This window comes from Streptomyces sp. NPDC048504 (genome assembly GCF_043200035.1).
GTDB lineage: Bacteria > Actinomycetota > Actinomycetes > Streptomycetales > Streptomycetaceae > Streptomyces.
Map to the genome: position 1 here is coordinate 1 of NZ_JBICXA010000027.1, position 54,957 is coordinate 54,957.

The following is a 54,957-nucleotide window of genomic DNA, read 5'->3' on the forward strand; positions in this document are numbered from 1 at the left end:
CCGCACAGCCCGCCTTCGCTGCAGCCCCTACCGCTCTTGCAGTCCAGGCGACCTTCACCGCCCTCGCGGCTCCGGCTGCCCTCACAACCCCGGACAACCACACGCCCACCGCCGCCTTCGCAGCAGCCCCGGGCGCCCCCCCCCCCCCCCCGCCCCCCCCCCCCCCCCCCCCGGCCCGCCCCCCCGCCCGCCCGCCCCCCCCCCCCCCCGCGCGGGGGCGGGGGGGGGCGGGCCGCCCCGCCGGGCGCCCCCCCCGCCCGCCCCCGGGGGGGGGGGGCGGGCGCCCCCCCCCCCCCCCCCGACCGTTTTCCGGCGGCTCACTTCCGGTGGTTCGTTTTTCGCCCTCCACGCGCGCGTGCGTACGGCGGATTCCCAACGGCGGCCCGCCGAGGGCGCGTTGAGGAAATCACGGGTATCGGCCCGAGGAGCCTGACGCACGCGAAATCATGAACCATGCGACCGGACGACTGGTACCTGACCGAAGACCTGGACGACTTCCTCGCCGGAGGCGGGGAGTTCCTGCGCGCGCGTCCCGCCCCGCACACCACGGCGTTGACGACGATGGAGAGACTGCGCACGCGCGGGTCGGCCGAATACGGCGACGGAGCCACCTTGTTCGGCCGACTCGAACGAGCGGGCAAGGTCGACGCCACCTTCTACCGCCTCCCGTCCCGCGGCCTGGCACCCACCTCCCTCACCCCCGAGCAGGCCGACACCCTCGCCGCCCGCCTGGTGGACCTCGGGCACGCCGTTCCCTACGTCACCGCGGACGAGGAGACCGCCACCGTGTTCGCGGAGGCATGGCAGCGGCATACGGGCGTGACGTCGAAACTGCGCGTCCGGCTCCACCTCTACCGACTCGGCACCCTCACGCCTCCAGAGCCGTTTCCGGAGGGCCGCGCCCGGGTCGCGGGCGAGGAGGAGCACGCCCAAGTCGTCCACTGGTGCCACGAGTTCGCCGCCGCCGTGGACGAGGTCCTCCCCGCCTCCTGGACCGACACCCGCTTCGCTGACAAGCACTTCACGTTCTGGGAGACCCCGGACGGCACTCCGGTCTCCATCGCCGGCTCGACCGCGAAGATCGGCGACATGGTCCGCGTGGACCCCGTCTACACCCCGCCCCGCCCCCGCGGTCGCGGCTACGCCGCCGCCGTGACGACCGAGGTGACCAGAGCCGCGCTGGCCACGGGCGCGAAGGAGGTCGTCCTCTTCACGGACCCGGGCAACCCCACCAGCAACGCCCTCTATCAACGCCTCGGGTATGTCCGGATCACCGATTGGGCCCTGTACGACTTCTCGGACGCGGCGCCGGAGTAGCCCCGCCTGGGCGGCCAAGCCGGACCACGGACCCCGTACGACCCCCGAGCCCGGTACGCTGTACCCGCTCCGCCCTGGTGGGCGTGTGCGCAGGTGGGTTGCCCGAGCGGCCTAAGGGAACGGTCTTGAAAACCGTCGTCGCAGCGATGTGACCGTGGGTTCAAATCCCACACCCACCGCAGTGTCGGTAAGGGGTGTCCTCCCTGGAGGACACCCCTTACGCGTGTCTGCGCTCGCGCGTGCTCGGGACCGGGTTTACGGCCGATGCCCCGTCATCCGGGCCGCCGAAGCGATCGTCGCCCTGGCTTCCCGTTCCGACAGCCCCGTGCCCAGGGCCGCCTCGACCAGGGGGTCGATCAGTGCGGGGCCGATGTCGTTCTCGTAGGCGCGGCAGGCTGCCCAGAAGAGGCGGGTGTTGCGTTGGCCCTCGTGGGCGGCGAGGACGAACTGGACCAGGCCCTGGCCGTGTTGGCCGGTCGAGGTGGGGGTGGGGTGGTTGGTGCGGGGTGGGGGGAGGAGCAGGCGCAGGAGTGAGGGTGGGCAGGGGGCCGGTGCCAGGTGGGCGGTGGCCGGGGCGGCGCCGTAGAGGCCGTGGTCGGTGCGGGAGCCGGGGCCCACCAGGTAGCCGCCGGCGCCGCGGATGTCGATGCCGGGGGCGAGCCGGCCCGCGGAGTTGGGGACGACCACGTCGGGCGGGCCGCTGAGCCAGAGGTGGCGGCCGCCGCTGGGGGTCAGGACGACGACGGTCTCGGGGATCGTGAACAGGTGGCGGAGGGCGAGTTCGCGCAGGGCGGACGAGGAGTCCGTGCCGGACTTGGTGTCGAGGTCGATGCCGATCAGATGGTGCGGCGGCAGTCCGCACGCGATGCCGTAGCCGGTGGCCCAGGGCGCGGCGGCGAACAGTTCGCGGATGCGCGCCGGGTCGGTCGAGGCGTCGTACACCCCGTGGCCGAGGCGTCCGCATTCACCGTGGCAGGGCGGGCCCGCCGGGTCCACCGTGCCTGCCTCGCCCGCCGGGGGTGACGGGTCGTCGCGGTGCGGTGAGCGGAGGGCCGGGAGTTTCGTGCGGGACAGGGGGATCACGGCCAGTCCGCGTTCGGCGGCTGACAGGGCGTGTGCGAGGGCCAGCGTCGTGGCCTGCCGGTCGGTGGTGGCCATGCCTCCATGTTCGTACGAGTGTTCGAAAAAGGGAAGAGGGGGAGGCGGCGACTCGCCGAGGTGGGCGGATTGGCCGGAAAACTGGCGGAACGCTTCGCCCCTTGGGGCGCCTGGGGTGAGCTGTCCGTACTGCCCTGAACTGCAGCTTCAAGGTAGGTGAAGGGGTTTATCGACTTGTCATCACGCTTCAGGGGGAATAACCGCTTCCGCACTGGTTCGCCGGGGATTCGGTGGGCAACTCTGGTTCTGCGACGTCGTGCACAACACCGAGGCGGTCGGCCAACTGCCTTGGCGGAAGCAGTACTTGAAGCCGTAGTTCATGCGCGTTCGGCTACGAAGCCGGTACGCACCCTGTTCTGGAGGAACAACATGGCAAGCATCCGTACCGCCCGCGTCATCGCCGCCGTCTCCGCCCTCCCGCTGGCAGCCGCCCTCTTCACCGGCGTCGCGGCGGCGGACAACGGCGCCATCGCGGGCAACGGATCGAACGCGGGTGTGGCGACCGTCAGTGGGAGCGGGGTCGGGCACGACAACAAGGGCAACTCGTCCACCACACAGCAGCAGGCGGTCGGCTCGGGGGCCTCGAACCAGAGCAACACCGCCCAGGTCAACGGTTCCGCGTTCACCGCCATCAACCAGGGAAACGAGAACGTCGCCGTCAACTTCGCCAACTTCTGGTAGCCGCGCCCCACTTCCGCGCGGGGATGCGCGGTGGTGTGTGAGGTGCACTCTCCGGGGTTGTGACGCGTCTGCGCGGTGGTGCTTCGGCACCGTCGCGCAGACGTTTTTCGTGCCCCACGCGCGCGTGCCCGCCGGTGGGGCGCCTGTAGGGAACGACCTTGACAGTGCACGGCATCTGACGGACAGTCAGAAATCCTCGTCCGTACGACTAGGACAGCTACGACGACTACGACGCCCCGGAGGTCCGCCGTCGTGCACCTCGCCCCCACCGAACGCCAGCGGCGGTTGCGCGCCGAGCTCCGTACGTACTTCGCCGCCCTGATGCCGGACGGACCACCCGGCACGGACGACCCCCAGGGCCAGCGGGCCTTGTTGCGCAGGATCGGCGGCGACGGCTGGCTCGGGCTCGGCTGGCCGGTCGAGTACGGCGGTCAAGGGCGGGGCGCGGACGAGCAGTTCGTGTTCTTCGACGAGGCCTACCGTGCGGGCGCGCCCGTGTCGATGGTCACCCTGAACACCGTCGGACCGACCCTCATGAAGTACGGCAGCGAGGAGCAGAAGGCCGCCCTCCTGCCGGGCATCCTGCGGGGGGAACTCGTCTTCGCGATCGGCTACAGCGAACCCTCGGCCGGCACGGATCTCGCGTCCCTGCGGACGCGCGCGGTACGTGACGAGCGGGGCTGGCTGATCGACGGGCAGAAGATCTTCACCTCCAACGCCCACAACGCCGACTGGATCTGGCTCGCCTGCCGCACCGACCCCGAGGCACCCAAGCACCGCGGCATCTCGATCGTCCTCGTCCCGACCGACGCGCCCGGTTTCTCGTGGACCCCGATCGAGACGGTCGGCGGCCAGCGGACGACGGCCACGTACTACGACGGGGTCCGCGTCCCGGCCGGCAACCTCGTCGGCGCGGAGAACGAGGGCTGGTCCCTCATCACCAACCAGCTCAATCACGAGCGGGTCGCCCTCGCCGCGACGGGAATGCAGGCCGAGGAGTTCTACGCCGCCGTGTTGACCGCCGCCCGCACGCCCGATCCGGTGACGGGGCGGCGCCGGGTTGACGAGCCGTGGGTGCGGTCCCAGCTGGCCGAGGCGCATGCCCGGCTGGCGGCAACGCGCCTGCTCAACTGGCGTTTGGTGGGTGATGTCGGGGCGGGCCGACTGGCGCCCGGCGACGCGAGCGGCGTGAAAGTCGTGGGAACCGAATCGACGGTGGCGGTGTACCGAATATGTCAGCACATCGCCGGGGCGGACGGACCGGCGGGACTGGCAGGACTGGTGCGTTCGGGCTCGCCGGGTGCGTTCGGGGACGGCGAGCTGGAGCGGTTGAACAGGGCGGCACAGATCAACACGTTCGGGGGCGGGGTGAGCGAGGTGCAGCGGGAGATCGTCGCGACGATGCGGCTCGGGATGACGAGGGGGCGGAGGTGAACACAGTGATGGTCGACGAGTTGGGGGCGCGGCTCAAGACGTACGAGGGGCGCGCGGCCGCCGTCGCGGGCAGGGGCAAGGACCCCGTCAACGAGCCGATGATCAGGCACTGGTGCGAGGCGATGGGCGACACCGATCCCGCGTACACGGGCCCGGACGCCGTCGCCCCGCCCACCATGCTCCAGGCATGGACCATGGGCGGCCTCTCCGGCCACACGGGACGCACGGGGGCCTACGACGAACTGTTCGACCTCCTCGACGCGGCGGGCTGCACCTCGGTGGTCGCCACCGACTGCGAGCAGGAGTATCTACGGCCCCTGCGGCCGGGCGACGAGGTCACCTTCGACGCGGTGATCGAGTCGGTGTCGGACCGCAAGACGACGAAGCTGGGCACGGGGTACTTCGTCACCACGCGCATGGACGTCCGGGTGGGCCCGGACCTCGTCGGCACCCACCGCTTCCGCATCCTCAAGTACGCCCCCTCACGCCAGAAACAGGGACAGAAACAGGGACAGAAACAGGGACAGGGACAGGGACAGAAGGGTGCCCGTGCGCGGCGGCCGCGGCCCGTCGTCAACCGGGACAACGCCGGCTTCTGGGAGGGCGTGGAGCGCCATCAACTCCTCATCCAGCGCTGCACGGGCTGCGGGACGCTGCGCCACCCCTGGCTGCCGGGCTGCAACGCCTGCGGCGGCCTGGACTGGGACACGGTGGAGGCGAGTGGGGAGGGGACGGTCTATTCGTACGTGGTGATGCACCACCCGTCTTTCCCCGCTTTCACGCAATCCGATCATGCCGCTGACGCGGCGGGTCCGTACGCGGTCGGGCTGATCGAACTCGCCGAGGGTGTGCGGATCGTGAGCAACGTGGTGGGGGTGCCGTACGACAAGGTCCGTATCGGGCTGCCGGTACGGCTCGAATTCCGGCGGTACGACGAACCTCAGGGGTCCGGCGACGAGGACGGCCCGCTGGTGCTCCCCGTCTTCCGGGTCCAGGAAGGCCGAGAGGGCGAGGTGGGCTGACATGGACTTCACGCCCACGGAGGAGCAGGCCGCGGCTCGTGATCTGGCCGCCCGGATCTTCGGTGACCTCGCGACACCCGAGCGGCTCACGGCGGCAGGTAGGGACAGTGACCCCGAGCTGTGGAAGGCCCTGTGCGCGGCCGGACTGGTGGGCGCCGTCGAGAAGTTGGGCCTGCTCGGCCTCGTGCTCCTCCTGGAGGAACAGGGTCGGACGACGGCCCAGGTGCCCTTCGCGTCGACCTGCGTGTACGGGCTGCTGGCGGTGGCGGCGCATGGCTCCCCCGAGCAGCGGGAGCGGTTGTTGCCGGGGATCGGGGACGGGTCGGTGGTGGTGTGCGGGGCGTTTCCGACGCAGGGCGGTGTACGGGCCTCCGCACAGGGCGAGTTGAGCGGGACGGTTCCCGTCGTCCCCTGGCTGCGTGACGCCACGCATGTCCTGGTCGCCGACGACCGGCGCGAGTTGTGGCTGACCCCGGTCACGGAGGCCGTGCGCGTCGAGGCGGTCGAGCTGACGGCGCCCTGGTCGGCGGGGCGACTGACGCTGGACGGGGCATCGGCGGAGCGGCTCGGGTCCTACGCCCGCTCCTCGGCCTCGCCCCCAACTCCCGCTCCCCACGCCGACGTTCTGGCCACCGCACGCACCGCCTTCGCCGGGCTGCAGGCCGGGGTGTGTGCCGGTTCGCTCGCTCGGGCTGTGGCGCATGTGAATACCCGGGAGCAGTTCGGGCGTCCGTTGGCGACGCGGCAGGCGGTCCAACTCCGGGCTGCCGACGCGCACATGGACATCGAGGCGATACGGGTGACGGCCTACGAGGCGGCCTGGCGGCGGGATGCGGGGCTGCCGTACGCCACGCACGCGCTGACCGCCGCCTGGTGGGCGTCCGAGGCGGGCCAGCGTGTCGTCCACACGGGTCAGCATCTGCACGGCGGGGCGGGAGCCGACCTGGACCATCCGGTGCACCGGCACTTCCTGTGGGGGCGGCAGTTGGACGCGTATTTGGGTGGCGGGGGCGAAGTGCTGCAAGAACTGGGGGAGTTGATCGTGAGCGAGGAGGTGCAGCCATGAGGGCAGGTGAAGAGTTGCCTCCGCTGGAGATCGAGATCACCCGCACCCTGATCGTCGCCGGAGCTGTCGCCTCCCGGGACTACCAGGACGTGCACCACGACGCGGAGTCGGCGCGGCAGAAGGGCTCCCCCGACATCTTCATGAACATCCTGACGACGAACGGCCTGGTCGGCCGTTACATCACGGACCACTTCGGACCGGGAGCGGTCCTCCGCAAGGTGGCCATACGGCTCGGTGCGCCCAACTACCCGGGCGACACGATGGTGTTGACCGGCAGGGTCGAGGAGACGGACGGCGACACCGCGACGGTGCGGGTGCTCGGGGCGAACGGTATCGGCAGGCATGTGACCGGCACGGTCACGGTCACCGTGCCGAGGACGAGGGAGGCCGGGAAATGAGCATCCGTGCCCGCGACACCCTCGGTGGGCAGGCGGCGATCGTCGGGATCGGGGCGACGGAGTTCTCCAAGGACTCGGGGCGCAGTGAGCTGCGGCTGGCCGTGGAGGCGGTGCGGGCCGCGTTGGACGACGCGGGGCTGACGTCGGCGGACGTGGACGGGATGGTCACGTTCACGATGGACACCAATCCGGAGATCACCGTGGCCCAGGCCTGCGGGATCGGTGAGCTGTCCTTCTTCTCCCGGGTCCACTACGGCGGCGGCGCGGCCTGCGCGACCGTCCAGCAGGCGGCGCTCGCGGTGGCGGCGGGGATCGCGGAGGTGGTGGTCTGCTACCGCGCCTTCAACGAGCGGTCGGGGCGCAGATTCGGCTCGGGCGTGACGCACCGGGAGCCGTCGGCGGAGGGCGCGGCGCTCGGCTGGTCGCTGCCGTTCGGGCTGCTGACGCCGGCGTCGTGGGTGGCGATGGCGGCGCAGCGGTATCTGCACACGTACGGGCTGACGCCGGAGGTGTTCGGACAGGTGGCGGTGGTGGACCGCAAGTACGCGGCGACGAACCCGGCGGCGTACTTCCACGGCAGACCGATCACGCTCGCCGAGCACGCGGCGTCGCGGTGGATCGTGGAGCCGTTGCGGTTGCTGGACTGCTGCCAGGAGACGGACGGGGCCCAGGCGATCGTCGTCACGTCGGTGGAGCGGGCCCGCGACCTGCCGCGTCCGCCCGCGGTCATCGCGGCGGCGGCGCAGGGGGCCGGGCGGGCGCAGGAGCAGATGACCAGCTTCTACCGTGACGATCTGACCGGCCTGCCGGAGATGGGCGTGGTCGCGCGGCAGTTGTGGCGGACGGCGGGGCTCGGTCCTGAGGACATGGACGTGGCGATCCTGTACGACCACTTCACGCCGTTCGTGCTGATGCAGCTGGAGGAGTTCGGGTTCTGCGGGAAGGGGGAGGCGGCGGACTTCGTGGCCGAGGAACGGCTGCCGATCAACACGCACGGGGGGCAGCTCGGGGAGGCGTATCTGCACGGGATGAACGGGATCGCCGAAGGGGTCCGCCAGCTGCGCGGCACCGCCGTGAACCAGATACCGGGAGCCGGGCGGGTTCTGGTGACCGCCGGGACGGGGGTGCCGACATCGGGGCTGGTACTCACCGAGCTTGCGACGCCTGCGGCCTAGACCGTCTCGGCGCCGACTCCGGCCGAGCTTACGGCGCCTGTGCCCTCGGCCCCGGCCGTTTCGGCACCACCTCGGCCCCGGCCGTCTCGGCACCAACCCGGGCCAGCTTCGCGGCTCCTGTGACGCCGGCCTCTCCGCAGCACCTTCTGCCGCGCCGGTGGCGCCAGCGATCCCGGCCGCCTTCGCAGCAGCGTCTGTCGCCCTTCTGGCGCCGGCGACCTTCACCGCCCTCGCCGCACAGCCCGCCTTCGCTGCAGCCCCTACCGCTCTTGCAGTCCAGGCGACCTTCACCGCCCTCGCTGCTCCGACTGCCCTCGCGACCCCGGGCCCCTCGCGACGCCTGCCGTCTCCGCACCCTTGCAACTCCGGGGACCTTCACGCCCTCGCGGCTCCGGCTGCCCTCGCGACCCCGGGCCCCTCACGAGGCCTGCCGTCTCCGCAGTGGCTCCTGTCGCCCTTGCAACCCCGGGGACCTTCACCGCCCTCGCGGCTCCGGCTGCCCTCACAACCCCGGACAACCACACGCCCACCGCCGCCTTCGCAGCAGCCCCGGCCCCCCCCACAGCCCCGGCCGCCCCGACAACCCTCGCCGCCCCCACCGCGCTAACCCCCTCTACCGCCCCCATCGCCTCCGCCGCCCTTACCTCGGACGGGTGAGCCCCCAGGGGTAAACCCGCAGTACGTGTCAGGCGCTCGTCCACCTTCAGGAGGTGGAGCCAGCCCCACCCCTACAACCTGAGGCGGAGTCTGCTTCGGGACCTGCGGCCGATCCGAAGGAGTGGGGGTCACTCATAGCGTGGAGCCATGACCACAGCAGTCTGCACCAGCGCGTCGAACGCCGCCGCACGGGCCTCCGCCGGAGCCGCCACCAGGCCTGCCGCCCGGCCCGTACCCAGGCCGGCCGCACGGCCTGCCACGCGGACCGCCAGCCGGCCCGCCAGCCGGCCCGCCGCACGGGCCACGCAGACCCAGGCTCAGCCTCAATCCCAACCTCAGGCCCAGCCTCAGTCCCAGACCGGGACTCAGGTCCCGGCCCCGACGCTCACGTACCCCTCGTTCTCGTCGTACATGAGGGCCAGGCAACCTGTGCTGCTGCGCACCGCGCGGTCGCTGACGGCGAACGCGTGTGACGCGGAGGACTTGTTGCAGACCGCGCTGACCAAGACGTATGTCGCCTGGGAGCGGATCGAGGACCACCGGGCGCTGGACGGCTATGTCCGCCGCGCGCTGTTGAACACGCGGACCTCGCAGTGGCGCAAGCGCAAGGTCGACGAATTCGCGTGCGACGAGCTGCCCGAGCCGGAGACGACTGGCGGCGCGGAGGACCCGGCCGAGCAGCAGGCGTTGCACGACGCGATGTGGCGGGCGATCGCGAAGCTGCCGGAGCGGCAGCGGGCGATGGTCGTCCTCAGGTACTACGAGGACCTCAGCGAGGTCCAGACGGCCGAGGTGCTCGGGGTGTCGGTGGGCACGGTGAAGTCGGCGGTGTCGCGGGCGCTCGGTAAGCTGCGCGAGGACCCGGAGCTGGTTCTCGCCCGCTAGAGGTCAGGCGGCTGGAGGCCAGACGGGCGTCAGATCCAAGTCACCCGGCTGCCGACGAAGCCATGACACCGCAGCCGCAGCCGCAGCCGCAGCCGCAGCGGCGCTCAGCCCCAGCCGTAGTCGCAGCCCCAGCCCCAACGTCGCTCAGCCCCAGCCCAACCCCAGCGGCGCCCCAGCCCCACCCGCCCAAAACTCACCCGCCCAAAACCCACCCCCTCGGCCGACGTGACGTGATCGATCACCCGCCCCTAGTGACATACCGTGCGGTATGTGCGCAGAATCAGCGCATCCCTTACTACCGCGTAGGCAATGTCGCCCCGGGAGGACGCCGTGCTGAGCACCATGCAGGACGTACCGCTGCTGATCTCCAGGATCCTGACCCACGGGTCGACGGTCCATGGAACATCGCAGGTGATCAGCTGGACCGGTGAGGGAGAGCCACAGCGCCGTTCCTTCGCGGAGGTCGGTGCCCGCTCGGCCCAACTGGCGCACGCTCTGCGCGATGACCTGGGCGTGGCGGACGGCGAGCGTACGGCCACGTTCATGTGGAACAACGCCGAGCACGTCGAGGCCTACTTCGCGATCCCCGCCATGGGCGCGGTGCTGCACACCCTCAACCTCCGTCTTCCGGCGGAGCAGTTGGCGTGGATCGTCAATCACGCGGCGGACCGGGTGGTGATCGTCAACGGTTCGCTGATCCCGCTGCTCGCACCCCTGCTGCCCAAGCTGCCGACGGTCGAGCACATCGTCGTCTCCGGACCCGGCGACCGCACCCCCCTCGACGGCGCCCACGCGCGCGTGCACGAGTACGAGGACCTCATCGCCGGCAAGCCGACCACGTACGACTGGCCCGAGCTGGACGAACGCCAGGCCGCCGCGATGTGTTACACCTCCGGCACGACGGGCGACCCCAAGGGCGTGGTGTTCAGCCACCGTTCGATCTACCTGCACTCCATGCAGGTCAACATGACCCAGTCGATGGGGCTCACGGACCAGGACACGTCACTGGTCGTCGTGCCCCAATTCCACGTCAACGCCTGGGGTCTGCCGCACGCCACCTTCATGACCGGCGTGAACATGCTGATGCCGGACCGCTTCCTGCAGCCCGCGCCGCTCGCCGAGATGATCGAGAGCCAGCGCCCCACGCACGCGGCGGCCGTGCCCACCATCTGGCAGGGCCTGCTCGGCGAACTGACCGCGAAGCCGCGCGATGTCTCCTCGCTCACCCAGGTCACCATCGGCGGTTCGGCCTGCCCGCCCGCCCTCATGGCGGCCTTCGACAAGCTCGGCATGCGGGTCTGTCACGCCTGGGGCATGACGGAGACCTCCCCGCTCGGCACGGTCTCGCGCCCGCCGGCCGAGGCGGTCGGCACGGACCGGGAGTTCGAGTACCGGCTGACCCAGGGCCGTTTCCCGACGAGTGTCGAGGCCCGTCTCACCGGCCCCGGCGGCGAACGGCTGCCCTGGGACGGCGAGTCGGCGGGCGAGCTGGAGGTGCGCGGCCCGTGGATCGCCGGCGCCTACTACAACGGCCAGGACGCCGAACCCCTGCGCCCCGCCGACAAGTTCAGCGAGGACGGCTGGCTCAAGACGGGTGACGTCGGCACGATCTCCGCCGACGGTTTCCTCACCCTCACCGACCGCGCCAAGGACGTCATCAAGTCCGGCGGCGAGTGGATCTCCTCCGTCGACCTGGAGAACGCCCTGATGTCCCACCCGGACGTCACCGAGGCCGCCGTGGTCGCCGTACCGGACGAGAAGTGGGGCGAGCGTCCGCTGGCGACCGTCGTCCTGCGGGAGGGTTCCACCGCCGACTTCGAGTCGCTGCGCGCCTTCCTCGCCGGCGAGGGAAAGATCGCCAAGTGGCAGCTCCCCGAACGCTGGACGATCGTCGAGTCGGTCCCGAAGACGAGCGTCGGCAAGTTCGACAAGAAGGTGCTGCGCAGGCGGTACGCCGAGGGTGACCTGGACGTCACCAAGCTCTGACCGCGTACGGTCCCGTCATCGTCGTACGGCCTCGAAGCAGCCGTACGACGATGACGCGCATCCCCGACAACACACACCCCGACGACGCGCAGGACGTCACCGCCGTACAGCCGTCGACACCCACCCGATCACCAGCCACACCCCCGCCACCGCGCACACCCCGCCCCAGCCCCAGTGGCTGAAGGCCGGGCCCGCGAGGGCGGAGGCGAGCGCGCCGCCCGTGAAGCCGGCGACGACGTACGCGGTGTTGGCGGTCGCCGGGGTGGAGGTGGTGGTGAGGGCGAGGGTCTGGTTGGCGACGTGGGAGGCGACCAGGGCCGCGTGGACGGCGATCGCGGCGACGAACAGCGCCCACAGGACATGTCCGCCGAGCCAGAACAGCGGTACGGACACCGCCGCGAGCACATACGCGGACCGTACGACCTTCCCCGCGCCGAACCGGTCGACGAACCCGCCCGCGAGCGGAGCCACCGCGCTGGCCGCCAGCCCGAACAGCCCGAACAGGCCGGCGGTCGCGGTCGAGAAGCCGTAGGAACCGCCGGTGAGCAGCAGGGCGAGGGTCGTCCACAGGGCGCTCCACGCGCCGAACATGCCCGCTTGGCGCAGGCACGCGCGCCACAGGTCGGGCGAGGTGCGGACCAGGCCGGGCAGGGCGGCGAGGCCGGCGAAGAGCGGGCCGGAGCCGCGGCGCCTCTCGGACGGGAGGGCGTACGCGGTGGCGAGGCCGAGGACGAGGGTGAGGGCGGCCGAGCCGATGAACACGACGCGCCAGCCGTAGGCCTGGCCGACCAGGCTGCCCACGACGCGCGCGGCCACGATGCCGGTGAACAGGCCCGCTATGACGGCCGCGACATGGCGGGCGCGGTGGTGGGCGGGGGCGCGTTCGGCGACCAGCGGGACCAGGAGCTGCGGTACGACGGTCGCGGCGGCCGCGACGAAGACGGCGACCGCGAGGGCGGCGGTGCCGGGGGCCGCAGCGCCGACGAGCAGGGCCGCAGTGGTCGCAACCGAGAGGGCGGCGACCAGCGGGCGCCGGTTCACGCGGTCGCCGAGCGGGGCGAAGAAGAGGAGGCCGGTGGCGTAGCCGAACTGCGCGACCGACGCGATCCACGCCACGGCGGACGGGGTCGAGCCGAAGTCGTGCGCGATGAGGGGGAGCAGCGGGCCCGCGAGATAGATGTTGGCGGCCGTCACGGCGGTACAGACGGCGATGAGGATGAGGAAGAGGCGGCCGGAGGCGGTGGGGACGCCCGGCTTCTGGACCGAAGTCTGGGTGACGGTTGCGGAGGACATGAGCGGTAGGACTCCTTCGAGCCAGCTCTAGCAACTAACTGGTTGGTTGGAAGCTGGAACAGCATGCAGTGCCCCCGAATTCCCTGTCAACCAAATAGTTGGTTACCGTCGCCCGCCGAGTACGCTGGCCCCATGGGAGTGAGAGACCCCGAGGCCACCAAGGCCCGGATCTACGAGGCGGCGGTCGCCGAGTTCGCCCGGCACGGCATCGCGGGCGCGCGCATCGACCGCATCGCGTCCGAGGCGAAGGCCAACAAGCAGCTGATCTACGCCTACTTCGGCAACAAGGCGGAACTGTTCACCCAGGTCCTCGGCAGGTCCATGCTCGACCTGGCGGTCCAGCTCCCCGTCGACCCCGACGACATCGAGGGCTGGATCGACCGGCTCATGGACTACCACGCGGCCCACCCCGAAGTCCTGCGCCTCCTCTTCTGGGAGGGTCTGGAGTACGGCACCGCCGAACTGCCCGACGAGACCGAGCGCCAGCAGCACTACGCGTTCAAGGTCGCCGCCCTCCAGGACGGCCAGGACCGCGGTGTCGTCAGCGATGCGATCCCGGCCCGCGACCTCCTCTTCCTGCTGGTCGCGATGGCCAACTGGGGTGTCGTCGTACCGCAGATGCGCCGCGTCCTGGTGGGCGCGGACGACACGGACCGGGACCGGCTCCGCGAGTCGATCAAGGAGGCGGCACGGCGACTGGTCGCCAAGTAGCCGCCCCTGAAAGGCAGTTGACGGCCAGTCAGGGCGATCGCCAAGTGACGCATACCGTCGGCTAGTTGGTGCCGATCCGCGCCAACAGGTCCACGATCCGCGACTGGACCTCGGTGCTCGTCGACCGCTCGGCGAGGAAGAGCACGGTCTCCCCGGATGCCAGTCGAGGCAGGTCGGCCTGGTCCACCGCGGCCGTGTACACGACGAGCGGGGTGCGGTTGAGCTGTCCGTTCGCCCGCAGCCAGTCGACGATTCCGGCCCGCCGCTTGTGCACCTGGAGCAGATCCATCACGACGAGGTTCGGCCTCAACTGCCCGGCCAGAGTCACCGCGTCGGCGTCGCTCGCGGCCCGCGCCACCTGCATCCCGCGCCGCTCCAGCGTCGCCGTCAGCGCCAGCGCGATCTCCGCGTGCTCCTCGATCAGCAGCACCCGCGGCGGATGCTGCTCACTGTCCCGAGGCGCCAATGCCTTCAGCAGAACGGCGGGATCGGCACCGTAGGCCGCCTCCCGCGTGGCCTGCCCCAGCCCGGCCGTGACCAGCACCGGCACCTCGGCGGCCACCGCGGCCTGCCGCAAGGACTGGAGCGCGGTCCGCGTGATCGGCCCGGTCAACGGGTCCACGAACAGCGCCGCCGGGAACGCGGCGATCTGCGCGTCGACCTCCTCGCGGGAGTGCACGATGACGGGCCGGTACCCGCGGTCGCTCAGCGCCTGCGTCGTCGTCACGTCCGGCGCGGGCCACACGAGCAGCCGACGCGGATTGTCGAGCGGCTCCGGCGGCAGCTCGTCGTCGAGCGGCTGCGGCCTCGGCGTGTCCGCAATCTCGACAGCCCCACCGGGCCCGTCCAGCGGCTCCGGCCCTTCGGCCGCGTTCTCGTCCGGTGCTCCTATGGCGTACGACCGCCCGGCCCCCTCGGTCATCTGCGCGAGCCGGGACTGCCCGGCCATGGAGGGCTGAGCCCGCTCACTCTGCTCCGCCACCCCGGCGGCGGGTTCGGGCCGAGTCCCCAACTTCCTTCTCCGCCCGCCCCCACCCGACTGATGCGGCGGAGGCGTAGGCGTGGCGACAGGCACCTGCACCTGAGCGGCCTGCCGCGTGAACGGCACCCCCTGCCCCAACGTCCGCACACTGATCGCCCGCCCCTGAGTGGAGTTGGGATCAATGGGAGCACCGGCGGCTTCCGCGGGAAGCGGCTGAGCGGCACGCGCCTGCGCGGCGACGGGGGTTCCGGGCGCGGGCGTATTCGGGTTCGGCGCGTTCGGCGCGTTCGGCGCTACGGCGGTGTCGGCGCCGTTGGCCGGTGCGGGGGCCGGCGCTGCGGCTGGCGTCGGCTGCGCGGCGGGCAGAGCCTGCGGCGGCACCGGCCCACCGGACTGCCCCTGAACCGGGGCGACTTGACCGGGGATGCCGTGCGGGGAGACGGGTTGCCCCTGAGCGCCTTGAGCCGGGAGCCCTTGCGCGGGTACGGCCTGACCGGGAATGCCCTGGGGCGGAATCGGCTGACCGGGAACACTGGGGGCCACTTGCCCCGGAATCCCGTGCGGCGAGACGGGCTGCCCCTGGATCCCCTGCGGCGAAACCGGCTGCCCGGGGTTCCCCTGCGCCGGAATCCCCTGCCCGGGAACCGCCTCGGCCGGCAGCGGCTGCCCCGCCGGAGCCTGCCCCGGAGCGGGAAGATTCTGCGCGGGAGCAAGCTGCATGGCGGCACCGGGCTGCCCGGCAACCGACTGACCGGCAACGGGCTGTCCGCCGACCGCCTGCCCAACTCCCGCCTGTCCTACGCCCTGTTGCTGCCCAGCACCGACCCGCGCCGGAACCCCCTGCTGCCCCTGCCCGGCCGTCCCCTGCGCCGGAACCACCGCACCAGGCTGCCCCTGCCCCTGCACCTCGACACCGGCCTGAACCGGGGACCCCGCCTGCGCGGGCACCGATTCCGCACCCTGCGCCCGCTGTTGAGGCTGCGGCTGGGCAACAGCCCGACGCCGCCGCCCAGTTGGCGCGCCAGCGGGATGCGGCTGAGGCGGCGTGTGGTCCTCGGACTGATCAACCGGAACGGCATCGTGCCGCCCGTCGTCACCGGGATGCCCACCAGGAACACCCCCGGGAATCTGCCCAGGCACAACGGGAACCCCAGGCGCGACGGGACCTCCCGGAACTCCCGGCGCCTGCGCAGCCGTAGCCCCAGACGCATCCGGCGTTCGATCGGCCTCGGCTGGCGGCAACGCGAACACGGTCCGCGCCCCCGCCTCCTGAGCCGCGGCCCGCTCGGCCGCGGCCGCCAGCGCCCGCCTGCGACGCCCGGTCGGCTGCCCGTCCTCGCCACCGGAGTCGCCGGAGTCATCGGGGCCGCCACTCGCGGGCAGCGCGGCCGGCAACGCCTGCCGCTCCCCACCCACGGGCACGCCGCGCGGAGACACGGTGCCGCCCAGCCCCGTACCGGAAGCCGCGGTCCCGGCGGCATGCTCCGCCGCCGTCATCACAGCGCCCTCGGAGACACCCCCGGACACACCTTCGGAGTCACCGTCGGACACCTCACCGGCCGCCGCGCCCTCGGCCGCCCGCCCACGCCGCCGCCCGGTACCACCGGACGCACCGTCGCCGCCCGCTTCACCGGCCACCGCGACCGCCGCGGACTCGTCGCCCGCACGCCTCCTGCGCCGCCCGGTGGGCACGGCGGCCTCGCCACCGGAGCCGCCGGTGTCGTCGGACCCCGGCACCTCGCTCTCCAGGAACGCGTCCACGGAGGAGCGCCGGGCCCGCCGACGTCCGTTGCTGCCCGAAGCCTGCTCGGGCAGGGCGAGTTCGGCGCCGCCACCGGTCGCGGCCGGAGCCGCGACGGCCCCCGCCCCGCCCCCGATGGGCACCTCCAGCACATACGCGCTGCCGCTCATCCCCGGCACGTCGTGCGTCTGCAGCACGCCGCCGTGCGCCCGCACGATCCCGCGCACGATCGGCTCGTGCACCGGGTCTCCCCCGGCATACGGCCCGCGCACCTCGATCCGTACGACCTCGCCGCGCTGCGCCGCCGCCACGACGACCGTGTTGTCCATGTAACCGCCCGCCGACACAGGCGAGTTGCCGGTCGCGTCGACGCCCGCGACATCCGCGACGAGATGCGCGAGCGCGGTCGCGAGGAGCCCGGGATCGACCTCGGCCTCGATGGGCGGCGCGTGCACGGCGAACTGCACCCGCCCGGGCCCGATCAGCTCCACGGCCCCGTCGACACCGGCCGCGACCACGGCGTCCAGCATCACCTTCGTACGGGCGATGTGGCCGTCGCCGGTCTCCAGCCGCTGGTAACCGAGCACGTTGTCGATGAGCTGCGTGATGCGCGAGTAGCCCGCCGACAGATGGTGCAGGACCTGATTGGCCTCGGGCCACAGCTGGCCCGCGTCATCGGCGGCCAACGCGGCGAGTTCGCGGCGCAGTTCGTCGAGGGGCCCGCGCAACGACCGCCCGAGCAGCGTGAGGAGTTGCTCGTGCCGTCCGGCCAGCTCCTCGAACCGGTCCTTCTCCCGCTCCCCGAGCGCGGCGTACCGCTCCTCGTTCGCCGCGAGTTCCTCCTCGTGCCGCTCCTGGAGTTCCTCGACCTCGGTGATGTGCTTCTGGCGCAGCGAGGTCAGCTCGGAGGCGTGCTCCTCGTCGATGCGCTCCAGCTCGTCCCGGTGCAGCTTGTCAGCGGCTTCCTTCTCCTCGGCGAGCGAGTCGTAGGGCCGCCGGTCGGTGAAGGTCATCACGGCGCCGACGAGCTGGTCGCCGTCGCGCACGGGTGCGGTGGTGAGGTCGACGGAGACCCGGTCCCCGTTCTTCGCGAACAGCACCTGCCCGCGCACCCGGTGCTTGCGCCCGGACCGCAGGGTGTCGGCGAGCGGCGACTCCGCGTACGGGAACGGGGAGCCGTCCGCGCGCGAGTGCAGCACGAGGGTGTGCAGTTCCTTGCCGCCGAGGTCGCTGGCGCGGTAGCCGAGGATCTGCGCGGCGGCCGGATTGACGAGCACGACCCGCCCGTCGGTGTCCGTTCCTACGACGCCCTCGGCGGCCGCGCGCAGGATCATCTCGGTCTGCCGCTGCGAACGGGCCAGCTCGGCCTCGGTGTCCACGGTCCCGGAGAGGTCGCGCACGACGAGCATCAGGAGTTCGTCGGAGGTGTAGCCGTAGCCGTCGTAGGCCTGCTGGCCGTCTTCGAGGTTGGCGCTGGTGACCTCGACGGGGAACTCGGAGCCGTCGGTGCGGCGGGCGGTCATGCGGGTCGGCTTGGTCCGGCCGCGCGGGTCCATCGAGTCGGGGCGGCGCATGGACCCCGGGATGAGCCGGGAGTCGAACTCCGGCAGCAGATCGAGCAGTCCGCGCCCGACGAGGGCGGTGCCCGGCGCCTCGAAGGCCTCCAGCGCGATGGTGTTCGCGTTGACGACGGTTCCGTTGGCGTTGACCAGGACCAACGCGTCCGGGAGCGCGTCGAGTATGGCTGCGAGGCGAGCAGCGCCTCGGGATGGCCTGCTGCTCACGAGACGCTTCCTCCCTGTTACCGCACCTTGCCGACCGCGGAGGCCATCTTGCCAACCTGCCCGCGACGTGTCACGCGAGGGAGTCTAAGGGCAGTCCTTGTGCTCGCGGAGTGAGATGAGAGGGAGGTCGCACGGTGAAGTGACGTAGAACGTGTGACCGAGCACTAACCGGCCACTGATCCCCGGCGTCTTCAGCGGCCTCCCGTTGTCTCTAGCGGCCGGCGCCGAGGTCGGGCAGCAGCGGGACCATCCCATTCCAGCGGGAGATCTCGCAGCCGTTGCTCCGGTCGTACGTCGTGTCGACGGGGCGTCCGGCCCAGGTGCCGGTGACATGGGCGGTGGCGGGGCCGCCGTAGATCATCGTGCACACGCTGTCCGGGGGCACCGGGGCGAACGGGTCCTTTCCCCACTGGGTGTTGCGGCCGACGGCCTCGCAGGCGCCGGTCACGTCCGGGTGGGTGCCGCCGCCGGGGTGGCAGTACAGCTCGCGCGTCCCGTCGGCCGCGCCGCCCGCGTGCCGGACGGTGACGGTGAGGTGGTCGCCGCCGGACAGGTCCTCGTCGCGGACGGGCGGTGGCGCGAGGGTGCGGAGAGTTCCGGGGGACGCGACGGCGGGCACCGCGGCCAGCGAGCCGACGGTGGCGGCGGACGCGGCGGCGATCACGAGGAGACGGTTGACCTGCGACATGACCTGACTAACGCCCGCCGCCCCCGGACGTTGCGGACACGGCGGCCGGCATCAACGGCTTTGCCCTGCGGGCCGCCCGCCTAGTACCGTGGGAGGCGATTGGTGACACCGCGCTCGTCTGTGTCATCATCTGCACGCACCTTCCGCGCTCGCGCGGGTGGTTGTGCTGGAGGCGTCGCCTAGTCCGGTCTATGGCGCCGCACTGCTAATGCGGTTTGGGACGCAAATCCCATCGAGGGTTCAAATCCCTCCGCCTCCGCACCTCACCGAAGCCCTGGTCCGAGCGACCGGGGCTTCGGTCGTTCCCAGGACCCCCCGTATGGGTGTTTTCGCAGCTCACAAGGGGTATGGCTAACGGATTTCACATGGCGGCGGCAGTCATGTAATGTTCTTCCTGTCGCCGCGAGCGGGCCGGAAGGGCCGGGAACAGCGAAGGAAAACAAGAGAAAACAAGCACTCGTAGCTTAACGGATAGAGCATCTGACTACGGATCAGAAGGTTGCAGGTTCGAATCCTGCCGAGTGCACATCTGACGAGAGGCCCCGGAGTGATCCGGGGCCTCTCGCGTGTGTCCCTGGCGCGGATGCCCCGGCGTCCGTTGTTTCGAAGGCCGGTGGCGGTTTCTGGTGGTTCCGGGGTGGTTCCGGGAAGGGCCAGGTCAGGGGCGTGAGGGGTACGTCCGGGGCGGCGCCGTGGTTCCCGGTTGCCCGATCTGTGATGAACAAGCGATGTGGACGGCCTCAGCGAGTGGCGTGTCTAGGCCCATACTGGAGTCAATGACAAAGCCAGCTGCACCGAAGCGCTATTTGCCCACCAGTCCCTTCAAGGCCCCGGCCGCGGCGGCACCCAAGCAGTTCGCCGTGGGCGACCAGGTCACACACGACATGTACGGCCTCGGCCGGGTCATCGGCATCGAGGACGGAATCGCGGTGCTCGTCGACTTCGGGTCGGTCCAGGAGCGCATCCTGAGTCCGTACTCCAAGATGAGCAAGCTGTAGGACCGCTGTGCCCGGTTCACGGCACACCAGGTCCTGGCGGCCTGTAACGAACGGGAGACCTCTCATCGAACTGACCTCGCTGTTCTCCGCCCCGGAAGGGGCATCCCGCCAATCCAGCGCGGGATCGCCCCCTCCGGCGACGAACCCCTTCCAGGCCCCGGACTTCGGGGAGGACGAGACGCTGCTGCTCGACGACGGGCAAGCACCCTTCTCGGACATGGACGAGGCGTATCGCAGGGCGGGCTAGTCAAGGCGGGCCGGGCTTCCACGGCCACGGCGGGCCGGGTTTCCATGGTCATCGCGGGCCGGGTAATCAGGCCGCGGCGGGCCGGTTTCCCACGGCCGGGTCCGGCGAAGCCCCGTCAGTCAGCGGCGAGCCTTTGATCGGCGACGAGCCGATTCGCCCGCTTTCCTCAGCGGGCCGCAACGGTCTTCAGCGACCCTCCGCCGGCCACCCCGTGGCCTGGAACACGGCGACGGGGTCCAAATAGTCGCGCCAGTGCGTCACCTTCCGGTCCTTGACGGTGAGCACGGAGACGAAGTGGTTGTCGTAGGCCCGCCCGGTGCGGACAGCCCGTCCGTGCACCGCGTACTCAAGGACGACCACGGACGTCGCGGGATCCCGGTGGACGGCCAGTTCGTCCGCGCTGTGCAGCAGCATGACGTCGCCGTAGCCGCGATACAGGTCCGCCACCGCCCCGCGTCCCTCAACCCGGCGCGGGTAGCCGGGCACGGACACGACGTACTCGACGACCACGTCCTCGGCCAGGAGCTCGAAGAAGTGATCACCGTCGACGAGCCCCGCGAGCCCCTCCCGCACGATCCGGAAGAACGGACCGAGCGCCGCGAACTCGCCCATGTCCACGGTCACTTCATCCCCGCCGGAGATGCCAAGGCACCGGCGTTCCGCCGCGCGAAGTCGTCGAAGGCGGTCGCCGGTCGGCCGGTAACCTTCTCGATGTCGTCGTTGGGCGTGGAACCGTTCCCGGAGACGATGGCGCCGGTCAGCCAGCGGAGCATCACCGCGTAGTCGGCGGGTACGACCCCGGCCGCGACCGCACTCCCGATCCACACCTCCGGGTCGATGTCCTGATGCCGGACGGGCCGGCCGGTCACGGCGGCGATGGTGTCGGCGACCTCGGCGACGGTGAGCGCCTCCGGTCCGGTGGGCGCGTACCGCGCCCCGGCGTGGGCCTCGGGGTCGAGCAACGTCTCCACCGCGACGGCGGCGATGTCGCCCGCGTCGACGAACGCTTCCGTACGGCCGCCGGTCGGCACCGTGATCACACCGTCGACGACCGGCAGGTGTGCGTCGGCGAAGTTCTGCATCACCCATGCGGGACGCAGGATCGTGTGCGTGAGGGTGCCTCGGGCGGCGAGATCGTCCTCCACGGCCCTGATGTCGACGTCCGGGGGCGCCAGTTGGCCGCCGTAGGTGCTCAGGCAGGTGACGTGACGTACCCCCGCGGCCACGGCGAGGTCGAGGAACGCGGCCACCTGGTCGGCGTAGGAGATCCGCAGGACGGGGGTGACGAGGTAGAGGCGGTCGACGCCGTCGAGGGCGGCGGGGTGGGTGGCCGGGTCGTCCCAGTCGAAGGGCACGTCGGCGCCGTGGCGGGCGGCGGTGCGGGCGGGCAGTCCTCGTTCGGGGAGGTGCCGCGCCAGGAGGGAGCCGGTGCGGCCGGTGCCGCCGAGGACGAGCGCGGTGGGTGGTGATCCAGTCATGGCTCCATCGTGGGAGTGCGGTAGGAGCGGATCAATGCGTGAATCGCTCGATTTGTTGCGTCAGACGATCGGAGATGCCCTTGCCTGGGCCGTCTGACTGATACTGATCGGGTGGACATACTGCATGACCGTCTCGCGCGGGCCCGCGCCTCCGGTGCCGTGTTCGCGCGGACGGTGGCCGAACCGCCGTGGGGACTGCGGCTGGCCGGGTCGATCCAACTGGCCGTGCACACCGTCGTACGCGGCCGGGGTTGGCTGTGGCTGGACGACCCTGGTGGCGCGGTGGAACTCGTCCCGGGTGAGGTGACGCTCGTGCGGGGCGGCCCCGATCACCACATCGGGCACGAGCCGGGCGCGGACTGCCTGGAGCCGGATGGGTTCCGCAACAGGCATGCCCAGGACGGGAGTTCGGAGGATCCGCGCGCGACGGTGTTCCTCTGCGGCGCGTACCGGTTCTCGGGGGACATCGGTGCCGGGCTGCTGGAGGCGCTGCCGCAGGTGCTGACGCTGTCGGCTGCGGTGGGTGATCCGTTGCGGGACGTGATCGGGCTGCTCTCCCACGAGCTGGCGACACCGGCGCCGGGTGAACCGGGCGGCACCACCGTGCTGGACCGGCTCCTGGACGTCCTCCTGGTGCTCGCCATCCGCAACGACTTCCGGCGCAGCCCCAACGCGCCCCGCTGGTACCGGGCTTGTGCGGACCCCCGCCTCAACGCCGCGCTCCAGGCCGTCCACGAGAACGCCGGCCATCCCTGGACGGTCCCCGAACTCGCCGCCATCAGCGGCCTGTCGAGGGCGGCCTTCGCCCGCACCTTCCGCGACGCCCTCGGCCAGACCCCGATGCAGTACCTGACCGACTGGCGGATGGCCCTGGCCCGCGACCACCTCCGCACCGGCGAACTCACCCTCACGGCCATCGCCCACGCCGTCGGTTACACCTCGCCGTACGCCTTCGCGGCCGCCTTCACCCGCAACCACGGGGAGCCGCCGGGGAGTTGGCGGCAACGGGAGTCACACTCCGCGAACGACCCCTCCCCACACGCCCATTGACACCTTCAGGGGGTTCACTTCCGCCATGGTCACCCACCGCCAGGAGCACACCGCCCACTGGATCCGCTACTTCGCCGACCGCGGTCACCAGGACGTCCGGCCGCTCGCCGCGGGTGTCGAGGGCGCCGTGTACCGGCTCGGGGACGGGACCGTCGGGAAGGTGTGGAGCGGTCGGCGGCCGGTGGGAGTGGGGCTCATGCGGCGGGTGTACGAAGACATCGCGCGCGAGCGGAAGTTGCTGCCCTTCGCCACCCCCGAGATTCTCGGTGTCGAGGAGCACGACGGGATTCTGGTCACCTACGAACGGGAGTTGGGAGGCGTCCCGTTGCGCGGTGACTCGGCGGTCGTGGCGCCAGGGCGGGAGTTGGCCGGGCGGGAGACCGACGCGTTGTTGACGGTGTTGAGGGGGCTGACCGCCGTGCCCGGTAGCGAGGCCATGCGGCGGCTCGTCGTGCAGGGGGACGACCGGGCTCTCTGGGAGGGGCACACCCGTTTTCCCGACGCGCTCGCCGCCCTCGTCCTGCGTGCCGTTCGCCGGCACGGTGGTCCGCTCGCCGCTCGGGTGCCCGACCTCGCGGGCGTCGTGCGCGAGACGGTGGACTCCCTGCGGGCGCTTCCCGACGGCGGGCCGGTCGGCGTCGTGCACGGTGACCTCGTGCCGCCCAACATCCACGTCGACGACACCGGCGCCCCTGCGGCCGTACTCGACTTCGGGTTCTTCACGACCGCCGGGGACCCGGCCTTCGAGGCCGCCGTGGCAGCCGCCGTGTGGGACATGTACGGGCCCTACGTGGAACGGCATACCGCCACGCTCACCCGGTTGTTCGCCGAGGAGTTCCGGTACTCGCCCGACACGCTCGTCCTCTATCAGCGGGCGTATGCGCTGGCGACCTACGAACTGTTCTCGTCGGACGGCGGCGACGGGCATTTCCGTTGGTGCGCCGGGGTCCTTACGCGGCCGCGCTGAAGGCCGAGGGGCCTACCGGGATCGTGATGGCGGCCGTGCGCGTGCCGCGGTCCGCGAAGACGAACAGGCGGAGCACCAGGAAGCGGCCGATGCCGGCGAGGCCGGAGGCGCTGAGGTAGACGATCTGCTCGGTGAGCATGCCCGGGGAGGGCTGGACGGTGTGGAGGACGAGGATCGCGGCGGACGTCGCCGCGTAGGCCGCCGTGGCCGAGCCCGCCGACTGCCAGTGCTCGCGCCGGCCGGGGCGGCGGCCGGTGCCGAAGGTGAACAGGGCGTGGAGCTCCGTGCAGAGGACGGTAGAGGCGACCGTGATCAGGGCGTTCGCCGCCGCCCAGGGCATCAGCGCGGCGAGCAGCGGTACCGCGAAGCTGGACAGGACCCCGACACCGCCGCCGCACACCACGAACCTGACGAAGGACGCGAACGGTCCGGGCTTCATGGGATTTCCCTCCGTACGGCGGCCGTTGGGCCTGCGCCGACCCTCTTGACCGGCTGAGGTCAACGATGCCGTCGTACGGTTCCGGGCACGATGAAGCGGTCTCCCGGACCGTTGGTGCAGCGGGCTCTACCAATGGGGTCGGGTTTACCCCCCATCCCGCGCCCGGAGTTCCTCGATGTAGTCCTGCGCCAGCGTCGACGTCCGCGTGAACCAGTCGTTCAGTACGGCGATCTCGGCGGGGGAGTAGTCGGCGAACTGGGCGTTGAGGCGGTCGTAGTAGGGGCCGTAGAGGGCGACGACTCTGGTCACCGCGGCCGGTACCGAGGCGACGCGGACGCGGCGGCGGTCGGTGGGGTCGGGGACGCGGGTGATGAAACCGGCGCGCTCCAGGCGGTTGAGGATGCCGGTCACCGCGCCGGTCGTGACGTGGGCGTGTTCGGCGAGGTCGCCCGCCGTGAGGAGGTTCTCGCCGGCCTTCAGGACGCATGCGAAGCAGAGGAGATCGGTGACGTTCAGGCCCAGCCGCTCGGCCATTTCCTGCTGGCCGAGCTGGGCGGTGGCGATGAGGGAGTCCATCGCGTCCAGCGCCTGGGCCGGGGTGGCGGCGGGGCGGGGCTTGGCTTGCATCGTGATTGCCTTAGCTTGTGAGAGGTTTCTACTCTAAACTTCTTAGGTGGTGAGAGACCTGCTGTCCGTCCGGGCTTCAGCCTGTCCGGGCTTCAGTCTGTCCAGGCTTCGAACTGGCTTCGAGGGAGGCCGCACATGAGCGCACATCAGTATGACGAGGGGCATACGGTCGCGGGCTGGACCGGATTCGGTATCGCGACCGTCGGGTCGACCGTCGCGGGGGTGGGCGTGTGCACGGTGTCGGCCCTGCTGATCGCGGGCGGGCTGGGGATCGTCGTGGTGAGCGTCCTGGTCACCTGGGCGCTCCATCTCACGGGGTGGGGCAAGCCGCCCGGGCGGCGGGACCGGGAGCAGTGGGGGATGCGGGTGCGGGACCCGTCGGCGCGGGCGGGGCATGCGGGCTGTGTCGGGTGCCGGCTGGCGGGGCGGGGACCGGCGCGGGGGCGGGTGGCCGAGGAGTACGCGATCGTGGCCGAGGAGTACGGGGTCGTGCCGCGCGAGTCCGCCCCGGCCGGTGAGACCGCAGGCTGACGCTGTTGTCAGTGCCGCCGTCTAGTCTCGTGAGCGATGGCACAGACAGCACGGGCATCACAGACATGGAAGTGCTCGGGGCTGCGGTGGGCGGCGGGCGGTCCCGAGTTGAGGTGGGACGGCGGGCGCGGGAGTCCGTTGCCCCGGGGGAAGCGGGTGGCCTTCGAGGTCGCGGAAGGGGGCGGGCGGACATGTGTGGGGGCGCGGGGGAACGCCTGTCCGGTGCGGGCCGCCGTGCCGGAGCGGAGCACGGGGGCGCGGTGCGAGGAGTGCGCGCGGCTGGACCGGGCGCACTCGGTGGCCGCCGACACCATCGCGGACGACCCGCGGCCGTACCACGTATACCTGGCCTGGTTCGGCCCCGGCCTGCTCAAGGTCGGCATCACCGCCGAAGAGCGAGGCTCCGCACGCCTGCTTGAACAGGGCGCCGTCTGCTTCAGCTGGCTGGGCCTCGGCCCCCTGATGGCGGCCCGCCGTTCAGAGGAACTGCTGCGCGCCGCCCTACGCGTCCCGGACCGGATTCCCTACGGCGAGAAGCGCGCCGTCCGTTCAGCGTTGCCGACGTCGGCCGTGGAGCGGGCGGCCGAGATCGCCGACCTCCACGCCCGCGCTCTCGCGCTGCCCGAATGGCCGGAGTCGCTCCACCGCGAGCCGTACCGACCCGTGGACCACGTCGACGTCTTCGGCCTCGCGGGTCTCCCGGCCCCCGTCGGTGAGGTGAGCGGGCTGGTCGCGGGCGGGGCGGTGAGCGGGGAGGTCATCGCGGCCGCGGGACCGGACCTCCACCTCGCCACCGGGCGGGGGGTGTTCGTGCTGGACACACGGCTGATGACGGGGTGGGAGCTGATCCCTGCGGGTTCCTCCGGAGGTGACACGGGTGGATTCACCGTGCCGGTACGGGAGTTCAGGCGAGAGGCACCGGGGGTGCAGGAGGGGTTGTTCTGACGCCGTGACTGAATTGGCCGGGGTCATCGAGCGGCCGCCGGGGGCGTCGGGCGGTGAGGGGATTGGGTGGTGGGGGAAATCGGGCGGCTGTCTTGGTCACCGGGTGCTGGGGGTAGCGGGCAGTCCTCGTGGTCATCGGTGGTGGGGGTAGCGGGCGGCAGCCGTCGTCATCGGGCGGTGAGGGTAGCGGGCGCCAGCCGTAGTCATGGGGTGATGGGGGTAGCGGGCGCCAGCCGTCGTCATCGGGCGGTGAGGGTAGCGGGCGCCAGCCGTAGTCATCGGGTGCCGGGGGTAGCGGGCGCCAGCCGTAGTCATCGGGTGCCGGGGGTAGCGGGCGGCAGCCGTCGTCATCGGGCGGTGTGGGAAGCGGGCAGCCACTGTAGTCATCGGGAAGTGCGGGAAGCGGGCAGCCACTGTAGTCATCGGGAGGTGAGGGAAGCGGGCAGCCACTGTAGTCATCGGGAGGTGAGGGAAGCGGGAAGCCGCAGTGGTCATCGGGAAGTGCGGGTACTGGACAGGGAAGGAGTCGTCATGGAAGTCCCTGTCACCGTCCAGTGGGTCCGGACGTCCTGGACGAAGCGGTCGCGTGGCGGTGAGGCCGCCGCCCGGAGGAACGCGGTGCCGGTCGGGTTCGTCCTGCCGGCCGGGGTGGTGCCGCTGGAGAGGCGGGCGCCGCTCGCCCACACCGTCACGGTGCGCGAGCGGGAGGACTTCACGCCGGTCGAGGGCCGGGCGGAGTTGAAGGACGTCGACGTCCAACTCCGCCGGGTTGACGGGCGGTTGCGGGTGTTCCCCCGCGTGGAGCCGCTGTTCGGGCTGCCGCCCAGGCCACGCAGACCCCCGGCGGTGCGGCTCGTGCCGGGTCAGTGGGTCCGGTGGCAGCTCAACTACCGCTTCAGCAGCGCGGCCGGCGTACGGGACTGGTCGTACTGGCTGGACACTTTCAACATCGCCTATGGGCCGGTGACCGCAGACGTGTTTTTGGGGACGCCCGACTTCCATGTGGACGAGCAGGGCCCGGTTCGATAGGGAGGATCAAGACGTGGATGCCGAAGCAGCGGAAGCATCAGAGGCAGCCGAAGTGGCCGAAGCAGCCGAAGTGGCCGAAGCAGTCGGAGTCCAGGCGTTCTGGCGGCGGCTGGGCCTCCCCGGGCTGATCGACGTGCACACCCACTTCATGCCCGAGCGGGTGCTGCGCAAGGTCTGGGACTACTTCGACGCGCTCGGGCCGGCGACCGGCGGGGCGCTGGAGTGGCCGATCACCTACCGGCGGGAGGAAGCGGAACGGGTCGCGCTGATAAGGGAGTTCGGAGTACGCGCTTTCACCGCCATGCTCTACCCGCACAAGCCCGGGATGGCCGAGTGGCTGAACGGCTGGGCCGTCGACTTCGCCGCGCGGACCCCCGACTGTCTGCACACGTCGACTCTCTTCCCGGAGCCGGGAGTTGAGGACTACGTCCAGCAGGCCCTCGATGCCGGGGCGCGGGTGTTCAAGGCGCATGTGCAGGTCGGGGCCTACGATCCGGCCGACGAACTCCTCGATCTCGCTTGGGGGTTGCTCGCCGAGGCGGGGACACCCGTCGTGATCCACTGCGGGTCGGGGCCCGCGCCCGGCAAGCACACCGGGCCCGAGCCGATCGGGCGGGTGCTGGCCCGGCATCCCCGGCTGCGGCTGGTCGTCGCGCACATGGGGATGCCGGAGTACGAGGACTTCCTGGACCTGGCCGAGCGGTACGGGGAGGTGCGGCTGGACACGACGATGGCGTTCACGGACTTCAGCGAACGCCTCGCGCCCTTCCCGCCCGGTGCGCTCCCCCGGCTCGCCGCCCTCGGCGACCGCGTGCTGCTGGGCAGCGACTTCCCGAACATCCCCTATCCCTACCTGCACCAACTGCACGCCCTGGAGCGGCTGGACCTCGGTGACGACTGGCTGCGCGCGGTCTGCCACGACAACGGGGCGCGGCTGTTCGCACGGTGAGGACGAGCTGAGAGTCCGGCCGGTACGGGTGATGCGTGGAGAAAGTGGAGATACCGGGGAGACCGGGGCAGGTCCGGGAGGGTTGCACGGCTCCATGACCGCTGGATGAGCGCTGGGCAAGCGGTTCCAAGGCGTTCCCTGAGTGGCGGCTGTGAGTTTCTCAGGAAAATCACAGACTCCGGAAAGCGTGTTCTTAGGGGACCCCGACAAGGTGTCCACTATGACCACGACCTCGCCCCAGGGGCGCACCGAACTGCTGAGGCCGGACGGGAGCCCCGTCCGAGTGCTTGTGGTGGACGACGAGCTGTCGATCACCGAGCTGCTGTCCATGGCCCTCCGATACGAGGGCTGGCAGATCCGTAGTGCGGGTGACGGGACCGGCGCGATACAGACCGCGCGCGAGTTCCGCCCCGACGCAGTCGTCCTCGACATGATGCTGCCGGACATGGACGGCCTGACCGTTCTCGGACGGATGCGCAGAGAGCTGCCGGACGTGCCGGTGCTGTTCCTGACGGCGAAGGACGCCGTCGAGGACCGAATCGCCGGGCTCACCGCCGGCGGCGACGACTACGTCACCAAGCCCTTCAGCCTCGAAGAGGTCGTCGCCCGGCTGCGCGGACTGATCCGCCGCTCCGGTGCCGCCGACCGCCGCTCGGACTCCGTGCTCGTCGTGGGTGACCTCACCCTCGACGAGGACAGTCACGAGGTGTCGCGGGCCGGGGAGGGCATCCACCTCACCGCGACCGAGTTCGAGCTGTTGCGCTTCCTCATGCGTAATCCCCGGCGTGTACTCAGCAAGGCGCAGATCCTCGACCGTGTGTGGTCGTACGACTTCGGCGGCCAGGCCAATGTGGTCGAGCTCTACATCTCGTATCTGCGGCGCAAGATCGACGCCGGTCGTGAGCCGATGATCCACACCCGGCGTGGGGCCGGTTACCTGATCAAGCCCGCGGCGTCATGAGCGGGCGACGACGGCCGCGTGCGCAGAAGAAACGAGCGGGTAAGCCGCGCACCCTGCGGACACGGCTCGTCGTCGCGTCCGTGACGCTGATCGCGGTGGTGTGTGCGGTGATCGGTACGGTGACGACGCTGGCGCTGCGCTCGCATCTGTACGGCCAGCTGGACGGCCAGCTGAACGAGTCCGCCTCGCGTGCGTCCGGCTCGTTCGGCCCGCCCGGAGGCCAGGAGCCCAAGGACGGCCTCGGTGCGCCCGGCGGGAAGTCGCAGGCAGCCGCACAGGCGGCCGCGCAGGCCCACGCGACCTCCCTCGGGGACTTCGTCACCAAGGGCCCGCAGCCCCAGGGCACGATCATCGCCAAGGTGGTGAAAGGCTCCATCACCGACGCCCGTCGCGGTGTGAAGCAGACGAGCGACCTGCAGATGACCCCGAAGACGCTCACCACGGCGCAGATCGCCGCGCTCGGCTCCGTCCCCCAGGACGGCAAGCAGCACACCGTGGAGATCCCTGGTGTGGGCGACTTCCGCGTCGAGTACAAGAGCGGGGACAGCGGCAGCTACTACGTCGCCGTTCCGACCGCCGAGGTCGACAACACCATCAACACCCTCATCCTCGTCGAGCTCAGCGTCACTGGCGCCGGCCTCGTAGCCGCCGCCATCGCCGGCTACGTCCTCGTCGGCGTCGCCACCCGCCCCCTGCGCCGCGTGGCCTCCACCGCCACCCGGGTCTCCGAACTCCCCCTCCACACCGGCGAGGTCACCCTCAACGAACGTGTCCCCGAGTCCGAGACCGACCCGCACACCGAGGTCGGCCAGGTCGGTGCCGCGCTCAACCGGATGCTCGACCACGTCCACGGCGCCCTGCACGCGAGACAGCAGAGCGAGATGCGGGTACGGCAGTTCGTGGCCGACGCCAGCCATGAGCTGCGGACACCGCTCGCCTCCATCCGCGGTTACGCCGAGCTGACCCGGCGCGGGCGTGAGCAGACCGGCCCGGACACCAAGCACGCCCTCGGCCGGATCGAGTCCGAGGCCGGGCGCATGACCCTGCTCGTGGAGGATCTGCTGCTCCTCGCCCGGCTCGACGCGGGCAGACCGCTGCAGTTCGACCAGACCGACCTCATCCCGCTCGTCGTGGACACCATCAGCGACTCGCGCGCGGCCGGCATGGACCACAACTGGCGCCTCGACCTGCCCGACGAACCGGCCCTCGTGTCCGCGGACGCGGCCCGTATCCAGCAGGTGCTGATCAACCTGCTGGGCAACGCCCGCAAGCACACCCCGCCGGGTACGACGATCACCGCACGCGTACAGCGGCGCGGGCCGTGGATGTGCGTGGACGTGGAGGACAACGGTCAGGGCATCCCGCCCGATTTGCTGCCGCATGTCTTCGAGCGGTTCGCGCGCGGCGACTCGGCACGTTCCCGCTCCACGGGATCGACCGGACTGGGCCTCGCCATCGTGCAGGCGGTCGCGACCGCGCACGGCGGAGCCGTCACCGTGGACAGCGTTCCCGGACGCACTGTGTTCACCGTGCATCTGCCCGCGCTCGCACCGGCTGTGCCCGCGCCCGCCCCCGAAACGAATTGGCAATCGCACTCACAGGCACAGCACAGTGCCACCACATGGGTGCAACAGGGCGCTTGAGGAGAGTCGGTTCCATGCGAACCGACACTTCTCCCGGCACCCTGCCGGCGCGGGAGCACCTCCCGGCCGGAGACGCCGGTACGCCTGTCCTGGACGTAGTGATCCCCGTCTACAACGAGGAGAAGGACCTCCAGCCATGTGTGCTCAGACTGCACGAGCACCTCAAGCGCACGTTCCCGTACGCGTTCCGCATCACCATCGCGGACAACGCGTCGATCGACACCACCCCTCAGGTGGCCGCGCGGCTGGAGTCGGAGATCCCCGAGGTCACATCGTTCCGGCTGGAGCAGAAGGGGCGCGGTCGAGCACTGCGCACCGTCTGGTCCGCCTCGGACGCCCCGATCCTCGCCTACATGGATGTGGATCTCTCCACCGACCTCAACGCGCTGCTCCCCCTGGTGGCGCCGCTGATCTCGGGTCACTCCGACCTGGCGATCGGTTCCCGGCTGGCCCGCTCGTCGCGTGTCGTGCGTGGCGCCAAGCGCGAGTTCATCAGCCGGACCTACAACCTGATCCTGCGCGGCTCGCTGCAGGCCCGCTTCTCCGACGCCCAGTGCGGATTCAAGGCGATCCGGCGTGATGTGGCCCAGGCGCTGCTGCCGCTCGTCGAGGACACCGGCTGGTTCTTCGACACCGAGATGCTGGTGCTGGCCGAGCGTGCCGGACTCCGTATCCACGAGGTGCCGGTCGACTGGGTCGACGACCCGAACTCGACCGTCCACATCGTCAAGACGGCGACCGAGGACCTGAAGGGAGTGTGGCGCGTGGGCAAGGCCCTGGCCTCCGGTTCGCTGCCGCTCGACCGCGTCACGCGGCCCTTCGGCGACGACCCCCGCGACCGCGACATCCAGGACGTGCCCAAGGGGCTGGCCCGCCAGCTCGTCGGGTTCTGCGTGGTCGGCGGTCTCTCCACCCTCTTCTACCTGGTCCTCTACAGCCTCTTCCGGCAGTTCGGCGGCTCCCAGGTCGCCAACGCGCTCGCCCTGCTGGTCTCGGCGGTCGCCAACACCGCCGCGAACCGCCGGCTGACCTTCGGGGTCCGCGGCCGGGGCGGCGCCGTCCGCCACCAGGCGCAGGGCCTCGTCGTCTTCGCCATCGGCCTCGCGCTGACCAGTGGCTCGCTCGCCGCGCTGAACGCGGCCAGCAGCAACCCGGCGCACTCCACCGAACTCGCGGTCCTGGTGGCCGCCAACCTCGCCGCGACCGTCCTCCGCTTCCTGCTCTTCCGCGCCTGGGTGTTCCCGGACCGCGGCGACAGCGCCGAGGAGTCGATGGTCGTAGCCCTCAACTCCCCTTCGTCGCCGACCTATTCGACGGCGGCCCAGCACCCGCAGAACCCGCAGTACCCCGGTTCGTACGCCGCCCCGCTGCCCCAGCGTCAGCCGCAGCAGAGTGCGTACGACACCACCCCGAACACCACCCAGTTCCGCGCCGGCGAAGCCGCGGACGGCACCTGGAGGGACGCGACGATGCAGTTGCAGCCGGTGCGTCCCCACGACACCGATCCGAGGGATCCCCGATGACCACCGACACCGATCAGACGACCTACCCGGGAGGAGGCAGCCCCTCGTCCTGGGGGCCGCCTACCGGTGACAGCGACGCCGGCAGAGACACGGCCGTACACGAGCCGGTGGCTCCCGCGGACACCCTGGCCCCCCAGTCCGGTGAGCCCAAGCAGCCGCTCGGACGGCGGCTGTGGCGCGGCCGGCCCGAGGACCCGCGCTGGGCACGCCCCGCGTTCTGGGGCATGCTGCTGGCGACGGCGCTGCTCTACCTCTACAACCTGAGCGCGTCCGGCTACTCCAACTCCTTCTACTCGGCGGCGGTCCAGGCCGGCAGCAAGAGCTGGAAGGCGTTCCTGTTCGGCTCGCTCGACGCGGGCAACGCGATCACCGTCGACAAGCCCTCGGCGTTCCTGTGGCCGATGGAGATCTCGGTCCGCGTCTTCGGCCTCAACTCGTGGGCGATCCTGGTCCCCGAGGTCCTCATGGGCGTCGGCACGGTCGCGGTCGTCTACGCGGCGGTACGGCGTCGGCACAGTCCCCAGGCCGGTCTGATCGCGGGCGCCGTGCTGGCGCTCACCCCGGTCGCCGCGCTGATGTTCCGCTTCAACAACCCTGACGCCGCACTGGCGTTGCTCATGGCGACCGCCTGCTACCTCGTCGTCCGGGCCCTGGAGGACGGCCGCACGAAGTGGCTGGTGTGGGCCGGAGTCGCGATCGGCTTCGCGTTCCTGTCCAAGACCCTGCAGGCCTTCCTGATCCTGCCGCCGCTGGCCATCGTCTACGCGGTCTGCGCACCGGTGAGCGTGAAGAAGAGGTTCGCCCAACTGGGCCTGGCCACCGGCGCGTTGGTCGTCGCGGCCGGCTGGTGGGTCGCGCTCGTCGAGCTGTGGCCGGCGTCCTCGCGCCCCTACATCGGCGGCTCGCAGAACAACAGCTTCCTTGAACTGACCTTCGGCTACAACGGGTTCGGCCGCCTCAGCGGCGACGAGACCGGCAGCGTCGGCGGCGGAGGCGGCGGCACCGGCACCGGCATGTGGGGTGCCACCGGCTGGAACCGCATGTTCAACGACGAGATCGGCAGCCAGATCTCCTGGCTGCTGCCCACCGCGCTGATCCTCCTCGTCGCGGGCCTGGTAGCCACGCGCAAGCTGGGCCGCACGTCGGTCAGGCGCAGTTCGATGCTCGTGTGGGGCGGCTCGCTGGTGACGACCCTGGTCGTCTTCAGCTACATGGCCGGCATCTTCCACCAGTACTACACGATCGCGCTGGCCCCCTACATGGCCGCCGTCATCGGCATCGGCGCGGGTTCCCTCTGGGAGAAGCGCGGCGAGATCTGGGCGTCAATCACGTTGGCGGCGGCGGTAGTTGCCGCCGGCGTCTGGGGCTACGTCCTCCTCAACCGCACCCCCGACTACCTGCCCTGGCTGAAGTGGCTGGTCCTCCTCGGCTCCCTGGCGGGCGCGCTCGGCCTGATCTTCGTCGCGAAGATCGGCCGCCAACTCGCCCTCGCGGCAGTCGGCTTGAGCATCGTGGCGGGCCTGGCAGGCCCGGCGGCGTACACCATGTCGACGGTCAACTCGGCGCACACCGGCTCGATTCCTACGGCCGGTCCGGCCGGCGCGAGCATGATGGGCGGCGGCGGTCGCGGCGGCTTCGGCGGCGGCAACCGCACCGGCGGCACGGGCACCATGCCCGGCCAGCAGGGCGGCGGCACCACCCAGAACCAGGGCGGCGGCTTCCCCGGCGGCGGCACGGGCACGATGCCCGGCGGCGGTACCGGTACAGCGCCCGGCGGCGGCACGGGCACCACGCCCGGTGGCGGCGGTACGACCCAGAACCGGGGCGGCGGCTTCGGCGGCGGCCAGACGGGCGACGGCGGCATGGGCGGCGGTGGCGTCGGCGGCCTGCTCAACGGCGCGACGGTCACCTCCGCGGCCAAGAAGCTGCTCCAGACGGACGCGAGCAAGTACACCTGGGTCGCCGCGTCCATCGGCTCCCAGAACGCCGCGAGCTACCAACTCGCCACCGGTGACCCGGTGATGGCGATCGGCGGCTTCAACGGCACCGACCCGTCGCCGACGCTGGCCCAGTTCAAGAAGTACGTGGCGGACGGCAAGATCCACTACTTCATCTCGGGCGGCACCGGCATGGGCGGCAGCAGCACGGGCAGCTCCTCGCAGATCACCTCGTGGGTCGAGAAGAACTACAAGAAGGTGACGGTCGGTTCGGCCACCTTCTACGACCTGACGCAGAAGACGAGCAGCTGACACTTCTCCACTGAGCAGGGGCGGTGACCGCACGGTCACCGCCCCTCTTTGTGTCTGCCGTAACTCCGTTGTACGCCGTATAGGAACTGTTCTACGGTGTACAGCATGCCGACTTCCTCAGACCCTCAGGGCCTTCAGGGCCACCCCCAGCGCTGGATCGTCCTCGGAGTCATCTGCCTCGCGCAGCTCACCGTGCTGCTCGACAACACCGTCCTGAACGTCGCGATCCCCTCGCTCACCCGCGAACTCGGCGCCGGTACCGCCGACATCCAGTGGATGATCAACGCGTACTCGCTGGTCCAGTCCGGCCTGCTGCTCACCGCGGGCAGCGCGGCCGACCGGTACGGCCGAAAGAAGATGCTGATCGCGGGGCTCGTGCTGTTCGGCGTGGGTTCGCTGGTCGCCGGACTCGCCCAGTCCACCGGGCAGTTGATCGCCGCGCGGGCCGGCATGGGCGTCGGCGGGGCGCTGCTCATCACGACCACGCTCGCCGTCGTGATGCAGATCTTCAGCCCCGAGGAACAGCCGCGGGCCATCGGCATCTGGGCCGCGGTCAACGCGCTCGGCTTCGCGACCGGTCCGCTCCTCGGCGGCTTCATGCTGAACCACTTCTGGTGGGGCGCGATCTTCCTGATCAACATCCCGGTCGCGGCACTCGCGCTGGTCGCGGCGGTTGTCCTGGTCCCCGAGTCGAAGAACCCGCGTGGCGACCGCCCCGACCTCCTCGGCGCCCTGCTCTCCACCGTCGGCATGGCAGCGCTGGTCTACGCGATCATCTCCGGCCCGGCGCACGGCTGGACGTCCGGGCGGGTGCTGCTCACGGTGGCGGCGGCGGTCGTGGTCCTCGCGGCCTTCGCGTACTGGGAGAACCGGGTCCCGTACCCGATGCTCGACCTGGACTTCTTCCGCGACCGCCGCTTCACGGGCGCGGTCACCGGGGTCGTCCTCATCACCTTCGGCATGGCCGGCTCGCTGTTCCTCCTCACCCAGCACCTCCAATTCGTCCTCGGATACGGCCCGTTGGAGGCGGGTGTCCGTACGGCGCCGCTCGCTCTGGTGATCGTCGCGCTCAACTTCTCGGGGGTGGCGGCGAAGTGGACGGCGAAGCTTGGCGCTCCGCGGGCCATCGGGCTGGGGATGGTGTTGATGTCGGCGGGGCTGGTGTCGATCGCGTCACTTGCCACCGGCGGGTATGCGGGGACCTTGGTGGGGCTGGTGCTGATCGGGGCGGGGGCGGCGATCGCCAATCCGGCGATGGCTCACGCGATCATGAGTGCGATTCCTCCGGAGAAGGCGGGGGTTGGGGCGGGCGTCAATGGAACGTTGGGGGAGTTCGGGAACGGGTTGGGGGTCGCGGTGTTGGGGGCGGTGCTGAGTTCTCGGTTCGCGGCGGTGTCCCTGCCGGTCGGCTTGGCGGCGGCGTCGTCGGCTGAGGAGAGGAGGAAGGTGACCGATTCCTTCTCTGCCGGGCTGGAGGTCAGTCAGTTGGTGGGCGCGGTTGCTGTCTTGACCGGGGGGTTGCTTGCTGCGGCGTTGTTGTGGCGGGCGGAGCGGGCAGACTCGGGGGTGGTGGTCGTTCAGTAGCGGCTGCGGGTGCGTTGTGGCTGGTCGCGCAGTTCCCCGCGCCCCTAAATACAGTGGCCCGGGACTGACATGCTGAGGAAGGTTCGTCATGGCCAAGACATCGCCGCCGTCAGGGCGTTCCGCGCGCACCAGTGTCTGGCTTGAGACGAAGACACGCCGGAGCGGGCGCGGCGGCGGAGGCCAACCCGGCCTCGACCGCACCCGCATCACCGAAGTCACCGTACGGCTGCTGGACGCCGAGGGCCTGGCCAAGTTCTCCATGCGGAGGCTCGCGGCCGAGCTGAACGTGACGGCGATGTCCGTCTACTGGTACGTCGACACCAAGGACGATCTCCTCGAACTCGCCCTGGACGCCGTCTTCGGGGAGTTGCGGTTGCCCGATCCGGAGGCCGAGGGCCAGGACTGGCGGGACCAACTCCGCATGCTGGCAACGGAGTACAGGGCTCTGCTGGTCAGGCACGCCTGGCTGTCGCCGGTCGCCGGTACCTTCCTCAACATCGGGCCGAACTCGCTCGCGTTCTCCCGTGTCGTACAGCGCGTGATCCGGCGAACCGGGCTGCCGGAGCACGGCCTGACGGGGGCGATCTCGGCGGTCTTCCAGTTCGTGTACGGCTACGGCACGATCGAGGGTCACTTCTTCGCCCGCGTCGCCGACACCGGGATGACCCCCGACGACTACTTCCGGCACGCCATGACCACGTTCGACGGGGCCCCGACGACCGCCGAGGTCGTGCAGGAGTCCAAGAAACTCATGGCGGCCCGGGGCGGCGACACGGTCGCGGAGATGATGAACCGGGACTTCACCTTCGCCTTGGACCTGCTGGTGGCGGGGATCGAGGCGATGGTCGAGCGTGAAAAATAGCCCGTTGGGGGTCTGGGGGCGGAGCCCCCAGCACCACCTCAGCCCTCTACGAGCCGCGCGGGGAAGCCACCGGTGGCAACCGGTCCCCACTTCTCAGGCGTGACCCGGATGATCGACTTCCCCTGCTTCACCATCGCCGCCCGGTACTCGTCCCAGTCCGGATGCTCCCCCGAGATGTTCCGGAAGTACTCGACGAGCGGCTCCACGGACTCCGGCGAGTCGATGACCTCGGCGGTGCCGTCGATCTGGACCCACGGCCCGTTCCACTCGTCGCTCAGGATGATCAGGCTGACCCGCGGATCACGCTTGGCGTTGCGGGTCTTGGCGCGCTCGGGGTAGGTCGAGACGACGATCCGCCCCGAGTCGTCGACCCCGCAGGTCAGCGGCGAACCCTGCGGGCTGCCGTCCGCCCTGCGGGTCAGCAGGATCGCCCGATGCCGGGGCCGTACGAAGTCCAGCAGCTCGTCCAGGGACACAGAGGTGTTGCTCGCGATGTTCGAAGCCATACGGCCAGCCTAGGCGCAGCCCACCCCGTCACGCCTGCGGCAGCGACTCCCCCTGCACCGCCTGGACGTCCAGCTCGACCCGGAGTGTCGTACCGATCGCGGCGATGCCCGCCTGGACGACCTGGTTGTAGTTCATCGCGAAGTCCTCGCGGTGCAGTTCCGTGGTCGCCCGGAACGCGGCGCGCGTGCCGCCCCAGGGGTCGGCTCCGGTGCCGAGGTAGGCGAGGTCCAGGTCGACGGGTCGTACGACACCGTGGAGGGTCAGCTCGCCGGAGGCCGTCCAGCGGTCGGAACCGGCCGGGGTGAGGCCCGTGGAGCGGTAGGTGATCTCCGGGTAGCGGGCCACGTCCAGGAAGTCCGGGGAGCGCAGGTGGTCGTCGCGCATGCCGTTCCCCGTGTCGATGGACTGGGCCCGGATGACCGCCTCCACACGGGACTTGGCGATGTCGTCGGGCGCGATCTCGACCGTGGCCGCGAAGTCGGTGAAACGGCCGCGCACGCTGGAGATGCCCAGGTGCTGGGCGACCGCGCCGACCGTGGAGTGGGCGGGGTCGACCGTCCACGGCCCGGGCGGCGGCAACTCCGTACCGCCCTGCCGCGCCAGCGTCACCGTGCCGACCTCGGCCCGCCCGCTCGCGGTGACGATCGCGGTGGCGGCGGCGGGCGCGTACCCGACGGCCGTCACGATCACGGTGTACGGCCCGGGGGTCATCGGATTCGGATCCCGTACGGCCCCCTCCGCGTCCGCCTCGGCCCGCAGCACCTGTGCCCCGGTCATGTCGGTCACCGTGACGACCGCGTGCGACACGGCCCATCCGTCGCGGGTACGGATCTTCGCGGTCAGTCCCATGTCCCTCTAACTCCTTGCCGTACAGCGGTAATTCGGTGCGAACGGGTCCGGCCCGTGGGGTGTGCCTCCGCTCGGGACACACTCCACGGGCCGGGGTAGGTGGGTGAACTACTCGCCGGGGTGGGCGAGTTCGATGTCGTGGCCGTCGGCTCCGCGGCCGTTCACCGTGAGGGCGGTCGCGACCGGCGGGTAACCCGTCGCGATCACCGTGTACTCGCCGCCGCTCAGGTCGGTGAAGGCGTACGCCCCGTCCGAACCGGTGGTGGCGGTGCCGACCACGTTGCCCGCCGCGTCCACGAGGGTGACGCGGGCGTCGGCGAGCGGGCCGTGCGGGGCGCGGACGACGCCCTGGACCTGGGCGCCGGAGTCGAGGTCGATCTCGACCCGGGTGACGCCCGTGCCGCCGACCTCGACGGGCAGCGCGCGCGGCCGGTACCCGGCGGCGTTCACCGCGACGGTCACGGCCCCCGGCACCAGCTCGGCGAACGCGAACTCGCCCTGCTCACCGGTGACTCCGGTGGAGAGGAGGTCGCCGCGCACGTCTGTCACGATGACCATCGCGTCCTTGACGGGCAGCCCGGTCTCGGCCGCCCGGACGAGCCCGTTCAGACCGCTGGTGCCGCTGAGCAGGACGTCGTAGGAGACCGGCTCCTGGCCGTTGACGACGACCGTGGACGCCTGCGGCTGGAAGCCGTCGGCGGAGGCGATCAGGACGTACGAGCCGACGCTCGGCGCGGCCAGCGCGTAGGAGCCGTCAGCCTGCGTGACCGAGCGGCCCAACTGGCGTCCCCCGAGGGAGATCAGGGTGACGGCGGCCTGCGGGACGGGCGCGCTCTCGGCGCCGCGGACGAAGCCGCGAAGGGGAGTTCCACTGGACACGGGTGCGGTCTCCTCCCTGGCCACCGTGGCTACGGCGGCGAGTTGCCGGGTGCCTTCGATGCCGGTCTGGGGTTGTGGCTGTGTCTCGGGAGTCTCGGCGGCGTCGTCGTCGGCGGCCTGGGCCAGTGCGCCCTTGGTCCGCAGGGGGACCTCCTTGATGAACAGGGTGATGACGAAGGCGAGGAAGGCCAGGCAGGCGGCGATGAGGTAGACGTCACCGATGGCATGGCCGTAGGAACTCTCCATGAGGGTGCGCAGTGGCGCCGGCAGCTTGTCAAGGTCCGGGATGCTGCTGGTGGAGCTGGAACCGGACGCCAGGGAGGCGTACTTGGGGCCGAGGTCGGGCAGGCCGTCCTTGACGTAGTCGGTGATCTTGGTGGCCATGACGGCGCCCAGTGCCGAGACACCGACGGCACCGCCGAGAGACCGGAAGAACGTCACCGTGGAGCTGGCCGAGCCCAGGTCGGACGGGGCCACCTGGTTCTGCGTGGACAGCACCAGGTTCTGCATCATCATGCCGATGCCGAGACCCAGCAGCGCCATGAAGATGGCCGTCTTCCAGTAGTCGGTGTCGTAGCGGATGGTGCTCAGCAGGCCGAGGCCCGCGGTGATCAGCACACCGCCGCTGACCAGCCACACCTTCCACCTGCCGGTGCGGGTGATGAACTGTCCGGAGACGGTGGAGGAGAGGAACAGGCCGCCGATCATCGGGATGGTCAGCACGCCCGACATCGTCGGGGACTTGTCGCGGGCCAGCTGGAAGTACTGGCTGAAGAAGACCGTGCCGGAGAACATCGCGACACCCACGAAGAGCGAGGCGATCGACGACAGGGTGATGGTGCGGTTGCGGAACAGGCGCAGCGGGATGATCGGCTCACTGGCCTTCGACTCGACCAGGAGGAAGATCAGGCCGAGCACGACCGAGCCGCCGACCATCGCGCCGGTCTGCCAGGACATCCAGTCGTACTTGTCACCGGCGAAGGTGACCCAGACCAGCAGCAGCGAGACCGCGGCGGCGACGAAGAACGCGCCGGCCCAGTCGACCTTCACGTCCCGCTTCACGACCGGCAGGTGCAGGGTCTTCTGCAGCATGATCAGCGCGATGACCGCGAAGGGCACGCCGACGTAGAAGCACCAGCGCCAGCCGAGCCACGAGGTGTCGGTGATCACACCGCCGAGCAGCGGGCCGCCGACGGTCGCGACCGCGAAGGTCGCGCCGAGGTAGCCGGAGTAACGGCCCCGCTCGCGCGGGGAGATCATCGCAGCCATCACGATCTGCGCGAGGGCTGACAGACCGCCCACGCCGATGCCCTGGACGACACGGCAGGCGATCAGCATGCCGGCGTTCTGCGACAGACCCGCGGCGGCCGAGCCCAGGACGTAGACGACCAGGGCTATCTGTACGAGCGCCTTCTTGCTGTACAGGTCGGAGAGCTTGCCCCACAGGGGCGTGGTCGCGGTCATGGAGAGCAGCGAGGCGGTGACGACCCAGGTGTAGGCGGACTGGCCGCCGCCGAGGTCGCCGATGATCTTCGGGAGGGCGTTCGTGACGATCGTCGACGACAGGATCGCGACGAACATTCCGAGCAGCAGCCCGGAGAGCGCCTCCATGATCTGCCGGTGCGTCATCGGAGCGCCGTCGGGGGACGGTCCTCCGTGCTTGGCGTGAGCCCGCACACCGGCTGGTGTGGTCGTTGCCATGGGCTTCCTTTTCTTCCGTGCTTATGCGGGTGTACGGGTGGTGTGTTCGAGTTCGTGGTGGGGGGAGTGGGGGGTCATGGGGCGGGGTGGCGCGGTACGGCAGTCGCCGAAGCTCGCCCGCAGCCGGGTCATCAGCTGGATCAGCTGGCCGACCTCCTCGTCGCTCCAGTCGCTCAGCCGGTCGGCGAGCAACTGGGCGGTCCGCCGGGACAGTTCGTCCACCTGGGCCCGGCCGCCGGGGGTGAGCCGCAGGATGCGGGAGCGTTTGTCGGCGGGGTCGGGGGACCGTTCGATCCAGCCCCGGTCGACGACGTGCGCGACGTGGCGGCTGGTTACGGACATGTCGACGGAGAGCAGCTCCGCGAGCTTGCTCATACGCATGTCGCCGTACCGGTCGAGCAGGGTCAGTACGGCCGCGGAGCCGCCGGGACAGTCGGACGGCATGATCCGCCCCAACTCCCTGCGTACGGCGCCGAAGGCACTGAACTGACGCATCAGCTCCTCGTACTGCGTCCGCTCGGCCATCACACCTCCCATGTTCGTGCCATGTTCGTTGCTTGGGGCAACCATAAGAGACTAAGAGAGGTTGGTTGCTACAGGCAAATAAAACGGGGAGGCCCGGCATAAAAAGTTGGCAAAGGCAAGTGTTGCGGTATGTAAACCCGCAGGTGGAAAAGGATGTCCGAGGCCCCGCACTTGGGTGTCACCCGGGGATTCGCTAGTGTCTCGGCCCATGGCAAACACCCAGGGCCCCGAGGGCAACTACGACCCCGCCGGCAGCACCCAGATGTTCCGTGCCTTCGTCGACGAGACCCCACAGGGCGGCCGGCCCCAGGCCGCGCCCACGGCCTCGGCCGGACCCCGCGTCGGCCTGATCGTCGGCGTCGTCGTCGCCGTGCTGGTCGTGGCGGCGGTGGCCTACCTGGCCTTCATGTAACACCGACCGCTCTACCTGCACGCGGTGGTCTACCGCTCCGGCTCCAAGGGGAACCGGTAGACCGTCGACTCCCGGACCCGGAACCCGAGCCGCTCGTACAGCCGGTTCGCTGCGGCGCGGCACCGCTCCGCTGGAGGAGCCGGGATCTGCCGTCAATCGTCTGCGGCGCCGTCGTGGCTGGTCGCGCAGTTCCCCGCGCCCCTTTGGGGCGCTGCCGCCTAGAGCCATACGACCGACACGTCCCGCGTCTCGATGTGCATCCCCAGTGGTACGCGCCACGCGTCGACGCACACGGTCCAGGTGTGGTCCTTGCGTGCGTGGGCCGCGATCGGCGCGGGAAGCGGCTCGGTCGAGGCGATCGTCGCCCAGTCGATGCCGAGGGCCCCGATGATGTGCGTCCCGAACGTCACCGTGCCCGAACGCACCGCCGTACCGCCGGAGTTGCGGAAGCTCAGGGTGACGTCCTCGCACCACCGCTGGTCCGTGGCCTTGCGTACGGGGTCGCCCCAGGTGAGGGCAGCGGGGGTGACGGGAGCCGCCGTACGGACGGCAGTTGGGGTCGGCGACGGTGAATGCGCGCTGCTACGGCCGGACTTGGCGCCCGTGGGGGAGGAGGCCGCCGGGGTGGGCGTGGTGGACGCCGGTGCCGGGCTGGTCGCTGTTCCTGAAGTCCCGGTCGAGGCAGGGGACTTCGGGGCGTCGAGCGGCACCAGCGTGACGCTTCCGGTCGGGCGTACCGCCGTAGTGGACGGGTGGGGCGGGCCGATCGCCACGTAGCCGTCGCCGGTGTCTCCGCACGCGGTCAGTGTTACGCAGACGACGGCCGCCGACGCGCCCAACAGGGCGCCTCGGCGGCCAGCTGTCCATGTCGAACGAGGCATCGCGCCATGGTGGCTGACACTCCGTCAAATAGGAACCCTCGTGACCCTGTTGGGGTCAGTCCGAGATCAGGCCCTCGCGGAGGGTCGAGAGGGTGCGGGTCAGCAGCCGGGAGACGTGCATCTGGGAGATGCCGACCTCCTCGCCGATCTGCGACTGGGTCATGTTGGCGAAGAAGCGCAGCATGATGATCCGGCGCTCACGGGGCGGGAGCTTGGCGAGCAGCGGCTTGAGCGACTCGCGGTACTCCACGCCTTCCAGAGCCGTGTCCTCGTAGCCGAGGCGGTCGGCCAGGGAGCCCTCGCCGCCGTCGTCCTCGGGGGCCGGGGAGTCGAGCGAGGAGGCGGTGTACGCATTGCCGACCGCGAGGCCGTCGACGACGTCCTCCTCGGACACGCCCAGTACCGCGGCGAGTTCGGGGACGGTCGGCGACCGGTCCAGCTTCTGGGAGAGCTCGTCGCTGGCCTTCGTCAGGGCCAGCCGCAGCTCCTGCAGGCGCCGCGGGACGCGCACCGACCACGACGTGTCGCGGAAGAAGCGCTTGATCTCGCCCACGACGGTCGGCATCGCGAACGTCGGGAACTCCACCCCGCGTTCGCAGTCGAAGCGGTCGATCGCCTTGATCAGGCCGATCGTGCCGACCTGGACGATGTCCTCCATCGGCTCGTTGCGGGAGCGGAAACGCGCGGCGGCGTAGCGCACCAGCGGGAGGTTGAGCTCGATGAGGGTGTCCCTGACGTAACCACGCTCGGGGCTGTTCTCGTCGAGTGCGGCGAGCCGCAGGAAGAGGGAGCGGGACAGGGTGCGGGTGTCGATGGCTCCCGTGGTCGGGAGGGCCGGGGCCGGTACGGCGGGTACGGCCTCAAGGACCGTAACGGCGTCGAGTGCGGGCTCAGCGTCGCTCTTGGTGAGCGTGAGCACCTTCGAGCTGCCCTGGTCTGCGGACATGCCACCCCCTTTGGGTCGCGGGACGGTCGCGGCGATCGCCCCCGTCTGGGGAGCGGTGCCTTCACCTGAATACCGGAGCCGGAGCCACGGCAAACGCGCTTCCCGCAGAATGTCACATGTCGGCAACACGCTGTAGTGACATGTCGACATGTCTGTGACGAATCAGCCCTGGAAACAGGGGGTCTGACGGCTTTTCAGCGCAGAACTGTCGGGAAAGGGCCCTGTGAGCGATTCGTTCGTACCGGTGACAGCTCGCTCGGGCTTTCGGTTATGTCCGGGTACGGCTGCCGCTATGGGTTCCGATACGGCTCCCGCCGCGGCTTCTACGCCTCGATGCGGTTGGCGGAGCGCAGCCGCTGGAAGCTGCGCGCGAGGAGCCGGGAGACGTGCATCTGGGAGACTCCGAGCTCCGCGCTGATCTGCGACTGGGTGAGGTTGCTGTAGTAGCGCAGCAGCAGGATCCGCTGTTCCCGCTCGGGGAGTTGGACGAGGAGATGGCGGACGAGGTCGCGGTGTTCCACGCCGTCCAGGGCCGGGTCCTCGTAGCCGAGGCGGTCGAGCAGGCCGGGCAGTCCGTCGCCCTCCTGGGCGGCCTCCAGGGAGGTCGCGTGGTACGACCGGCCGGCCTCGATGCAGGACAGCACCTCGTCCTCGCCGATGCGCAGCCGCTCGGCGATCTCACCGGTGGTCGGAGTGCGCCCGAAGGCGGTCGTCAGATCCTCGGTCGCCGCGTTGACCTGCACCCACAACTCGTGCAGCCGGCGCGGGACATGGACCGTGCGGACGTTGTCACGGAAGTACCGCTTGATCTCGCCGATGACGGTCGGCATCGCGAACGTCGGGAACTGCACGCCCCGGTCCGGGTCGAAGCGGTCGATGGCGTTGATCAGACCGATGGTGCCGACCTGGACGACGTCCTCCATCGGCTCGTTGCGGGAGCGGAAACGCGCGGCGGCGTAGCGCACGAGCGGGAGATTCGCCTCGATGAGCGCCCCGCGCACCCGGTTGTGCTCCGGCGTACCCGGCTGGAGCCCCTTGAGCTGGCCGAAGAGCACCTGGGTGAGGGCCCGGGTGTCCGCGCCGCGGCTGCGCGGCGGAGCGGCTGCCACGGGGGGCTGGGCGGGCGCCTCGTCCTGGGGCGGCGCTGTACTGGCCGACACGGTCAACGCCACACCTCTTCAATAGGTCAACTCATCCGTCAAAAGCGGTCATAGCATCACAAGACATGTGCACTGTGTGCAAGCACCGCCTAATACCGTGTTATGCCGTGTTGGGCAACAAAAGCCCCCTGCCGTGAGGGCAGGGGGCTCTGTGGAAGGCTGTCCGGGGTGCGCTCAGAACTCGTAGTCGGCGACGATCCACGTGGCGAACTCGCGCCACAGCGCGACACCGGCCTGGTGCGCGGGATGCTCGATGTACCGCTTCAGGGCGTCGGGGTCGTCGACCGCCGAGTTGATCGCGAAGTCGTAGGCGATGGGGCGGTCGCTGATGTTCCAGCCCAGCTCCCAGAAGCGCAGTTCCTCGATCAGGTCGCCGAGCGGGCGGAAGGCCTCGACGCCGGCCACGATGCGCGGGTCGTCGCGCTCGACGCCTTCGTCGAGCTTGAAGAGGACGAGGTGGCGGATCATCTGCGCGCTCCTGGTGGGTAGTCGGCTACTGCGCCCCGTCGGCCAGCCAGGTCATGAAGTCGCCGATGGCCTTCGCGGCGTCCGATATGCCCTCGAAGCCTATCTGGACGTAGTCCGCCGCCTTGGACGGGTCTGTGATGATCACATACAGCGCGAAGACCACGAGCAAGTAGACAACGACCTTCTTGGCGTTCACCGCCATCGCGGCCTCCCCTGTGACTTCGTGCCCGTGGGCCCCCTGTTGCCGGCGGTGAGTGTAACCTTCATGGCCGCTTTTGGATCAACGCACGAAGGGCCCCGTCTTTCGACGGGGCCCTTCAGAAGCGGTAGCGGAGGGATTTGAACCCTCGGTGACTTGCGCCACACTCGCTTTCGAGGCGAGCTCCTTCGGCCGCTCGGACACGCTACCGAGAGAGACCTTACAACAAGGTGGGGCGTGGTTTGAAATCGGTAATCGGAGGCCTGCCGGCGGCTCTGCTACCGGTCCCGGAAGAACTCCGTGAGCAGGCGCGCGCACTCGTCCGCGAGGACGTCTCCGATCACCTCGGGGCGGTGGTTGAGCCGCCGGTCGCGTACGACGTCGAAGAGCGAGCCGGCCGCGCCGGCCTTCTCGTCGCGGGCGCCGTAGACGACCCGGTCCACCCGGGACTGCACCAGAGCGCCGGCGCACATCGTGCAGGGTTCGAGGGTGACGACGAGTGTGCAGCCCGAGAGCCGCCACTCGCCGAGACGGGCGGCGGCTCGCCGGATCGCGAGGATCTCGGCGTGCGCCGTCGGATCGCCGGTGGCCTCGCGTTCGTTGTGTCCGGTGGCGAGCACGGTCGTACCGTCCGGGGACAGCACGACCGCGCCGACCGGGACGTCGCCGCCCCGGGCGGCCGCTCCGGCCTCGTCCAGGGCGAGCCGCATCGCGGCCCGCCAGCGGTCGCGTATCGGGTCCCAAGGCCCTTCTGTGCGTGCTGTGGTCAGCGGACGGTCTCCAGGACCTCCGAGGCCCCCAGGGCCTCGGCGATGGAACTCAGCGCGTCGTCCGCGTCGAGGAGCCGCAGCTCCTTCTCGCCGACGCCCAGGTCGTCCAGGATCTGGCTGTCACCGACAGGGCTGTGCGGAACGGCCTCGGCCGAGGAGGTGCCGTCCTCGTCGTCCTCCTCGGTGTCACCGTCCTCGGTGCCGTCGAGGTCGAGGGAGTCCAGATCGACGACATCGTCGTCGTCCGGATCCCGTCCGAGCAGCTCGTCGGTGAGCAGGATCTCGCCGTACGAGCTGCGTGCGGCGGCAGCTGCGTCCGAGACGTAGATCCGAGGGTCGTCCTCGCCGTCGATGCGGACGACGCCGAACCAGGCGTCCTCCTGCTCGATGAGCACCAGCACCGTGTCGTCCTCGGGCGAGGCTTCACGGGCCAGTTCGGCCAGATCCGACAGGCTCTCGACATCGTCGAGCTCTGTGTCGCTCGCTTCCCACCCGTCTTCGGTGCGCGCGAGCAGTGCGGCGAAGTACACCGTGACTCTCCCACTGGTCATAGGTGTGCCGGTTGGGGGTCCCCCCGGCGGAGGCTGCGGGCGGGGAGAGCTCGTGCTCCGAGCCCCACCCACTCGGAATCGTGGCAGAAACAAGGCGTTCAGGGGACGTCTTCGGCTCCCTGTGTCCGCCCGTTTTGATCGACCACCAGCGGGATCGTACGCGGCGATCGCCGTGCACACGCACCCGGTTGGGCTTACAAAGTGCTGTGAGACAGGCCTCAACTACCAGCGGAACGTGCGCATACGCATGGCGTGGCGCAGCCGGGCGGCCTTGGCGCGGCGGGGCTGGACCCGGTCGCGCAGCTCGCGCGCCTCGGTCAGCTCGCGCAGGAACTGGGCCCGGCGCCGCCTGCGCTCGGCATCGCTCTCCGGGCTGTCGTGCTGTGACGGGTCCTTGTGGGACTCACGGTCAGGCATCGGTTCACCACCCCGTTCCGTCCCTCCCACTTTCCCCCGGACGGGCGGTTTGATGCCAGCGCGAGCAGGCACGGAGCGGCGGCTACTGTTGTGGACATGCGTCTCCACGTCGTCGACCACCCCCTGGTCGCCCACAAGCTCACCACGCTGCGCGACCGGCGCACCGACTCCGCGACCTTCCGCCGCCTCGCCGACGAGCTGGTCACCCTGCTCGCCTACGAGGCCACGCGCGACGTGCGCACCGAACAGGTCGACATCACGACGCCGGTCTCCCCGACCACCGGCGTCAAGCTGTCCTACCCGCGCCCGCTGGTCGTGCCGATCCTGCGAGCCGGCCTCGGCATGCTGGACGGCATGGTCCGGCTGCTGCCCTCCGCCGAGGTGGGCTTCATGGGCATGGTGCGCAACGAGGAGACCCTCCAGGCCTCCACGTACGCCACGCGCATGCCGGAGGACCTCTCCGGTCGCCAGGTGTACGTCCTCGACCCGATGCTGGCCACCGGCGGCACCCTGGTCGCGGCGATCCGCGAACTGATCAAGCGCGGCGCCGACGACGTGACCGCCGTAGTGCTGCTCGCCGCCCCCGAGGGCGTCGAGGTCATGGAGCGCGAGCTCGCGGGCACCCCGGTGACGGTCGTGACGGCCTCGGTCGACGAGCGCCTGAACGAGCACGGCTACATCGTCCCGGGCCTCGGCGACGCGGGCGACCGCCTGTACGGCGCGGCCGAGTAGCACCGGGCAGACCTCGGCCGACACCCGGTCAACACCCGATTCCCGTACGGCTCTTACTCGCCGTACGGGAGTTTTCGTACGCCCTTTTCCACGGCTCTACGACCGTTCCCGTACGGCTACGAGCAGCTCTTCGGTGTCGCGGTGGCCGTCGGCTCGGGTCCGGACAGGGCGGCCAGGGCCTTGTCGGCGGCCGCCTTCGCCGTGAGGTTCTTGAAGGCGGTGCCGATGACGAGGTCGATCGCGGTGCCCTTGCGGGTGGCCTCGGTGCGGCGCTCGGCGCCGGTGAGCTGGGTGGCGAGGACGGGCAGCGAGGTGTCGAGGGCGGAGGCGGGGCCGAGCAGGACGCCGGTGCCCTTGACCTTCTTGTCCCACTGCGCGGACGCGTTGCCCACGTCACCGATCTTGAAGCCGCGCTTCTCGAGTTCGTCGGCGGTCGACTTGGCGAGGCCGCTGCGGGGCGTGGCGTTGTAGACGTTCACGGTGATCTGGGCGGGCTTCGGCACGGCGGAGCCGGTGCTCGTGCCCGTGCTCGCCGAGGGGCTCGCCTTGGTCGCGCAGTCGGCCTTGGGACCGGCCGCCGCGGCCTGCTTGCCGCCACCGGTGAAGACGTCGATGAGCTGCAACGTGCCCCACCCGCCCACACCCAGTACGGCGACGGACGCGACCACCATGAGGACGAGCCTCCCGCGGCGCCGCGGACGGCGCATACGCGGGTATTTGTCCCCCGTGATCCGGTACTGGCCGCCCATGCCTGGGGGAGTCAGCATGCTCATGAGCGCAGCGTAGTGCGCCCGGGCGACGATGCCTACTAGATGATCATTCGACAGCGCCGAGACCAACCCGAAAGGGTCAACACCGAACGGGTCCGGTGCTAGTCCAGCTCAAGCACGCGTGCGTGGAGCACCTGGCGCTGTTGCAGCGCGGCGCGGACCGCGCGGTGCAGGCCGTCCTCCAGGTAAAGGTCGCCCTGCCACTTCACGACGTGCGCGAAGAGGTCGCCGTAGAAGGTCGAGTCCTCGGCGAGGAGCGTTTCCAGGTCGAGCTGGCCCTTGGTCGTCACGAGCTGATCGAGGCGGACCGGGCGCGGCGCGACATCCGCCCACTGCCGGGTGCTCTCCCGGCCGTGGTCGGGGTACGGCCGGCCGTTTCCGATGCGCTTGAAGATCACACGGAAAGCCTACCGGTCATGACGTTCCGGGCGCAGCCATGGAGACGGAGTGCGACGCTGGAAAAGATGCCGTAAAGCCGGGCAAAACGGGAACAGGGGCCTGATATGAGTGACAGCGAGACGATCGCCGCCGGGTACGCCTTCACAGGACCTGCACTCGACCTGGGCGCCCTGTTGTGGGACGGGGCCTGTCTGCCCGACGCGCAGATCCGCATCCCCCTCCCGATGCTCAACCGCCACGGCCTCGTCGCGGGCGCCACCGGCACCGGCAAGACCAAGACCCTCCAGCTCATCGCCGAGCAGCTATCGGCGCAGGGTGTGCCGGTGTTCCTGGCGGATGTGAAGGGCGATGTGTCGGGCATCTCGGCGCCGGGCGTCACGAACGACAAGGTCGCGGGCAGGGCGGCCGAGGTGAAGCAGCAGTGGACGGCGACCGGCTTCCCGGCCGAGTTCTACGCCCTCGGCGGCATCGGCCACGGCATCCCCGTCCGCGCCACGATCACCGGCTTCGGCCCGATCCTGCTGTCCAAGGTCCTCCAGCTCAACCAGACCCAGGAGCAGTCCCTCGGCCTGATCTTCCACTACGCCGACACCAAGGGCCTGGAGCTGATCGACCTCAAGGACCTGCGGGCGGTCGTCACCTTCCTCACCTCCGACGAGGGCAAGACGGAACTGAAGAACATCGGTGGCCTGTCCACCGCCACGGCCGGCGTGATCCTGCGCTCCCTCACCGCCTTCGAGGCGCAGGGCATGGCCGACTTCTTCGGCGAGCCCGACTTCGACACGAGCGAGCTGCTGCGTACGGTGTCGGACGGCCGGGGCATGGTCTCCGTCCTCGAACTCCCCGCCGTACAGGACAAACCGCAGCTGTTCTCGACCTTCCTGATGTGGATGCTGGCCGACCTCTTCCACGACCTCCCGGAGGTCGGCGACGCCGACAAGCCGAAGCTCGTGTTCTTCTTCGACGAGGCGCATCTGCTCTTCAACGACGCGTCGAAGGCGTTCCTGGACTCCATCACGCAGACCGTCCGCCTCATTCGCTCGAAAGGGGTCGGCGTCTTCTTCGTGACCCAGACCCCGAAGGACGTACCCGGCGACGTCCTGGCCCAGCTCGGCAACCGCGTCCAGCACGCGCTGCGCGCCTTCACCCCGGACGACCAGAAGGCCCTGAAGGCGACGGTGAAAACCTTCCCGAACTCCTCCTACGACCTGGAGGAGATCCTCACGGGCCTGGGCACCGGCGAGGCGGTCGTCACGGTCCTGAGCGAGAACGGCGCCCCGACCCCGGTCGCGGTGACCCGCCTGCGCGCCCCCGAGTCCCTGATGGGCCCGGTCGACGCGGCGAGCCTCGACGCGGCGGTCAAGTCCTCATCCCTCTACGGCCGTTACGCACAGGCTGTGGACCGCGAGTCGGCGTACGAGAAGCTGTCGTCACGCCCTCAGCCGCAGGAGGCACCGAAGCCGGCTGCCAAGTCGGCTCCGAAGCAGGACGAGTCGATGGTCCAACAGGTCGTCGGCAGCGGGATGTTCAAGTCCCTGGCGCGATCGGTCGGCACCCAGATCGGCCGCGAGATCACCCGTTCCCTCTTCGGCACGGCCCGGCGGAAGCGCTAGCCCCCGCCGGTCCGTTCTGCCTACGGCGGGTCAGCGCGCCCGTTCCTCCGGGGGCCGCTGCGGCTCGGGTCGGCGGACTTCCGGCTTGGGCGCGTTGCGGACGGCCTCCGCGCGCAGCAGGGCGCGCAGGACCGCGTACGGGTCGATGGGCATGGCTGTGTTCCTAACGTCGCGGTGACGGGTTGACCTCGGGGGACGGTCGGTCCGTCAGCAGCGCAGGACCACGGTGCGCAGAGCGCGCAGGGTGTACGGCGGCCAGGGCGGCGCGGGGAAGGAGCGCACCCGGAGCGCCCGGGACGCCGGGGTGGGCGCGGGCCGCAGGGGCACGGTGGGCCGGCGGACGGTGAGCGAGACGGGCCGCAGGGCGGCGGCCGGGTCGAGGACGTCGTACTCGACGGTCGTCTCGGCGGACGAGGCGACGGATGTCGCGCGCACCTCGGCATGCGTGCCGGGCACCAGCAGGGCGAGCAGCAGCACGAGCGCCCGCAGCCAGGCGCGGCTGCGGGGGAGGCTTCGCGTGGTGCGCACCCTCGTGCTCATGGAAGGTCATCTCCCAGCGGCCGTACGGCGTTCATCGCGGCGGGCGCGTAAACCGCCCGCACGGCCTACCAACGAGCCTCACAGGGCCTGGGGCACCTGCTTGGCGTGGCTCCTCATCCGGACGGCCGTGACGATCTCGACGACGCCGACCGCGACCAGCCAGATGCCGCAGACGAGGGTGAGGACGGCGACCGAGCGGAACGGGGAGTCGATCAGCACGATGCCGGCGACGAAGGTGACGATCCCGAGGAAGATCTGCCAGCCGCGCGCGGGCATCGTCCGGTCCTGGATGGCGGCCAGGGTCTGCGTGATGCCCCGGATCAGCCAGCCGATGCCGATCCACAGGGCGAGCAGCAGGATCGACTGCATCGGCCCGCGGAAACAGAACAGGCCCAGCACGATCGACAGCGCGCCGCTGATGAACGCCAGTACGCGCAGCGAGGTCGCCCGGTGCGTGCCGAAGGCGGAGACCAGCTGGAAGACACCGCTGATCAGCAGGTAGACGCCGAAGAGGATCCCGGCCGCGAAGAGGGACGCGCCGGGCCACACGAGGACCAGCACGCCGAGGATGAGAGAAGCGACGCCGGTGAGCAGGACGACCTGCCAGGCGGCTTTGGAGAGGGCGAAGAGGGGCCCTTCGAATTCCGGCTCGTCATGCGGGGGCCGCGGCGCGCGCGGGACACGGGTGTCGTGGGCGCGGCGGTCGTCGAACTCCGGGCCCCAGGAGGGGCCGCTCGGTGCCTCGGTCATGGTCCATGTTCTGACCGGGGTCGGACGGGCCGCCACCGGGGCGGGCCACCTGGCTGACGGGATTGTCGGGCGGTGGTGGGGTTACTTGCCGCCGGCTGCCTTCGCCGCCTTGGCGGCCGCCTTCATCTCCTGCTTGTGGGCGCGGACCTTGGCCAGGGACTCGGGCCCGGTGATGTCGGCGACGGAACGGTAGGACTGCGCCTCGCCGTACGCCCCGGCGGCCTCCCTCCACCCCTTCGGCGTGACCCCGAGCTGCTTGCCGAGCAGGGCGAGGAAGATCTGCGCCTTCTGCTTGCCGAACCCGGGCAGCTCCTCAAGCCGCTTGAGCAGCTCGGCTCCCGTGCCGACGCCCTCCCAGACGCCGCTCGCGTCCCCGTCGTAGTGCTCGACGAGGTACTGGCAGAGCTGCTGGATCCGCTTGGCCATGGAACCGGGGTAGCGGTGCACGGCCGGCTTCTCGGAGAGCAGCGCCGCGAAGGCCTCGGGGTCCTGTGCGGCGATCTCCCGCGCGTCCAGATCGGCGGCCCCGAGCCGGTCGGCGATCGTCCGCGGCCCCTTGAACGCCCACTCCATCGGCACCTGCTGATCGAGCAGCATCCCCACCAGCGCGGCGAGCGGGGAACGGCCGAGGAGTTCGTCGGCGGCGGGGTCCTGGGCGAGGTGAAGGGTTGCGTCCATGACCCCGATGATGCCTCCGCGCGGGTCAGAGCTCCACGTGAGGACTGGCGAACGCCGCGCCGAAGTAGCCCTTCACGCCGTGCACGGTGATGCCGGCGCTCTTGCCGCAGATGTTGGCCGAACCGTTGGCCACGGGGCCCGAGGACGAGCCGCGGGCGACCCAGACACAGCCGTCGCTGTTCTCGGTGGGTGCTCCGACGACCGTCTCGGCCTTGCCGTCCTTGTTCAGGTCGGCGAGGTGGACGGCCGCCCCGAACTGGTCCCCGGTCTCGACCGCGCCGGGCACACCCGCTGTGTCCTGGGTGTATCCGGCGGCCTTGGCGGTCGTGAGGCCGGTGGCGGAGCCGCGCAGCAGGACCGCGGTGCCCGCCAGCTTGTGCGTGCCGACGGCTTCGCCGGGGGCGCCCACGAGGACGTCGGCGTACTTGTCGCCGTCGACGTTCCCGATGCTGATCGACTGGCCGAACATGTCACCGTTCTCGGCGGCGCCGGGCACGCCGGGGGTGTCCTGCTGGTAGACCACCGGCTTCTGGTCGGCGGCGGTGATGGGTGTCCTCTCCACGAGAGGGCGATCGCGCGGTTCCTGCGGCAGGGGTTCGTGGCGGGCCCGAGGGTCGTCCTCCCGTAGCCTGCCGAAGTGACCGGAGTGACCCCAGAAGACCTCGTCGCCCACTACGGCCTGGAGCCGATCCCCCGCGAGGGCGGCCTGTTCCGCCGGACGTGGGCGGGCCCGGTGCGGTCCGACGGCCGCCCGGAGGGCACCGCGATCGTCGCCCTGCTCACGGCGGACGACTTCTCCGCGCTCCACCGCCTCCCCGCCGACGAGGTCTGGCACTTCTACCTCGGCGATCCGCTGGAACTCCTGCTCCTCGCCCCGGACGGTACGTCGAGCACGGCGGTCCTCGGCCCGGACCCGCTGCACGGCCGGCACCTCCAGTTCACCGTGCCGGGCGGCACGTGGATGGGGGCGCGGGTGGTGGCGGGCGGCGCGTGGACGTTCTTCGGCTGCACGATGGCACCCGGCTTCACCTACGAGGGCTACGAGCACGGCGACGCGGCCGAGTTGACCGCCCGCTACCCCTCCGAGGCCGCCCGCGTCACCGGGCTGTGCCGCCCGTGAGCCGCCTGCTGGAGGGCCAGTTCGCCCTGGTCACGGGCGCGAGCGGCGGCATCGGCCGGGGGATCGCGCTGCGGTTCGCGGAGGAGGGCGCGGCGGGGGTCGTACTCCATTGTCGTACGGCGGTGCGGGCGGCCGGTGAAGTCGCCGCCCGCGTAAGGGAGTTGGGCGCCCGGGCCGTCGTACTGCAAGCCGATCTGACCGACGAGGACGCCTGCCGCGGACTGGTCCGCGAGGCGGCCGAATGGGCCGGCGGACGGCTCACGGCACTGGTCAACAACGCGGGAGTACAGCCCACGCAACCCCTGCCCGGGATGACGGCGGCGGACTGGCGGACGGTCGTCGACACCAACCTGACCAGCGTCTTCGCGTGCACGCAGGCGGCGGCCGAGGTGATGAGGGAACACGGTGCCGGTGGCACGGTGACGCACATCGCGTCCATCGAGGCGAGCGCCCCCGCCGCCCTCCACGCGCACTACTCCGCGGCCAAGGCCGCCGTCGTCATGCACGCGCGGTCGGCGGCCCTGGAGTACGGCCCGTACGGCATCCGCGTCAACACGGTCTCGCCCGGTCTGATCGACCGGGAGGGGCTGGCGGAGGCCTGGCCGGACGGGGTGCGGCGGTGGCGGGAGGCGGCGCCGACGGGGAGGCTGGGGCGGCCGGAGGATGTCGGGGACGCGTGTGTGTTCCTGGCCTCGCGTCTCGCCTCCTGGGTCAGCGGGCACGACCTCGTCGTCGACGGCGGAGTGATGGCGCGACCCACATGGTGAGCGCGAGATGTGGTTCCTCCGTACATAACCGGGGGTCTGCAAGTCCGAAGACGGAGAAGTTCCGGAAGCGGAGAAGTTCCGAAGACGGAGACATGGCGTGAGCCGACGACGGAATGAGGGTCAGCGCGTTGGACGCGGCGAGGGACGGCGCATCGGAGTTACCGGAGCCGGCAGGGGCGACGGAGGCGGCGGCCGGCGAGGAGTTCAAGGGCTGGTGCTGCTGGGCTCCCTGCTGGTCCTGCTCCTCCTCGGCACCGCGGGCA

56 protein-coding genes and 4 tRNA genes (1 of these 60 only partly in view) are annotated in these 54,957 nt (G+C 70.7%); 32 read left to right on the forward strand and 28 right to left on the reverse strand.

Translation table 11 applies throughout. The features are described from left to right. Positions 1–453: 453 nt before the first annotated feature. Together ACGFY9_RS45615 and ACGFY9_RS45620 are read left to right on the forward strand one after the other, a co-directional pair. Entirely contained in the window at positions 454–1,317 is an 864-nt protein-coding gene (locus ACGFY9_RS45615) for a GNAT family N-acetyltransferase (RefSeq protein ID WP_393764561.1), read from the forward strand. A gap of 92 nt (positions 1,318–1,409) precedes the next feature. Next, a tRNA-Ser gene (locus ACGFY9_RS45620) sits at positions 1,410–1,496 on the forward strand. A 76-nt stretch (positions 1,497–1,572) separates the two neighbouring features. On the opposite strand, the gene ACGFY9_RS45625 is transcribed toward ACGFY9_RS45620, so the two are convergent. Next, positions 1,573–2,475: a bifunctional DNA primase/polymerase gene (locus ACGFY9_RS45625; RefSeq protein WP_393764563.1), complete on the reverse strand. Its 903-nt coding sequence runs from the start codon at positions 2,473–2,475 to the stop codon at positions 1,573–1,575. 369 nt (positions 2,476–2,844) lie between these two features. On the opposite strand from ACGFY9_RS45625, the gene ACGFY9_RS45630 reads away from it, so the two are divergent. From ACGFY9_RS45630 to ACGFY9_RS45665, 8 genes are all read left to right on the forward strand, one after another. Further along, positions 2,845–3,156 (forward strand): hypothetical protein, encoded by a 312-nt coding sequence (locus tag ACGFY9_RS45630; protein ID WP_019055045.1) that lies wholly within the window; start codon positions 2,845–2,847, stop codon positions 3,154–3,156. Positions 3,157–3,408: 252 nt separating this feature from the next. After that, a complete protein-coding gene (locus tag ACGFY9_RS45635) occupies positions 3,409–4,590 on the forward strand; it encodes an acyl-CoA dehydrogenase family protein (protein ID WP_393764566.1) in 1,182 nt (393 codons plus the stop codon). An 8-nt stretch (positions 4,591–4,598) separates the two neighbouring features. Next, positions 4,599–5,612 carry a bifunctional MaoC family dehydratase N-terminal/OB-fold nucleic acid binding domain-containing protein gene (locus ACGFY9_RS45640; RefSeq protein ID WP_393764746.1) on the forward strand — a complete coding sequence of 338 codons (1,014 nt, stop codon included), beginning with the start codon at positions 4,599–4,601 and terminating at the stop codon, positions 5,610–5,612. A gap of 1 nt (position 5,613) precedes the next feature. Continuing rightward, positions 5,614–6,678, forward strand: a complete 1,065-nt coding sequence (locus ACGFY9_RS45645) for an acyl-CoA dehydrogenase family protein (RefSeq protein ID WP_393764568.1) — start codon at positions 5,614–5,616, stop codon at positions 6,676–6,678. After that, positions 6,675–7,076 carry a MaoC family dehydratase gene (locus tag ACGFY9_RS45650; RefSeq protein ID WP_393764570.1) on the forward strand — a complete coding sequence of 134 codons (402 nt, stop codon included), beginning with the start codon at positions 6,675–6,677 and terminating at the stop codon, positions 7,074–7,076. Before ACGFY9_RS45645 ends, ACGFY9_RS45650 begins: the two co-directional genes overlap by 4 nt. Beyond that, the gene (locus tag ACGFY9_RS45655) at positions 7,073–8,251 is read left to right on the forward strand and encodes a lipid-transfer protein (RefSeq protein ID WP_393764572.1); all 1,179 of its coding nucleotides are present in this window, start codon (positions 7,073–7,075) and stop codon (positions 8,249–8,251) included. Before ACGFY9_RS45650 ends, ACGFY9_RS45655 begins: the two co-directional genes overlap by 4 nt. 804 nt (positions 8,252–9,055) lie before the next feature. Next, complete coding sequence (locus ACGFY9_RS45660) at positions 9,056–9,793, forward strand: SigE family RNA polymerase sigma factor (protein ID WP_393764574.1); 738 nt, start codon at positions 9,056–9,058, stop codon at positions 9,791–9,793. Positions 9,794–10,102: 309 nt separating this feature from the next. Then, positions 10,103–11,779: a long-chain fatty acid--CoA ligase gene (locus tag ACGFY9_RS45665; protein ID WP_393764576.1), complete on the forward strand. Its 1,677-nt coding sequence runs from the start codon at positions 10,103–10,105 to the stop codon at positions 11,777–11,779. A gap of 96 nt (positions 11,780–11,875) precedes the next feature. On the opposite strand, the gene ACGFY9_RS45670 is transcribed toward ACGFY9_RS45665, so the two are convergent. Then, the gene (locus ACGFY9_RS45670; RefSeq protein WP_393764578.1) at positions 11,876–13,072 is read right to left on the reverse strand and encodes an MFS transporter; all 1,197 of its coding nucleotides are present in this window, start codon (positions 13,070–13,072) and stop codon (positions 11,876–11,878) included. Positions 13,073–13,204: 132 nt separating this feature from the next. On the opposite strand from ACGFY9_RS45670, the gene ACGFY9_RS45675 reads away from it, so the two are divergent. Continuing rightward, the gene (locus tag ACGFY9_RS45675; RefSeq protein WP_393764580.1) at positions 13,205–13,783 is read left to right on the forward strand and encodes a TetR family transcriptional regulator; all 579 of its coding nucleotides are present in this window, start codon (positions 13,205–13,207) and stop codon (positions 13,781–13,783) included. Positions 13,784–13,844: 61 nt separating this feature from the next. Here the strand turns inward: ACGFY9_RS45675 and ACGFY9_RS45680 are convergent, their stop codons facing one another. Beyond that, positions 13,845–18,290: a PAS domain-containing protein gene (locus ACGFY9_RS45680; protein ID WP_393764582.1), complete on the reverse strand. Its 4,446-nt coding sequence runs from the start codon at positions 18,288–18,290 to the stop codon at positions 13,845–13,847. 211 nt (positions 18,291–18,501) lie between these two features. Beyond that, positions 18,502–18,978, reverse strand: coding sequence for an SSI family serine proteinase inhibitor (locus ACGFY9_RS45685; RefSeq protein ID WP_393764584.1), 477 nt, complete (start codon positions 18,976–18,978; stop codon positions 18,502–18,504). Positions 18,979–19,146: 168 nt separating this feature from the next. On the opposite strand from ACGFY9_RS45685, the gene ACGFY9_RS45690 reads away from it, so the two are divergent. The 3 genes from ACGFY9_RS45690 (at position 19,147) to ACGFY9_RS45700 (ending at position 19,976) form a co-directional block, all read left to right on the forward strand. After that, a tRNA-Ser gene (locus tag ACGFY9_RS45690) sits at positions 19,147–19,237 on the forward strand. Between the two features lie 194 nt (positions 19,238–19,431). Continuing rightward, a tRNA-Arg gene (locus ACGFY9_RS45695) sits at positions 19,432–19,504 on the forward strand. Positions 19,505–19,754: 250 nt separating this feature from the next. Then, on the forward strand, positions 19,755–19,976 hold the full coding sequence (locus tag ACGFY9_RS45700) for a hypothetical protein (protein WP_033285538.1): 222 nt from the start codon (positions 19,755–19,757) through the stop codon (positions 19,974–19,976). 433 nt (positions 19,977–20,409) lie between these two features. Here the strand turns inward: ACGFY9_RS45700 and ACGFY9_RS45705 are convergent, their stop codons facing one another. Continuing rightward, positions 20,410–20,847 carry a nuclear transport factor 2 family protein gene (locus ACGFY9_RS45705; RefSeq protein ID WP_393764586.1) on the reverse strand — a complete coding sequence of 146 codons (438 nt, stop codon included), beginning with the start codon at positions 20,845–20,847 and terminating at the stop codon, positions 20,410–20,412. Then, a complete protein-coding gene (locus tag ACGFY9_RS45710; protein WP_393764588.1) occupies positions 20,844–21,701 on the reverse strand; it encodes an NmrA family NAD(P)-binding protein in 858 nt (285 codons plus the stop codon). Before ACGFY9_RS45710 ends, ACGFY9_RS45705 begins: the two co-directional genes overlap by 4 nt. 111 nt (positions 21,702–21,812) lie before the next feature. Between ACGFY9_RS45710 and ACGFY9_RS45715 the strand changes: the two genes are divergently transcribed. Next, positions 21,813–22,751 (forward strand): AraC family transcriptional regulator, encoded by a 939-nt coding sequence (locus ACGFY9_RS45715; RefSeq protein WP_393764590.1) that lies wholly within the window; start codon positions 21,813–21,815, stop codon positions 22,749–22,751. Positions 22,752–22,776: 25 nt separating this feature from the next. After that, a complete protein-coding gene (locus ACGFY9_RS45720; protein ID WP_393764592.1) occupies positions 22,777–23,718 on the forward strand; it encodes a phosphotransferase family protein in 942 nt (313 codons plus the stop codon). Here the strand turns inward: ACGFY9_RS45720 and ACGFY9_RS45725 are convergent. Together ACGFY9_RS45725 and ACGFY9_RS45730 are read right to left on the reverse strand one after the other, a co-directional pair. Next, positions 23,702–24,157, reverse strand: coding sequence for a GtrA family protein (locus tag ACGFY9_RS45725; protein WP_393764594.1), 456 nt, complete (start codon positions 24,155–24,157; stop codon positions 23,702–23,704). The genes ACGFY9_RS45720 and ACGFY9_RS45725 overlap by 17 nt on opposite strands. A 144-nt stretch (positions 24,158–24,301) precedes the next feature. Beyond that, the gene (locus ACGFY9_RS45730; RefSeq protein WP_393764596.1) at positions 24,302–24,784 is read right to left on the reverse strand and encodes a MarR family winged helix-turn-helix transcriptional regulator; all 483 of its coding nucleotides are present in this window, start codon (positions 24,782–24,784) and stop codon (positions 24,302–24,304) included. Between the two features lie 135 nt (positions 24,785–24,919). On the opposite strand from ACGFY9_RS45730, the gene ACGFY9_RS45735 reads away from it, so the two are divergent. The 10 genes from ACGFY9_RS45735 (at position 24,920) to ACGFY9_RS45780 (ending at position 37,060) form a co-directional block, all read left to right on the forward strand. Continuing rightward, positions 24,920–25,315: an HGxxPAAW family protein gene (locus tag ACGFY9_RS45735; RefSeq protein ID WP_393764598.1), complete on the forward strand. Its 396-nt coding sequence runs from the start codon at positions 24,920–24,922 to the stop codon at positions 25,313–25,315. 36 nt (positions 25,316–25,351) lie between these two features. After that, positions 25,352–26,260: a DUF2797 domain-containing protein gene (locus ACGFY9_RS45740; protein WP_393764600.1), complete on the forward strand. Its 909-nt coding sequence runs from the start codon at positions 25,352–25,354 to the stop codon at positions 26,258–26,260. 531 nt (positions 26,261–26,791) lie between these two features. Further along, a complete protein-coding gene (locus tag ACGFY9_RS45745; protein WP_393764602.1) occupies positions 26,792–27,289 on the forward strand; it encodes a hypothetical protein in 498 nt (165 codons plus the stop codon). A gap of 13 nt (positions 27,290–27,302) precedes the next feature. Next, the gene (locus tag ACGFY9_RS45750; RefSeq protein WP_393764604.1) at positions 27,303–28,238 is read left to right on the forward strand and encodes an amidohydrolase family protein; all 936 of its coding nucleotides are present in this window, start codon (positions 27,303–27,305) and stop codon (positions 28,236–28,238) included. A 220-nt stretch (positions 28,239–28,458) separates the two neighbouring features. Continuing rightward, positions 28,459–29,199: a response regulator transcription factor gene (locus ACGFY9_RS45755; protein WP_019054929.1), complete on the forward strand. Its 741-nt coding sequence runs from the start codon at positions 28,459–28,461 to the stop codon at positions 29,197–29,199. After that, positions 29,196–30,842 carry a sensor histidine kinase gene (locus ACGFY9_RS45760; RefSeq protein ID WP_393764607.1) on the forward strand — a complete coding sequence of 549 codons (1,647 nt, stop codon included), beginning with the start codon at positions 29,196–29,198 and terminating at the stop codon, positions 30,840–30,842. Before ACGFY9_RS45755 ends, ACGFY9_RS45760 begins: the two co-directional genes overlap by 4 nt. A gap of 14 nt (positions 30,843–30,856) precedes the next feature. After that, entirely contained in the window at positions 30,857–32,365 is a 1,509-nt protein-coding gene (locus tag ACGFY9_RS45765) for a glycosyltransferase (protein WP_393764609.1), read from the forward strand. After that, entirely contained in the window at positions 32,362–34,614 is a 2,253-nt protein-coding gene (locus ACGFY9_RS45770) for a glycosyltransferase family 39 protein (RefSeq protein WP_393764611.1), read from the forward strand. The genes ACGFY9_RS45765 and ACGFY9_RS45770 overlap by 4 nt, the downstream gene beginning before the upstream one ends. 105 nt (positions 34,615–34,719) lie before the next feature. Next, complete coding sequence (locus ACGFY9_RS45775) at positions 34,720–36,198, forward strand: MFS transporter (RefSeq protein ID WP_393764613.1); 1,479 nt, start codon at positions 34,720–34,722, stop codon at positions 36,196–36,198. Positions 36,199–36,286: 88 nt separating this feature from the next. Continuing rightward, complete coding sequence (locus tag ACGFY9_RS45780; RefSeq protein ID WP_393764615.1) at positions 36,287–37,060, forward strand: TetR/AcrR family transcriptional regulator; 774 nt, start codon at positions 36,287–36,289, stop codon at positions 37,058–37,060. A 38-nt stretch (positions 37,061–37,098) separates the two neighbouring features. Here the strand turns inward: ACGFY9_RS45780 and ACGFY9_RS45785 are convergent, their stop codons facing one another. The 4 genes from ACGFY9_RS45785 to ACGFY9_RS45800 form a co-directional block, all read right to left on the reverse strand. Next, the gene (locus ACGFY9_RS45785) at positions 37,099–37,566 is read right to left on the reverse strand and encodes a PPOX class F420-dependent oxidoreductase (RefSeq protein WP_393764617.1); all 468 of its coding nucleotides are present in this window, start codon (positions 37,564–37,566) and stop codon (positions 37,099–37,101) included. 28 nt (positions 37,567–37,594) lie between these two features. Continuing rightward, positions 37,595–38,416: a YceI family protein gene (locus ACGFY9_RS45790; protein WP_393764619.1), complete on the reverse strand. Its 822-nt coding sequence runs from the start codon at positions 38,414–38,416 to the stop codon at positions 37,595–37,597. A gap of 108 nt (positions 38,417–38,524) precedes the next feature. Continuing rightward, the gene (locus tag ACGFY9_RS45795; RefSeq protein WP_393764621.1) at positions 38,525–40,996 is read right to left on the reverse strand and encodes an MFS transporter; all 2,472 of its coding nucleotides are present in this window, start codon (positions 40,994–40,996) and stop codon (positions 38,525–38,527) included. 21 nt (positions 40,997–41,017) lie between these two features. Continuing rightward, a complete protein-coding gene (locus tag ACGFY9_RS45800) occupies positions 41,018–41,521 on the reverse strand; it encodes a MarR family winged helix-turn-helix transcriptional regulator (RefSeq protein ID WP_393764623.1) in 504 nt (167 codons plus the stop codon). A gap of 208 nt (positions 41,522–41,729) precedes the next feature. Here ACGFY9_RS45800 and ACGFY9_RS45805 point away from each other — a divergent pair, with 208 nt between their 5' ends. Further along, positions 41,730–41,933 carry a hypothetical protein gene (locus ACGFY9_RS45805; protein WP_033285555.1) on the forward strand — a complete coding sequence of 68 codons (204 nt, stop codon included), beginning with the start codon at positions 41,730–41,732 and terminating at the stop codon, positions 41,931–41,933. A gap of 218 nt (positions 41,934–42,151) precedes the next feature. Here ACGFY9_RS45805 and ACGFY9_RS45810 read toward each other — a convergent pair whose 3' ends face one another. From ACGFY9_RS45810 to ACGFY9_RS45850, 9 genes are all read right to left on the reverse strand, one after another. Further along, entirely contained in the window at positions 42,152–42,814 is a 663-nt protein-coding gene (locus tag ACGFY9_RS45810; RefSeq protein WP_393764625.1) for a hypothetical protein, read from the reverse strand. Between the two features lie 55 nt (positions 42,815–42,869). Beyond that, complete coding sequence (locus ACGFY9_RS45815; protein WP_318017339.1) at positions 42,870–43,760, reverse strand: RNA polymerase sigma factor SigF; 891 nt, start codon at positions 43,758–43,760, stop codon at positions 42,870–42,872. A gap of 323 nt (positions 43,761–44,083) precedes the next feature. Further along, positions 44,084–44,932, reverse strand: a complete 849-nt coding sequence (locus ACGFY9_RS45820) for an RNA polymerase sigma factor SigF (RefSeq protein WP_033285559.1) — start codon at positions 44,930–44,932, stop codon at positions 44,084–44,086. Between the two features lie 162 nt (positions 44,933–45,094). Beyond that, the gene (locus ACGFY9_RS45825; RefSeq protein WP_393764628.1) at positions 45,095–45,388 is read right to left on the reverse strand and encodes a Dabb family protein; all 294 of its coding nucleotides are present in this window, start codon (positions 45,386–45,388) and stop codon (positions 45,095–45,097) included. Positions 45,389–45,413: 25 nt separating this feature from the next. Then, the gene (locus ACGFY9_RS45830; protein WP_393764630.1) at positions 45,414–45,590 is read right to left on the reverse strand and encodes a hypothetical protein; all 177 of its coding nucleotides are present in this window, start codon (positions 45,588–45,590) and stop codon (positions 45,414–45,416) included. Between the two features lie 122 nt (positions 45,591–45,712). Next, a tRNA-Ser gene (locus ACGFY9_RS45835) sits at positions 45,713–45,797 on the reverse strand. A 68-nt stretch (positions 45,798–45,865) separates the two neighbouring features. Beyond that, a complete protein-coding gene (gene tadA / locus ACGFY9_RS45840; RefSeq protein WP_393764632.1) occupies positions 45,866–46,297 on the reverse strand; it encodes a tRNA adenosine(34) deaminase TadA in 432 nt (143 codons plus the stop codon). A 56-nt stretch (positions 46,298–46,353) separates the two neighbouring features. Beyond that, positions 46,354–46,887, reverse strand: coding sequence for a hypothetical protein (locus ACGFY9_RS45845; RefSeq protein ID WP_393764748.1), 534 nt, complete (start codon positions 46,885–46,887; stop codon positions 46,354–46,356). Between the two features lie 243 nt (positions 46,888–47,130). Next, on the reverse strand, positions 47,131–47,325 hold the full coding sequence (locus ACGFY9_RS45850) for a hypothetical protein (protein ID WP_393764634.1): 195 nt from the start codon (positions 47,323–47,325) through the stop codon (positions 47,131–47,133). Between the two features lie 96 nt (positions 47,326–47,421). On the opposite strand from ACGFY9_RS45850, the gene upp reads away from it, so the two are divergent. Further along, positions 47,422–48,057 (forward strand): uracil phosphoribosyltransferase, encoded by a 636-nt coding sequence (upp, locus tag ACGFY9_RS45855; protein WP_393764636.1) that lies wholly within the window; start codon positions 47,422–47,424, stop codon positions 48,055–48,057. Positions 48,058–48,173: 116 nt separating this feature from the next. On the opposite strand, the gene ACGFY9_RS45860 is transcribed toward upp, so the two are convergent. Then, entirely contained in the window at positions 48,174–48,806 is a 633-nt protein-coding gene (locus ACGFY9_RS45860; RefSeq protein ID WP_393764750.1) for a LytR C-terminal domain-containing protein, read from the reverse strand. 122 nt (positions 48,807–48,928) lie between these two features. Continuing rightward, positions 48,929–49,225, reverse strand: a complete 297-nt coding sequence (locus ACGFY9_RS45865; protein ID WP_003999914.1) for a type II toxin-antitoxin system VapB family antitoxin — start codon at positions 49,223–49,225, stop codon at positions 48,929–48,931. Positions 49,226–49,330: 105 nt separating this feature from the next. Here ACGFY9_RS45865 and ACGFY9_RS45870 point away from each other — a divergent pair, with 105 nt between their 5' ends. Further along, positions 49,331–50,839, forward strand: a complete 1,509-nt coding sequence (locus tag ACGFY9_RS45870) for a helicase HerA-like domain-containing protein (RefSeq protein ID WP_393764638.1) — start codon at positions 49,331–49,333, stop codon at positions 50,837–50,839. Between the two features lie 30 nt (positions 50,840–50,869). On the opposite strand, the gene ACGFY9_RS45875 is transcribed toward ACGFY9_RS45870, so the two are convergent. The 5 genes from ACGFY9_RS45875 to ACGFY9_RS45895 form a co-directional block, all read right to left on the reverse strand. Continuing rightward, positions 50,870–50,992: a hypothetical protein gene (locus tag ACGFY9_RS45875; RefSeq protein ID WP_019054906.1), complete on the reverse strand. Its 123-nt coding sequence runs from the start codon at positions 50,990–50,992 to the stop codon at positions 50,870–50,872. A 54-nt stretch (positions 50,993–51,046) separates the two neighbouring features. Next, positions 51,047–51,379: a hypothetical protein gene (locus ACGFY9_RS45880; protein ID WP_393764640.1), complete on the reverse strand. Its 333-nt coding sequence runs from the start codon at positions 51,377–51,379 to the stop codon at positions 51,047–51,049. 78 nt (positions 51,380–51,457) lie between these two features. Continuing rightward, positions 51,458–52,129: an HdeD family acid-resistance protein gene (locus tag ACGFY9_RS45885; RefSeq protein ID WP_393764642.1), complete on the reverse strand. Its 672-nt coding sequence runs from the start codon at positions 52,127–52,129 to the stop codon at positions 51,458–51,460. An 81-nt stretch (positions 52,130–52,210) separates the two neighbouring features. Continuing rightward, positions 52,211–52,807: an HhH-GPD-type base excision DNA repair protein gene (locus tag ACGFY9_RS45890; RefSeq protein ID WP_393764644.1), complete on the reverse strand. Its 597-nt coding sequence runs from the start codon at positions 52,805–52,807 to the stop codon at positions 52,211–52,213. Between the two features lie 25 nt (positions 52,808–52,832). After that, positions 52,833–53,369, reverse strand: a complete 537-nt coding sequence (locus ACGFY9_RS45895) for a hypothetical protein (RefSeq protein WP_393764646.1) — start codon at positions 53,367–53,369, stop codon at positions 52,833–52,835. Positions 53,370–53,453: 84 nt separating this feature from the next. On the opposite strand from ACGFY9_RS45895, the gene ACGFY9_RS45900 reads away from it, so the two are divergent. The 3 genes from ACGFY9_RS45900 to ACGFY9_RS45910 all read left to right on the forward strand — a co-directional run. Continuing rightward, positions 53,454–53,927, forward strand: a complete 474-nt coding sequence (locus tag ACGFY9_RS45900; RefSeq protein ID WP_393764752.1) for a cupin domain-containing protein — start codon at positions 53,454–53,456, stop codon at positions 53,925–53,927. Next, positions 53,915–54,694 carry an SDR family NAD(P)-dependent oxidoreductase gene (locus ACGFY9_RS45905; protein ID WP_393764648.1) on the forward strand — a complete coding sequence of 260 codons (780 nt, stop codon included), beginning with the start codon at positions 53,915–53,917 and terminating at the stop codon, positions 54,692–54,694. Before ACGFY9_RS45900 ends, ACGFY9_RS45905 begins: the two co-directional genes overlap by 13 nt. A 214-nt stretch (positions 54,695–54,908) precedes the next feature. Further along, positions 54,909–54,957: the start of a copper resistance CopC/CopD family protein gene (locus tag ACGFY9_RS45910; protein WP_393764650.1), read on the forward strand. Its footprint extends 1,700 nt past the window's final position; only the first 49 of its 1,749 coding nucleotides appear in the window; the start codon lies at positions 54,909–54,911; the stop codon falls past the right edge of the window.

Bases quoted from the DNA above. Each gene is read 5' to 3' on its own strand.
- ACGFY9_RS45890 (WP_393764644.1), bottom strand. From the start codon at position 52,807: ATGGACGCAACCCTTCACCTCGCCCAGGACCCCGCCGCCGACGAACTC.
- tadA (WP_393764632.1), bottom strand. From the start codon at position 46,297: ATGCGGCTCGCCCTGGACGAGGCCGGAGCGGCCGCCCGGGGCGGCGAC.
- ACGFY9_RS45780 (WP_393764615.1), top strand. From the start codon at position 36,287: ATGGCCAAGACATCGCCGCCGTCAGGGCGTTCCGCGCGCACCAGTGTC.
- ACGFY9_RS45795 (WP_393764621.1), bottom strand. From the start codon at position 40,996: ATGGCAACGACCACACCAGCCGGTGTGCGGGCTCACGCCAAGCACGGA.
- ACGFY9_RS45885 (WP_393764642.1), bottom strand. From the start codon at position 52,129: ATGACCGAGGCACCGAGCGGCCCCTCCTGGGGCCCGGAGTTCGACGAC.
- ACGFY9_RS45655 (WP_393764572.1), top strand. From the start codon at position 7,073: ATGAGCATCCGTGCCCGCGACACCCTCGGTGGGCAGGCGGCGATCGTC.
- upp (WP_393764636.1), top strand. From the start codon at position 47,422: ATGCGTCTCCACGTCGTCGACCACCCCCTGGTCGCCCACAAGCTCACC.
- ACGFY9_RS45665 (WP_393764576.1), top strand. From the start codon at position 10,103: ATGTCGCCCCGGGAGGACGCCGTGCTGAGCACCATGCAGGACGTACCG.
- ACGFY9_RS45670 (WP_393764578.1), bottom strand. From the start codon at position 13,072: ATGTCCTCCGCAACCGTCACCCAGACTTCGGTCCAGAAGCCGGGCGTC.
- ACGFY9_RS45710 (WP_393764588.1), bottom strand. From the start codon at position 21,701: ATGACTGGATCACCACCCACCGCGCTCGTCCTCGGCGGCACCGGCCGC.
- ACGFY9_RS45870 (WP_393764638.1), top strand. From the start codon at position 49,331: ATGAGTGACAGCGAGACGATCGCCGCCGGGTACGCCTTCACAGGACCT.
- ACGFY9_RS45730 (WP_393764596.1), bottom strand. From the start codon at position 24,784: ATGCAAGCCAAGCCCCGCCCCGCCGCCACCCCGGCCCAGGCGCTGGAC.
- ACGFY9_RS45675 (WP_393764580.1), top strand. From the start codon at position 13,205: ATGGGAGTGAGAGACCCCGAGGCCACCAAGGCCCGGATCTACGAGGCG.
- ACGFY9_RS45805 (WP_033285555.1), top strand. From the start codon at position 41,730: ATGGCAAACACCCAGGGCCCCGAGGGCAACTACGACCCCGCCGGCAGC.
- ACGFY9_RS45660 (WP_393764574.1), top strand. From the start codon at position 9,056: ATGACCACAGCAGTCTGCACCAGCGCGTCGAACGCCGCCGCACGGGCC.
- ACGFY9_RS45735 (WP_393764598.1), top strand. From the start codon at position 24,920: ATGAGCGCACATCAGTATGACGAGGGGCATACGGTCGCGGGCTGGACC.
- ACGFY9_RS45775 (WP_393764613.1), top strand. From the start codon at position 34,720: ATGCCGACTTCCTCAGACCCTCAGGGCCTTCAGGGCCACCCCCAGCGC.
- ACGFY9_RS45685 (WP_393764584.1), bottom strand. From the start codon at position 18,978: ATGTCGCAGGTCAACCGTCTCCTCGTGATCGCCGCCGCGTCCGCCGCC.
- ACGFY9_RS45645 (WP_393764568.1), top strand. From the start codon at position 5,614: ATGGACTTCACGCCCACGGAGGAGCAGGCCGCGGCTCGTGATCTGGCC.
- ACGFY9_RS45825 (WP_393764628.1), bottom strand. From the start codon at position 45,388: ATGATCCGCCACCTCGTCCTCTTCAAGCTCGACGAAGGCGTCGAGCGC.
- ACGFY9_RS45880 (WP_393764640.1), bottom strand. From the start codon at position 51,379: ATGAGCACGAGGGTGCGCACCACGCGAAGCCTCCCCCGCAGCCGCGCC.
- ACGFY9_RS45755 (WP_019054929.1), top strand. From the start codon at position 28,459: ATGACCACGACCTCGCCCCAGGGGCGCACCGAACTGCTGAGGCCGGAC.
- ACGFY9_RS45770 (WP_393764611.1), top strand. From the start codon at position 32,362: ATGACCACCGACACCGATCAGACGACCTACCCGGGAGGAGGCAGCCCC.
- ACGFY9_RS45815 (WP_318017339.1), bottom strand. From the start codon at position 43,760: ATGTCCGCAGACCAGGGCAGCTCGAAGGTGCTCACGCTCACCAAGAGC.
- ACGFY9_RS45615 (WP_393764561.1), top strand. From the start codon at position 454: ATGCGACCGGACGACTGGTACCTGACCGAAGACCTGGACGACTTCCTC.
- ACGFY9_RS45830 (WP_393764630.1), bottom strand. From the start codon at position 45,590: ATGGCGGTGAACGCCAAGAAGGTCGTTGTCTACTTGCTCGTGGTCTTC.
- ACGFY9_RS45625 (WP_393764563.1), bottom strand. From the start codon at position 2,475: ATGGCCACCACCGACCGGCAGGCCACGACGCTGGCCCTCGCACACGCC.
- ACGFY9_RS45850 (WP_393764634.1), bottom strand. From the start codon at position 47,325: ATGCCTGACCGTGAGTCCCACAAGGACCCGTCACAGCACGACAGCCCG.
- ACGFY9_RS45785 (WP_393764617.1), bottom strand. From the start codon at position 37,566: ATGGCTTCGAACATCGCGAGCAACACCTCTGTGTCCCTGGACGAGCTG.
- ACGFY9_RS45720 (WP_393764592.1), top strand. From the start codon at position 22,777: ATGGTCACCCACCGCCAGGAGCACACCGCCCACTGGATCCGCTACTTC.
- ACGFY9_RS45650 (WP_393764570.1), top strand. From the start codon at position 6,675: ATGAGGGCAGGTGAAGAGTTGCCTCCGCTGGAGATCGAGATCACCCGC.
- ACGFY9_RS45875 (WP_019054906.1), bottom strand. From the start codon at position 50,992: ATGCCCATCGACCCGTACGCGGTCCTGCGCGCCCTGCTGCGCGCGGAG.
- ACGFY9_RS45860 (WP_393764750.1), bottom strand. From the start codon at position 48,806: ATGGGCGGCCAGTACCGGATCACGGGGGACAAATACCCGCGTATGCGC.
- ACGFY9_RS45800 (WP_393764623.1), bottom strand. From the start codon at position 41,521: ATGGCCGAGCGGACGCAGTACGAGGAGCTGATGCGTCAGTTCAGTGCC.
- ACGFY9_RS45765 (WP_393764609.1), top strand. From the start codon at position 30,857: ATGCGAACCGACACTTCTCCCGGCACCCTGCCGGCGCGGGAGCACCTC.
- ACGFY9_RS45790 (WP_393764619.1), bottom strand. From the start codon at position 38,416: ATGGGACTGACCGCGAAGATCCGTACCCGCGACGGATGGGCCGTGTCG.
- ACGFY9_RS45810 (WP_393764625.1), bottom strand. From the start codon at position 42,814: ATGCCTCGTTCGACATGGACAGCTGGCCGCCGAGGCGCCCTGTTGGGC.
- ACGFY9_RS45630 (WP_019055045.1), top strand. From the start codon at position 2,845: ATGGCAAGCATCCGTACCGCCCGCGTCATCGCCGCCGTCTCCGCCCTC.
- ACGFY9_RS45745 (WP_393764602.1), top strand. From the start codon at position 26,792: ATGGAAGTCCCTGTCACCGTCCAGTGGGTCCGGACGTCCTGGACGAAG.
- ACGFY9_RS45640 (WP_393764746.1), top strand. From the start codon at position 4,599: ATGGTCGACGAGTTGGGGGCGCGGCTCAAGACGTACGAGGGGCGCGCG.
- ACGFY9_RS45740 (WP_393764600.1), top strand. From the start codon at position 25,352: ATGGCACAGACAGCACGGGCATCACAGACATGGAAGTGCTCGGGGCTG.
- ACGFY9_RS45725 (WP_393764594.1), bottom strand. From the start codon at position 24,157: ATGAAGCCCGGACCGTTCGCGTCCTTCGTCAGGTTCGTGGTGTGCGGC.
- ACGFY9_RS45760 (WP_393764607.1), top strand. From the start codon at position 29,196: ATGAGCGGGCGACGACGGCCGCGTGCGCAGAAGAAACGAGCGGGTAAG.
- ACGFY9_RS45700 (WP_033285538.1), top strand. From the start codon at position 19,755: ATGACAAAGCCAGCTGCACCGAAGCGCTATTTGCCCACCAGTCCCTTC.